General features: G+C 63.1%; 40 protein-coding genes (1 of these 40 running past the window's edge). 14 read left to right on the top strand and 26 right to left on the bottom strand.

From position 1 onward, the window contains the following. A protein-coding gene (locus tag VLJ37_00850; GenBank protein ID HSA58217.1) for a YbaK/EbsC family protein crosses the window boundary here: on the top strand, nt 1-110 show its final stretch. It extends 373 nt beyond the left edge of the window; only the last 110 of its 483 coding nucleotides appear in the window; its start codon lies beyond the left edge, outside the window; its stop codon occupies nt 108-110. Between the two features lie 24 nt (nt 111-134). Next, nucleotides 135-1,487, top strand: coding sequence for a choice-of-anchor Q domain-containing protein (locus VLJ37_00845; GenBank protein ID HSA58216.1), 1,353 nt, complete (start codon nt 135-137; stop codon nt 1,485-1,487). Between the two features lie 83 nt (nt 1,488-1,570). On the opposite strand, the gene VLJ37_00840 is transcribed toward VLJ37_00845, so the two are convergent. Together VLJ37_00840 and VLJ37_00835 are read right to left on the bottom strand one after the other, a co-directional pair. Beyond that, nucleotides 1,571-1,798: a hypothetical protein gene (locus VLJ37_00840; protein HSA58215.1), complete on the bottom strand. Its 228-nt coding sequence runs from the start codon at nt 1,796-1,798 to the stop codon at nt 1,571-1,573. 38 nt (nt 1,799-1,836) lie between these two features. Continuing rightward, entirely contained in the window at nt 1,837-1,983 is a 147-nt protein-coding gene (locus tag VLJ37_00835; protein HSA58214.1) for a hypothetical protein, read from the bottom strand. An 80-nt stretch (nt 1,984-2,063) separates the two neighbouring features. Between VLJ37_00835 and VLJ37_00830 the strand changes: the two genes are divergently transcribed. Then, nucleotides 2,064-6,353: a sigma 54-interacting transcriptional regulator gene (locus tag VLJ37_00830; protein ID HSA58213.1), complete on the top strand. Its 4,290-nt coding sequence runs from the start codon at nt 2,064-2,066 to the stop codon at nt 6,351-6,353. On the opposite strand, the gene VLJ37_00825 is transcribed toward VLJ37_00830, so the two are convergent. From VLJ37_00825 to VLJ37_00770, 12 genes are all read right to left on the bottom strand, one after another. Continuing rightward, on the bottom strand, nt 6,331-7,134 hold the full coding sequence (locus VLJ37_00825; protein ID HSA58212.1) for a hypothetical protein: 804 nt from the start codon (nt 7,132-7,134) through the stop codon (nt 6,331-6,333). The genes VLJ37_00830 and VLJ37_00825 overlap by 23 nt on opposite strands. Continuing rightward, nucleotides 7,131-8,264 carry a hypothetical protein gene (locus VLJ37_00820; protein HSA58211.1) on the bottom strand — a complete coding sequence of 378 codons (1,134 nt, stop codon included), beginning with the start codon at nt 8,262-8,264 and terminating at the stop codon, nt 7,131-7,133. The genes VLJ37_00825 and VLJ37_00820 overlap by 4 nt, the downstream gene beginning before the upstream one ends. 184 nt (nt 8,265-8,448) lie before the next feature. After that, entirely contained in the window at nt 8,449-10,623 is a 2,175-nt protein-coding gene (locus VLJ37_00815) for a hypothetical protein (GenBank protein HSA58210.1), read from the bottom strand. Between the two features lie 137 nt (nt 10,624-10,760). Then, nucleotides 10,761-11,216, bottom strand: a complete 456-nt coding sequence (locus tag VLJ37_00810) for an Hsp20/alpha crystallin family protein (protein HSA58209.1) — start codon at nt 11,214-11,216, stop codon at nt 10,761-10,763. Between the two features lie 206 nt (nt 11,217-11,422). Continuing rightward, nucleotides 11,423-16,681 carry a phosphotransferase gene (locus VLJ37_00805; GenBank protein ID HSA58208.1) on the bottom strand — a complete coding sequence of 1,753 codons (5,259 nt, stop codon included), beginning with the start codon at nt 16,679-16,681 and terminating at the stop codon, nt 11,423-11,425. 227 nt (nt 16,682-16,908) lie between these two features. After that, the gene (locus VLJ37_00800; GenBank protein HSA58207.1) at nt 16,909-18,381 is read right to left on the bottom strand and encodes a HEAT repeat domain-containing protein; all 1,473 of its coding nucleotides are present in this window, start codon (nt 18,379-18,381) and stop codon (nt 16,909-16,911) included. A gap of 12 nt (nt 18,382-18,393) precedes the next feature. Further along, nucleotides 18,394-19,950 (bottom strand): hypothetical protein, encoded by a 1,557-nt coding sequence (locus tag VLJ37_00795; GenBank protein HSA58206.1) that lies wholly within the window; start codon nt 19,948-19,950, stop codon nt 18,394-18,396. 101 nt (nt 19,951-20,051) lie between these two features. Beyond that, nucleotides 20,052-21,413 (bottom strand): hypothetical protein, encoded by a 1,362-nt coding sequence (locus VLJ37_00790; protein HSA58205.1) that lies wholly within the window; start codon nt 21,411-21,413, stop codon nt 20,052-20,054. A 68-nt stretch (nt 21,414-21,481) separates the two neighbouring features. Continuing rightward, nucleotides 21,482-25,066 carry a hypothetical protein gene (locus tag VLJ37_00785; GenBank protein ID HSA58204.1) on the bottom strand — a complete coding sequence of 1,195 codons (3,585 nt, stop codon included), beginning with the start codon at nt 25,064-25,066 and terminating at the stop codon, nt 21,482-21,484. Between the two features lie 34 nt (nt 25,067-25,100). Next, nucleotides 25,101-25,994 (bottom strand): hypothetical protein, encoded by an 894-nt coding sequence (locus VLJ37_00780; GenBank protein HSA58203.1) that lies wholly within the window; start codon nt 25,992-25,994, stop codon nt 25,101-25,103. A 175-nt stretch (nt 25,995-26,169) separates the two neighbouring features. Further along, nucleotides 26,170-30,753 carry a hypothetical protein gene (locus VLJ37_00775; protein HSA58202.1) on the bottom strand — a complete coding sequence of 1,528 codons (4,584 nt, stop codon included), beginning with the start codon at nt 30,751-30,753 and terminating at the stop codon, nt 26,170-26,172. A gap of 149 nt (nt 30,754-30,902) precedes the next feature. Next, nucleotides 30,903-35,384 (bottom strand): hypothetical protein, encoded by a 4,482-nt coding sequence (locus tag VLJ37_00770; protein HSA58201.1) that lies wholly within the window; start codon nt 35,382-35,384, stop codon nt 30,903-30,905. Nucleotides 35,385-35,598: 214 nt separating this feature from the next. Here VLJ37_00770 and VLJ37_00765 point away from each other — a divergent pair, with 214 nt between their 5' ends. Continuing rightward, nucleotides 35,599-36,921, top strand: a complete 1,323-nt coding sequence (locus VLJ37_00765; GenBank protein ID HSA58200.1) for a hypothetical protein — start codon at nt 35,599-35,601, stop codon at nt 36,919-36,921. 4 nt (nt 36,922-36,925) lie between these two features. Here the strand turns inward: VLJ37_00765 and sctU are convergent, their stop codons facing one another. Beyond that, nucleotides 36,926-38,083 carry a type III secretion system export apparatus subunit SctU gene (sctU, locus tag VLJ37_00760; protein ID HSA58199.1) on the bottom strand — a complete coding sequence of 386 codons (1,158 nt, stop codon included), beginning with the start codon at nt 38,081-38,083 and terminating at the stop codon, nt 36,926-36,928. 87 nt (nt 38,084-38,170) lie between these two features. Here sctU and VLJ37_00755 point away from each other — a divergent pair, with 87 nt between their 5' ends. Genes VLJ37_00755 through gcvPB form a run of 8 tightly spaced genes read left to right on the top strand, consistent with a single transcriptional unit; the run spans nt 38,171 to nt 47,111 of the window. Then, the gene (locus tag VLJ37_00755; GenBank protein ID HSA58198.1) at nt 38,171-40,123 is read left to right on the top strand and encodes a serine/threonine-protein kinase; all 1,953 of its coding nucleotides are present in this window, start codon (nt 38,171-38,173) and stop codon (nt 40,121-40,123) included. A 24-nt stretch (nt 40,124-40,147) separates the two neighbouring features. Next, nucleotides 40,148-41,062 carry a GGDEF domain-containing protein gene (locus VLJ37_00750; protein ID HSA58197.1) on the top strand — a complete coding sequence of 305 codons (915 nt, stop codon included), beginning with the start codon at nt 40,148-40,150 and terminating at the stop codon, nt 41,060-41,062. A 39-nt stretch (nt 41,063-41,101) separates the two neighbouring features. Next, the gene (gene folD, locus VLJ37_00745; GenBank protein ID HSA58196.1) at nt 41,102-41,959 is read left to right on the top strand and encodes a bifunctional methylenetetrahydrofolate dehydrogenase/methenyltetrahydrofolate cyclohydrolase FolD; all 858 of its coding nucleotides are present in this window, start codon (nt 41,102-41,104) and stop codon (nt 41,957-41,959) included. Then, a complete protein-coding gene (gene metF, locus VLJ37_00740) occupies nt 41,956-42,804 on the top strand; it encodes a methylenetetrahydrofolate reductase [NAD(P)H] (protein HSA58195.1) in 849 nt (282 codons plus the stop codon). The genes folD and metF overlap by 4 nt, the downstream gene beginning before the upstream one ends. Continuing rightward, a complete protein-coding gene (gene gcvT / locus VLJ37_00735; protein HSA58194.1) occupies nt 42,801-43,865 on the top strand; it encodes a glycine cleavage system aminomethyltransferase GcvT in 1,065 nt (354 codons plus the stop codon). The genes metF and gcvT overlap by 4 nt, the downstream gene beginning before the upstream one ends. Continuing rightward, complete coding sequence (gcvH, locus tag VLJ37_00730; GenBank protein ID HSA58193.1) at nt 43,862-44,251, top strand: glycine cleavage system protein GcvH; 390 nt, start codon at nt 43,862-43,864, stop codon at nt 44,249-44,251. The genes gcvT and gcvH overlap by 4 nt, the downstream gene beginning before the upstream one ends. 44 nt (nt 44,252-44,295) lie before the next feature. Continuing rightward, complete coding sequence (gene gcvPA, locus VLJ37_00725; protein ID HSA58192.1) at nt 44,296-45,642, top strand: aminomethyl-transferring glycine dehydrogenase subunit GcvPA; 1,347 nt, start codon at nt 44,296-44,298, stop codon at nt 45,640-45,642. After that, nucleotides 45,639-47,111, top strand: coding sequence for an aminomethyl-transferring glycine dehydrogenase subunit GcvPB (gene gcvPB / locus VLJ37_00720; GenBank protein HSA58191.1), 1,473 nt, complete (start codon nt 45,639-45,641; stop codon nt 47,109-47,111). The genes gcvPA and gcvPB overlap by 4 nt, the downstream gene beginning before the upstream one ends. Here gcvPB and VLJ37_00715 read toward each other — a convergent pair. From VLJ37_00715 to VLJ37_00680, 8 genes are read right to left on the bottom strand one after another with little or no spacing between them, the layout of a single operon-like run. After that, complete coding sequence (locus VLJ37_00715) at nt 47,095-47,949, bottom strand: TonB family protein (protein HSA58190.1); 855 nt, start codon at nt 47,947-47,949, stop codon at nt 47,095-47,097. The two genes, gcvPB and VLJ37_00715, sit on opposite strands and share 17 nt — an antisense overlap. Next, entirely contained in the window at nt 47,946-49,589 is a 1,644-nt protein-coding gene (locus tag VLJ37_00710) for an AarF/UbiB family protein (GenBank protein ID HSA58189.1), read from the bottom strand. The genes VLJ37_00715 and VLJ37_00710 overlap by 4 nt, the downstream gene beginning before the upstream one ends. Before the next feature lie 9 nt (nt 49,590-49,598). Continuing rightward, entirely contained in the window at nt 49,599-50,300 is a 702-nt protein-coding gene (gene recO, locus VLJ37_00705; protein ID HSA58188.1) for a DNA repair protein RecO, read from the bottom strand. A 10-nt stretch (nt 50,301-50,310) separates the two neighbouring features. After that, entirely contained in the window at nt 50,311-50,673 is a 363-nt protein-coding gene (locus VLJ37_00700) for a helix-turn-helix transcriptional regulator (protein ID HSA58187.1), read from the bottom strand. After that, nucleotides 50,674-51,588 (bottom strand): PfkB family carbohydrate kinase, encoded by a 915-nt coding sequence (locus VLJ37_00695; protein ID HSA58186.1) that lies wholly within the window; start codon nt 51,586-51,588, stop codon nt 50,674-50,676. Beyond that, on the bottom strand, nt 51,588-52,448 hold the full coding sequence (gene mtnP, locus VLJ37_00690) for an S-methyl-5'-thioadenosine phosphorylase (GenBank protein HSA58185.1): 861 nt from the start codon (nt 52,446-52,448) through the stop codon (nt 51,588-51,590). The genes VLJ37_00695 and mtnP overlap by 1 nt, the downstream gene beginning before the upstream one ends. A gap of 39 nt (nt 52,449-52,487) precedes the next feature. Continuing rightward, on the bottom strand, nt 52,488-53,564 hold the full coding sequence (rlmN, locus tag VLJ37_00685; protein HSA58184.1) for a 23S rRNA (adenine(2503)-C(2))-methyltransferase RlmN: 1,077 nt from the start codon (nt 53,562-53,564) through the stop codon (nt 52,488-52,490). Between the two features lie 9 nt (nt 53,565-53,573). Further along, a complete protein-coding gene (locus tag VLJ37_00680; protein ID HSA58183.1) occupies nt 53,574-54,053 on the bottom strand; it encodes a nicotinate-nicotinamide nucleotide adenylyltransferase in 480 nt (159 codons plus the stop codon). A 22-nt stretch (nt 54,054-54,075) separates the two neighbouring features. On the opposite strand from VLJ37_00680, the gene VLJ37_00675 reads away from it, so the two are divergent. Further along, entirely contained in the window at nt 54,076-54,957 is an 882-nt protein-coding gene (locus tag VLJ37_00675) for an NAD(+) kinase (protein HSA58182.1), read from the top strand. 90 nt (nt 54,958-55,047) lie between these two features. Here the strand turns inward: VLJ37_00675 and VLJ37_00670 are convergent, their stop codons facing one another. Both VLJ37_00670 and VLJ37_00665 read right to left on the bottom strand, forming a co-directional pair. Next, nucleotides 55,048-55,857, bottom strand: coding sequence for a pyruvate, water dikinase regulatory protein (locus tag VLJ37_00670; protein ID HSA58181.1), 810 nt, complete (start codon nt 55,855-55,857; stop codon nt 55,048-55,050). A gap of 1 nt (nt 55,858) precedes the next feature. Continuing rightward, complete coding sequence (locus VLJ37_00665) at nt 55,859-56,929, bottom strand: DNA recombination protein RmuC (GenBank protein ID HSA58180.1); 1,071 nt, start codon at nt 56,927-56,929, stop codon at nt 55,859-55,861. Nucleotides 56,930-56,944: 15 nt separating this feature from the next. Here VLJ37_00665 and grxC point away from each other — a divergent pair, with 15 nt between their 5' ends. Next, on the top strand, nt 56,945-57,229 hold the full coding sequence (gene grxC / locus VLJ37_00660; GenBank protein ID HSA58179.1) for a glutaredoxin 3: 285 nt from the start codon (nt 56,945-56,947) through the stop codon (nt 57,227-57,229). Here grxC and VLJ37_00655 read toward each other — a convergent pair. Beyond that, on the bottom strand, nt 57,230-57,671 hold a 442-nt coding region (locus VLJ37_00655; GenBank protein ID HSA58178.1), incomplete at its 5' end, for a hypothetical protein.

Genomic DNA, 57,671 nt, shown 5'->3' with positions numbered 1-57,671 from the left:
ACGCCGGCACCCACGAGGACGCGGTCCGGATGAAGTACGCGGACTGGGAGAAGATGGCCGAGCCGCAGAAGGCACATTTCGCTCGAAATTGGCGAGAATATCTGGCTTAATGGGTCCCTAACCCAGGGGGATCCATGAAAATCTTTGGCCTCGCCTTCCTAAGCATTTGCCTGCTCGTCCCTGCAAGGCTTCGAGCGCTGGATTACACCGTCGACGTAACGACCGATGAAGCCGGCGCCGGATTTCAGGTCTGCAGCGGGGCGGCCAATGATTGCAGTCTGCGGGGTGCCGTCATCAAGGCGAACGGCGATGCCGCCCAGGACAGGATCATCCTTCCCGCGGGGACCTACTCATTGACTCTGGATCGGGCCGCCGAGACGCAAAATCAGGGCTCCGTGGTCGGGACGGAGGGTGATCTTGACGTCACCGAATCCTTGATCATCGAGGGGGCGGGCGCGGACGTGACGACGATCCAGGGGGCCTTCACCAACAATCCCACCAAGGAGGCCAACCTCATCACGGCCAATGGCAACGGAGCTCTGGCCATTTCCGGCGTTAAACTCACGGGAGGCGCGGGCGAAAACGGAGGGGCGATCCGGGCGTTCGCCGTCCCGCTCACCATCACCGACTGCGACATTACGGGAAACAGGGCGACCAACGACGGAGGCGGCATCTCGGCCGACAACGCCGCCGGCGACACGATCACGATCAACGGCTCGACCATCTCCAACAACACCGCGTCCGGGACAAGAGGCGGAGGATTGTTTTTTGAAACCGCGAGCGCCTTCATCACCAACAGCACCTTTTCCGGCAACACCGTCACCGCAGGCGGCGGGAATGGGAATGAAGGGGGAGGCGGCATCGACGCCTTCACGGGGTCGATGACGATCATCAATTCGACGATCGCGGGTAACACAGTGACCACAGCCGGCAGCCTCGGCGGAGGAATCCGGAGCGCCATCAACGGGGGAGGCTTTTCCTTCACCATCAAGAACAGTATTCTGGCCGACAACGTTGTCGCCGGCGCCGCCCAAAACTGCGGTCTCGCCGCGGGCTCCAACCCGGTCGTCTCCCTCGGCCACAGCTTAAGCAACGACTCGACCTGTACAACGACATTCTTGACCAACGGTTCGGATCAAAACGACGTGGCCGGAACAATCATCGATGCAACCCTTCAGAACAACGGCGGTCCGACGCCCACTCATAAGCTGCCGGGAGGCAGTGTCGCCATCGACTTCGTCCCCGCGGCCGACTGCACCGACGCCGCGGCCGCCGCCCTCACGGAGGACCAGCGCGGCTCGGGACGTCCCGAGGACGGGGACGGCGACGGCACGGCGGATTGCGACGCGGGCGCCGTCGAGATCGAGGCCGCCGGCGGGACCACGGGCGGCACGACCGGGGGCACCACGGGAGGGACGACGGGCGGCACCACCGGAGGAACGACGGGTGGTGGCGGTGACGGCGGCGGCTGCAGCTTGATCCGTTAGCTTCAACTCGAGATTTCGATCGAGGGCATGAAAGGCCCGGCCCCTTGGGGGACCGGGCCTTTTTTTTGGCGCCTCTGCGAACGTCAGCGATGGTTGGCGCGCGTCGCCGAGCCGTGGACCGTGGTCCCGTGGGCCGCCGTCCGCGTGGGGCCGCTCTCCCCGACGAGGGCGCGGGCACGCTGCTCCAGGTCCGCCCTCTCTCCGGCCGACGTCCCGCTGAGACGGGTGCCGGTCTCCGGCATGTTGACGACGTCGCCGCTTCGAACGGCCTGTCTCCAGGCGGTGGTTCCGGGTCTGGGTGTGATGTCCATGTATCCTCCTTGTTATTGTTTCCCGTTGGTTGTCGTTCCTATTCTTCTTCCGGCGGCGGCAGATCCGCGCCCAGGCTGTACGTGCTCTGAATTTGCTGAAGTCCCCTTCCGGCTTGGGCCATCTTTTCAATGTGGCGGTTCTCCTCGGCCGTCCTCGAGAGGATAAAGAGCAAGATGAATGCCAAATGTAAGTTATTGTAATTACATTGATTATAAGAATTACTTAACAGGTTGAGAGATAATTATGCGCTCACAATCTCTCACTATGGGCTATACTCGGCGCATGTGGCGGGTTGAGAGTCGTCTCGAATCGGGAGGGGTTGGGGATATTTACATCGCCCGGACCCCGGCCGGTGAGCGGGTCGCGCTGAAGGTCCTTCGTTCTTCCGCGTCTCTCTCAGCGTCCGTCTTTGAAAAGGAGGTCCTCCTCCTCTCCAAGCTCCGCCATCCCCACATCGTCTCGATCCTCGGCTGTTCCCCCCAGAGCGACATGGTCTTCGGCAAGGACAGCGGCCCCTGTTATTGGATGGAATATGTCGACGGATCGGATCTCCTGTCCGCCTCGCGCGAGGCAAATCCGGAGACCGTCTTTCGTTGGCTCGTCCAAGGCCTCGAAGCCCTCGAATATCTTCATCGGCAAGGCGTCCTGCATGGGGACCTCTCGCCTCGCAACCTCCTGATCGACCGGGACGGACGTTTGAAATTACTCGACTTCGGACTCGCCGCGATCATGGGGAAAGATGCCTCCGCGATCGAGGCGGCCACGGTCCCCTATCTCGCCCCTGAGAGGCTGGGAGGGATTCAGGGTCCGGCCTCCGACCTCTTCGCCTTGGGCACGGTTTTCTATGAAGCCCTGGCCCGGCGTCATCCGCGGGCGGGGGCCGCCGGACTTCACGAAATGATGTCGGCCGACGCGCCCTCCCTCGTGGAAACCGCGCCCACCTTGGAGGCCTCCCACTCCGTCGTCTGCCGCGTGATCGACGGTCTGATCCAAAACGACCTCTCCCGGCGCTTCTCCCGCGCGGAAGAGGCCTTGAGCGCCCTCCGGGGCGGAACGTCGCCGAAACCCTCGCGTCCCGCGGAATTTCACTCCCTGACCTTTTGGGGCGCCTCCCCCCGCCTGGAGCGCGTCGCGGAGGCCCTGAAAAACATCAAAGACAAATCCCAGCTCTTCGCCCTTCACGGGTCCACGGGGACGGGGAAAAAGAGGTTTCTGAGGGAGGTCGCCTTTCAAGCCGCGCTCGCGGGAATTCCCGTCTTCGAGCGGCGCGACGGGAATTTCCGCGTCTTGAGCGAGAAGGGGCCGGACGGGGTCTATTTTTTCCGCTCCCTGGAGACCCTCTCCCTCACCGAACTCTCCCGGCTCTTGAGTCTCAGACGAAGCGGCCTTCCCGCGCAGGGCCGCGTGGCGGTCTTGGAATGGAACGACGATTTCGCCGACGCCGAGCGGCGCCAGTTTCTCGCAGGCCTCTCGCGCTGGCCCGAAGTGGCGGATCTACCACTCGCGAACCTGGGCCGCGACGAGGCCTTCCATCTCATCCGCTCGGCCTCAGGCGGTGCCTTTCACTTTTCAGAAGACGTGGCCGGAGATCTGTTCCGCCAAACCGGCGGCAATCCCGGCCTTCTGATCGAGGTCTTGAGCCGTCTCCGCGCCGGCGAGTCGCCGGAAGACGTCGAAAGCGTCCGGTCTTGGAGAGAGATCCTGCTTTGGAAGGTCCTGGCCCTTCCCGAGCCGGAGAAGGCGGCCCTGGCCTTCATCGCCGCCGCGGACAGGCCCGTCGCGACCGAACTCATCCCGCATCCCGAATCCCTCTCCCGCCTGACCGAACGCCAGCTTCTGAGGTTCGATCCCGGGACGGGAACCTACGCGCCGGCCCTCCCCCTGCTGCCGGAGGTCATGGAGGAACTCCTGATCCCCTCCGAGACCTTGGAGATTCATCGCCATTGGCTTCGGATCTTGAAAGGCGTCTCTCCGCAGCGGCTCCATCACGCCTTGGCCGTCAAGGACGCGGCGACCGTTGCCGCCCTCGCCCGGCCCGTGTCGGACCTCTTGTGGACGCAGGAGCGGAAGAAGGAATCGCTGAAACTCGTCGGCCGCGCGATCGACCTCCTGCGCGGCGACGGCAACGCCCAGGTCGAGACCGCACGGCTCTTGAAGGAGAAGATGAGCCTCTTGAACGACCTGGGCCAATATGAAGAGGCGCTCGAGGCCGCCGAGGAGTGGTTCGCACTCGGGCCCGACAACGACCCCCCGTCCTTGAAATCGGTCAAGTATTGGTTCTTCACCGGAATGCTGCATCAGAACTTGAGCCGGGATGACGAGGCCGCCGGGCGCCTCCGCCGCTGTCTCGAGACCGGCGACGAAACGGACGCCGACCAACGCCCCTTTCTCACGCGCGCCCACATGCTCCTGGGGAATTTGGACAAGGCCCTCTCGCTCGCCGAGTCGAAGGGGCGGCGCCGCGCGGAGATCCACCGGCACCTCGCGGAGGCCGATCCGGGGCGCGCGTTCGAACATCTCGACCTGGCCCGTTCGCTCTATGAAGAAGACGGTTTCGAGCAAGGCGTCTTCGCCTGTTTCCTTCAAGAGGGGAACCTGTCCCTGGAGAGCGACCCCGAACGCGCGAAGGCCGCCTACGCGAAAGCGGAGGAGATCGCCCTCCGCCTCGACAACGACGCCCTCCTCGCCCAAGCCTGGCACAACCTCGGCGTCTTGGCCCGGCGGCAAGGCCGTTTGGGCGAGGCCCTGGAGCTTCTGCCGAAGGCCTTCGAGATTTTTGAAATGCTGAGCCTGGAAAAAGAGCGGGAGGAGTGCCGGAAGAACCTGGAACTCGCACGGGCCGCCGTCGGAGAGACACAAGACCTCCCCGCCGCCTTCAAGGCCGGTTCCGTCAAGAGATCAAAACCCAAGGAGAATGTTATGGAAACAAGCCCGCCCCTCCCCTTCGACTGGGAGCCCATCGCCGCGCGCCTGGCCGAGCTCGAACGCGAACTGCTTCGCGAGACCGACATGGACATCGTCCTTCGGAGGCTCATGGATTCGGCGATGGAACTCGCACGCGCGCAGCACGGATTCCTGCTCTTGCGGGCGGACGAGCCGGAGCCGGAGAGCCCGGTCCCCGGTTTCACGGTGGCGGTCGCGCGCAACTTAAACCGCGAATCGCTCAAGAGCTCCGAGCACGTCTTGAGCCTCTCCGTGGTCCACCGCGCGATGGAAACAGGAGAACCCGTGGCCACCGACAACGCCCTGCAAGACCCGCGCTTCCGGGACGCCAAGAGCGTGCACCTGGGCCAACTCAAGTCAATCCTGGCCCTTCCCGTTCCCGGCCCGCAGGGGATCCTGGGCGTGTTTTACCTGGACCATCCCCTAAAGGACGGCCTCTTCCAGGGAGACGTCCTCCGCTCTTTGAAACTCTTCGCGGGGCTCGCGGCGATCGCGCTCCAAAAAGGACGATTGATCGAGGAGCTGAAGGACAAGAACGAAAACCTGTCGACCCGGGTGGACGAACAGGCGAGCCAGATGGAGCGGCTGGCTCAGGAGGTGAAGGAGACGCGCCTCAAGCTCAAGAACGAGTACGGCGACGTCGTCGGCCGCTCGCCGAGAATGCTGGACGTGCTGACCTTGGTCGACAAGGTCACCGACACGAAGATCCCCGTCTGGATCTTCGGCGAAACGGGCACGGGCAAGGAGTCCATCGCCCGGGCCCTTCATTTCAACAGTTCCCGAAAGAACCAGCCGTTCGTCACCGAGAACTGCAGCGCCCTGCCCGAGTCCCTCTTGGAGAGCGAGCTCTTCGGCCACAAGAAAGGGGCCTTCACTCACGCGACCGCCGACAAGAAGGGGCTTCTTCACTACGCCGACAAGGGGACGATCTTTTTGGACGAGATCGCCGACATGAGCGTCAACCTCCAGGCCAAACTCCTGCGATTTCTGCAGGAAGGCGAGATTCGCCCGCTGGGCTCGCATCAGGTAATCAAGGTGGACGTGCGCGTCGTGTCGGCGTCCAACAAGGATTTGCGAAAACTCGTCGCGGAAGGAACATTCCGAGAAGACCTTTTCTTCCGTCTGAACGGAATCACCGTGAAACTGCCCCCGCTCCGCGAACGTTTCGAGGACCTGCCCTTGCTCGCGGAGCACTTCCTCAAAGGCAAAGCCAAACTGAAACCGGACGTCCTGAAACTCCTGATGTCCTATCCTTGGCCCGGCAACGTGCGCGAGCTGCAACAGACCCTGGAAACGGCCCTGATCTTTGCCGAGGATGGAATGATCACGAGGAAGTCCCTCGAATTCAAGGACGCCCTGTTCACGGGTGCGCCGCCGCCGAAACTGGCGCCGGTCGCCTCGCCGTCAACAGCCGCCGGGACTTCCAAAACCGAAATGACGCCGGACTTGGAGAGGATCCTGCGCGCGATCCGCGACCAGTGCTACCACAAGGGCAAGGCCGCGGAGGCCTTGGGGATGTCGCGGCGGCATCTCTATACGAAACTGGAGGGCTACGGGATTCCGGCCGATTCCCGAAAACTCAAGGACTTCATAGAGAAAAATCTGGGGTGACGGTCGGGTTGACGTAGGGGACGAGGCCCGGAGGGGTGAGGATCTCGGGGGACTCCACGCCGGTCCGAGAGGGCCCCAGATCAAGCATAAGCATCAATGGAAACGTCCCGAGATGTTCGTACCGTCCACCGCTCACGACTGTGTCACCCATGACGTAGGTCTGGCGGGAGGCGTCCGACAGGTCGGCGCAGGCCGCGCTGAAGTCCGCCGTCGGGATGACGACCGAGGGTCCCGGCAGGACGAGGAAGAGATGGGCCTGTCCCCCCTCGCCCAGGTTGAGTCCCGTGAAGGCGGCATTGCGCCCGTCGGGCCGGACCGGCCCGGTCATCGTATCGCAAGACCGGAAACGCCGGACGCCCGCCGCATCCGAATACTCATGAATGAGACGGATCTGGAGGCCGGGCTCCGGGTTCGCCGCCACGGTCCCGTCGGCCAGATCGGTCACGAGTTTTTTCACCAGGAGGGGCAGCTCGAGGCGGCCGCCGAAGAGCAAGAGGGAGACGCCTCCCACAGGGACCGGCTGAGAAAATCCCGGACCGTAAAAGGCGGTGTAAGCGATCAGCCCCTCGCCCACCCTTTCGCTGTCGACCCTCGGCCCCAGGACATTCGGACCCGCTTCGGCAACCGGACCCGCCACGGCGGCATCCGGAGGAGGCGTGGCCGGATCGCTCCGAACGATCTCCTCGGCCCCTCCCGAGGGGGCCGGTGACGTATTCGCGAGACAACCCGAGATCGCCAGCGCCAGAAGGGTCGAAAAAAGAGGGGAAAATCGGGGCTTCACAAGGCCTCCGGTCTCGCCGGGCGCTGAGGGGCATAACGGACCAGGCAGGCGATCGGATCGTTTCCGCAATAGGCTTCGTAATGACCCAGCAAGCGCGGCGCAAACTCGTACCACTGCTCGTGATCCCCTGCCTGGAGTTGACGATACAGCCTCCGATCCGGGTCCCAGGGATAGTAGGGCGCGGGGTGGGTCTCGACGTCCTTGCGCCGACATGCCTCATAACCCTCTCTGTCCAAAGTCTCCCGGCACACGGTACGCGCCCCGGAGATAATGGATTCCAACTTCATAAAATCATCGAGCGTCAGCGGGGTACGGTCGTTCGCAGTGGGCAGGATATTTTGGTCGCGGAGGCAGCCGGACGGTCTAGACTCCTGACAAAGACTTCGGTAGGGCGCGACGCTCGCGTAGCCGCCGAAATTGGGGTCCCGGCGCGCGCACTCTGCGGGTGACAACCAGCGGCATTGCTCCGCGTAATCAAAGATCATGTCGATCCTGGAATCCTCGGCCGGGGGTGGAGTCGGAACGATCTCACTGGGACAAGGCCGGACCCGGCCGAAGAGTTCGCGGCAGTACGTGTCGGACCCGAGCGTGCACCGGGAGAGGCCGCTTCCACCGGGGATCGGCCGGCACTGTTCGGCGGGGTCGCCCGTCACGCGGCAGACGTTCGTGGGATAGATCGTGTCATGCTCGGTGTCGCAAGTGGCGGGCGCCGCGCAGGTGCCGCACTCAAAGGTGGCCCCGCAACCGTCGTCGACCGTACCGCAATCCTGATCGGCACACGCGATCTCGGCGGAGACGGGCGTGCAGGCGGGGACCACGGGAGGCGGCGGTAGCGTTGGAGCCGTGTCGTGTCCGACCTCGTCAATCACATCGGGTTCAGAGGGGGGAGGCGTCTCGACATCGATGCCCGTGACTCCGGTGGGAGTGGTCGGCGCGATCACTGGATCTTCGCCGGTGCCGGAATCCGCGGGACCGGGGGCCGCGACCTCTTGCGAGACCCGATCCATGCTGCGAGAGGACTCTCGGCGGACCCGAACCTCCTGCGCTCCGTCGTTCGGGTTTTCGCACCCGGCCGCGAGAAGGCCCAAAACCAAGCCCAGCAGGATCGCCTTGAATGACATTTGTTTCATGATGAACCCCCTCAAGGGAATAAGCAAGGGGTGTGCCATGCTTAGTGGAGAAAACTCCCATACTTAAGTATATGATATTGTTCTATATTTATGATCTGGCGCATTGAGACTCCACTTTCAGGGTTGAGAGAAAAACGCACATAGTGACCTCCGAATCTCACAACATGAGAGATGCCTTCGAAGTCTACTGCGCCAGACAGGTCGGGAACTCGGCCGTGCAGGCGTCCCAGTGTTGTACGGGGGCGACGATCTCCCGATTGTCGTAGGTCACCGCCGTCAACGTGCATTGGACCGTCGCCCATATGAGGTCGTCGTGGATCTTGAAGCCGTCCACCGCCGTCTGCACCGCGTATGAAGAGGGATCGGGTTGGGTGATGGTCACGTTCCGCACGGACGTCGGCAAGGGAAAGCTTCTTCCGTCATGGTCGTATCTCTGAACACGGCCCACCACCGCGGGATTGACGCCCGGACCGTCCGTCGTGCAGCTGTAGCGGACGTTCTTGACGTGCTTTCCCCGCCACGAGATCTTGAAGGCGGCCGAGGCGTTCCCATCGATCTTCATGACGATCCGGAATTTCCGGTCAAACACACCGCCGTCGTTCGCCGGACACCGGTTGAAGGTCGAGTAGTAGCTGTGCCCGATATTGCCTTCGCCAATGACGACCAGGCTGGGTATCCCGGAGATCCCGGAGTCGCCGACCGGGGCGCGTCCGCGGCAATACTGATCCGCCGTCCCCGGCAACAACTCGAAGCTCGCCCCATACGGCGCATGCTCGCTGAGCGCGGTCTCCCGCCCGTTCTCGCCACGCACCGTAAAGGCGTAATTCGTACATTCGTAGGAACGTTTCAGGCGTCGTGTGAGAATGGCGCGGCCGTGATCAACCATGCCGGCCGTGACCGGCACGCCGACGTTGTTGGTGCTCGAACAGGCGGCGTCCGTCTCGGTCAGCTTCACCTCATGGACCCAGGGGACCGAGTGGGACGAGACGAACTCGAAGCCCCCGTCCGGACGCTGCCTTTGAATCTCGCAAGTCCGGTAGGCCTCGCCGCGGAGCTCGAACTCTCCGCGGGCGTCGCACGAGCGACTCCAGTCGTCTTCTCCCACCGTGCAGACCTCCCCGTTCGCGCCGCGGAAGGCCATCTTCTTCAAGACCGCCTGGGGCTCCCCGCATTGCACCTTGTAGGTCTCCCGCGCGACGTTGCCCCCGCCGATTCCCGGCGCCAGGGCGGTCACCGTCATCTCGTTTTCTAGGGCACAGCGTTGTGCAACGGATCCGGAGGCCGAGATCGCGCGGGACGGCGTCCCGACGGGGCGGCACCCCATGACCACGGGGGCCGCGGCGGCGTTGGCGTAGGAGAATGAGACGGAGATTTCCGGCGACGTCTCGCTGACGTCGATCCTCACATTGGTCAACGAGGCCACCGGCGCGGCGATGTCCACCCCGTCCGTCCTTAAAGTGCCATCCTCACCGACGGTGACCAAGAAGGACGAGGAGACCCGCTGCGAGAGGCGGAAATAGAAGTCAAAGGCGTCCCGATCACGGGGAAGATCGATCCGGCAATTGACGGGCGCCGGCGTTCCGTCCTCCGCCGCGGCGGTGAAACCTTCGCAGTTGCCCGCCGCCTCGTCGCAAGCGTGGCCGACGAAATCGCGATACGAATCGTAATTCCGGCTCCCGGGATTGAGCGGGCCTCCGGAGGGGTCGATGGCCAGGAGACGCTCGCAGTTGCCGTCGGGGGCGAAGGGTCCGTAGACATAGGCCTCACGCAAGGCGCCCCCGCCCTGAATGCGTCCGGAAAGGCGCGCGGCGCCGAATTGGACCGGGTTCGCGACGAGAGAACCTTCCAGTGAAACTTCAAAGGTCGCAGGCGCCGGGGTTGCGGCCGGCGGCGGCGTCGCAACCGGAGCCGTTTCCCCCTCAGGGACCGTTGGGGACGCGGGCGCCCGCGGCTCGATGACGGTATCGTCCTCAGGCCTTTCCGCCGCCTCGGTATTCCCGTCGGCCTCGATGGCGTCCGCCACTTGAATGCCCCCCAGGGTCTTGAAGTCCTCGCCGCAGCCGACGACCACGTCGATCATCCCGGCGGGGGTCACGGGCATCTGAAAGGAAAGGATCGAACCGGAAAGGGAGGCCTCCACCGGAATCCGCCGTCCATCCTGCTTTCCGACAAAAAAGGTGCACTCGGTCAGGTCGGCGGCTTGGTCCCCATCGATCGAACAGGAAACGGCTTGTCCGGCCCTCACCGGAGAGGGTTCGCAGAACGAGGTCGCGTCCGTCGGTCCTTGATCCTTCGTCCCGCCGCAACCGGCGAAGGCGCTCAGGGAAACGACGAGTCCGGCAAAGAAAATCCTTTTCATGGTGAACCCCCTGCAGTGGAAAAAGCAAAAGGGATGCCACGAAAAGGTGATTGATCTTATTTATGATTTTTGCGGCGGTCGTCAGGGATCTTACAAGCTGTGAGGCCGTTCACATCGCAAGATGAGAGACGGACGTCTTAGCCGGCCGTGACCGGGATCTTCCTCGATTCCTCCTTCGCCTTCTCAGACTTGGGAAGCGTCACGGTCAGGACCCCGTTCTTGAACGTTGCGGCCACCTTGGCCGCGTCGATCTCGGCCGGGATCTCGATCTCCCGGTAGAACGCCCCGTAGGTCCGCTCTTTGCGGAAATAGTTCTTCCCCTCTTCTTCAGTCTCCGCCCTCTTCTCGCCCTTGAGCGAGAGGACGTTTTCGTTGAGGGCAAGCTCGATGTCCTTTTCCTCCAAACCGGGCAGATCGGCCGTGACCGTCACTTCCTTGTCGGTCTCGGCCACGTCCAGACGCGCGTTGAAGGCGGGAACGCCCTCGGGCATCACGTCCAGGTCGCGGAAGAAGTCATCGAAGATGCGGTCGAACCCCCAGCGTGTGGGCGTGCTTCGCCCGCCGAGGCGGGGGATCAGGCTGAGATAAGTCATAAAAACCTCCTCTTACTTTTGGATCTTTTCGTTCGTCCTTCGACAGAAAGGTAAGCAGGGTTGGGGGGGTGTCAAGGGGCGGGAAAAGGAAGCGGATCTCCTTGGCGGATATAAAGATGCTCGACGAAATTGCGGAGGGCGAGGCCGAAGCCGAAGGGGCTGTATTGCGAGATCTCCCTGTATTTGATTAACGAACTTGCGCTCCGCTATTTCTTTTCCGGCTCGGAAGGTGGGCCAACGTGATCGTTGCCCTCCACCGTTTGGCGCGCCGCCTTCCGGTAACCGGTGTCCGGCGCACGGTCCTCCGGGCGGCTGAAGGGGACATCGGCGACGGGGATGCGCGCCTGGTTTTCGATATCGTTAACATTCGGGAGCGGATAGAGCGCCTGCCCTGCCTCGCCCTTGTCGAAGGCGTCTTTAATGCGTTGAAGCCGATTGAAATCGTCTGAAGTCCGGAAACCGAACCGCGCCAACCCAAAATCCACGAGGCGGAGCTTCTGTCCGTCCCAGATGATATTGCCGGCGCTGATGTCATTGTGGTGGATCCCAAGGTCTTGAAGGCTTTTCAACCCGTCTTCCAGCCCCTTCCAATGCTCGGGCTTAATCTGCTCTCTCTCCCGGGGGCTCAACCGGTCCAAGGATTTGCCTTTCAGTTTACCGATGATCAATTCCGACGGGTGGGGTCGGCCGACCAAGGGCGGGGCGATGTCCAGGCCGTGGAATTGAATGATCGCCAAGGCGTATTGTTCCGCGTCGAGCTGTTTGTTCCTTTCAACCGAACCGCCAACCTTCGTCAGGTTTCCATCCCCGTTGTCCAGGATCACGCCGTTCTCTCCATGCGCGAGAACGGGCGCATTGTCGGGAGCCGGCGTGACCGTCCGGAACTCGCCGAGAACCCTCGCGTAATGACGCCCGTTGACCAAAAGCGTGTCTCCCTCCCCGACGGGAATCCATGCCCCCGACTCGTCGCCAGTCCCGCGAACAACGACGCCCTCGCCGCCTTCGACGCCGCGAACCCAGACCTCGCCGTCCGCAAGCGTGAACTCCAGGTCGCCAATCCGCTGGGTCTCACCTTCATTCAGACGCAGATCCTGGAGAGAAGCCGGGCCCGACGGCCTCTTGACCAACGCAGGCCCCACGTTCTGGTCCGGTTCCGAGGCTATCTCGCGGTCCAAGAAATCTGTCGGGAGTCCGGCCTGGCGGCGAAGGTCGGCGAGCGAGCGGAAGACGTCCCATCGGGTCGTGGACGTGCCGTTGGGCCCCACATCGAGGCCTTCGAAATCGATGAGACGGGCCCGTCCCATGGCGTCGATGTTGACCTGAAAGTCCCCCGGGCTCCAACCCTCTCCCTCCAACCCGTCGAAAATGGCGTGGATATCCGCGACGGTGTTTTCGTTGATCCGAACCGGATCCACGTCCCTGAAGAACTGACCGGGGACGACATCCGTCACGATTGCCGTCATCCCTTCGACGATCGTCGTTCCGTAATAATTTGGGGCGAGCTCGCTTGGAATCTTCACGAGGGCGTCGATCTCTCGAGAGGCGGCCTTTTCCGCAAGCAGGGGGTCGAGGGCATGATCGCGGATCTTCACGGCGACGAGCCTTTGCTCGCCGTCCGGCGTTCTCCATTCGGCTTCGTAGACGGTCGAGGCGCTCCCCTGGCCAAAGACGCGGCCCGTGAACGTGACCTCGCCGCCCTCGATCATCGCAAAAGATTTTCCTTCCAATTTCAGGCCGGGAAAAAACCAAGCCCCGTCCACCTTCCGGCCGTCGGCGGGAAGAGAGGCGTAGAATCCCGGCTCATAGTCGTAGTGCGGCCCGTAGACGCGCTCCAGGGGCATCTCCGCCGGCTGTTCCGGCGTTTCGCCAACGTCCCGGGACTTTAGGAAATCGACGAGGGGCCCGAAGACGGAGGCGAGGACGGCGGGCTCACCCTGCGAGGCGCGCCGGGCCGCCACGTCGCTGACTTGCGTCCCGGGAATCACGTCATAGTCAGCGTACGGAACGCCCGGCCCCGCGACCGCCTCCTTCATGGCCTTGATGACGTCCTTCGGGACGTCGGAGGCGAGACGGACCGTGACGTCGCGGCCGAAGGGATCGGTCACCCGCGCCTCCACGAGGCCGTTGCGGTGGACCTTCACCCACTTGACGGCGGTGTCCTTCTTCAAGGCCCGGACGAGATCCAACCCCTTCTCCGCGGGATACGTCAAAAAATCCCCTTCCTTGGCCGCGCGAAGGCCGAGCGGATTCTCATGCGGCTCGAGCCCGGCCTTTGCGAGGACGGAGGTCTGATAGGCCGCCCGAAACTGTCTCAAATTCGCCAGGGCCTGGGCGTTTCTCGCGTAGGTCGCCTCGTTGCGTACCCCCTCGGGGAGCCCCTTCATGAATTCTTTCTGGCGAAGGAGGGCCCTTTCCATGCGGTCCATCAATTCCGGCAGATCGCCCTTCCCCTTCGTCGCGTAATCGTCGAGGGCCTGGACGACCCCGTTGATCTCCTCCTGCATCCGCAGCTGCGTCCGCTCGGGGACGAGGCGCTCCGCCCAGCCGCCCACCAACCCGGAGGTGCCGGCAAGCGGCATCGAGAGCACGCCGCCGATCTTCAGCGCGGCCAGGAAGAGGAAGCCGTCTTCGAAGGCTGAGGGCGAAAAGGCGTCGAGGGCGTGGGAGGGGTCGTAATTTCCGTGAAGGAGCATTTGAGCGTTCGAATGAAAGGCGCTCCAGACCTGAAAGGCCCCCGCCTCCCAAGCGAATCCCCCGGCCTTGTAGATCAGTCCCCGGCCGAGGCGCGAAACGAAGAGCCCTTCGTAGGTCTTCATCGCCTTGCCTAGGAAGCGCATCATGGCGAGGTTGAAGGCGAACTCCTCAGCGAACGCCACGGGATCCTTCACGGCCCCCGCCAATCCGTTCACGAAGCCGTCGCCGCGGGCGGCCGAATCATAGGCGCGGTAAGAGAGGGTGAAGAAGAAGGCGTTCACGGCCGTCGCGCCGAGGCCCTCGTCCGCGAGGCCCAGAAGAGGCACGGCCAACCCTTCCGCTACCCCGGCGGTCACGGCGGACGCCAAAATGATCCCGACGCCGATCGTGTACTGGTTGAACTTCGCCGCGCCCTTGTACTCCTTCTCGAGGTCGATGTTGATCTCCGCATGCTCCAGGGCGATGAAGGCCTCACGGGCCCTCTTCCTCAAGACAGGGTCCTCCGAGTGCCACATCTCCCGTATTTTTTCGTACTTTAACTCCATGCCCCGGTGGCGGTCCGGCCCCGGGTCCCGCGAGGACATGAAATTCTTGATGCCCTTTGAGCGGCGGACCTCCTTGCCCATCTCCCGGAACGTTTGTATTTTCGCATCCAGAGTCTTCTCGAAGGCGATCCTGTCGAGATCCTCCGCGACCGGTCCATAAAAGGCGGCCCGCGCCTCCATCTCCTGGATCATGGACCGGCGACCCACCTCGATGGCATTGGCCCTTCCAGGGCGAAGGACCGTCACCTGGTCCAACGTCGCCTGGGTCCGGCTGACATCGGCCCGCTCGTTGCCCTTCTCCGCGGGGATTTCCGAAACGGCACCCGCCTCTTCCTTCAGTCCGCCCAAGACCCTCAACTCCTCGACGGAAAATTCCAACTCGATCATGAACTCGAAGCTGGGCAGGAGGCTCTGGATTGTTGCCGGATCCGTGTCTTCCGTGATCCGGAAGCTGTTCAGCCAGGCGGACCCTTCCGCGATGTATTTCATTTCGTAATACAAGCTTGGGTCATCCGGCATTCCTTGCAGATACTCGTCCAGCACTCGGGCCCGAGCCGCGCAGAGGACGCGGATCTTCTCCATGGCCTCCACCGGGACCTCTCCCCCCCCACTCCTCCAGGCCTCGACCGCCTTGATCAGGGCCACGTCGGTCGACAGGGCCTTCAGGCCTTCTTCCAGTTCGATCCGGCCCCGGTATCCCTCGTTTTCGTCTAATGCGGAGGCGCCCGCCCTGCGCGTCTCCTCCACCTTGGCCAGAAAGTTCTCCGTCGGCATGGAGGGATCGGCGTAGAGTCCTTCCAGCCGGGTCGAGAGGGCGTCCAACTCCCCGATGCCTCCGGGAACCGGTTCCCGGTAGGTCACGATGCCGTTCCGGTATTCCGGATTATAGAAGCGGAAGTTCGGACGGTTGCTCCGGTCCGTCCCGAATCCACCGAAAGTCTCGCCCCAGCCGTTGGGGTCCGTCCTCCAGATGGCCGTCCTGCGCATGTCCTCCCACTGGGCCTTGACCTTCGAGGCCAGTTCGGCGTCCTCGGCGACCGGCGACTTTCCGAATCGGCTCCAGGTCGGCCGGGAGATTTCCGGGTCCAAGGCGTCGATGGTCCGCGTGACGTCCAGCCTCTTGATCAAGTCGAATCGTGCCTCGTAGGGACGCCCGCGGCCGCGATAGACGTCGTCGGCGTACAGGTCCGCGACGAAAACAAGATCGGTGTTCTCGGGCCAGAGAGAAAGATAGGCCTCGAAGGCCGCTTCCTTCCGGCCTTCGGCCTCCGCGTACCGTTGCAGGGATCTCAAGTCGCTCAGGCCTTCCTCATAGAGCCGGTCGTTCCCCTGCAAGGCCCCGGAGGCGATTTTGGACTTGGCGTCCCGGATCAGACCGGTGAGGTCGGCGTGCCGGATCTTCGGGCCGTCCAGGAGCGGCACGAGGCCCGCTTCGAGACCCTGGATCGCCTGCAAGGGATCTCGTCCGGAGGCGATCTCCTCGCGGGCGCTCCCGATCAACTCCCGGCAGCGGAACATCGGGGCCGCCCCGTTCCCGCGGAGCAAGGGCTCGAGCTTTTCGAGAAAGGCCTCGGCCTCCTTGGCCCCGGCCTCTCCCTGTTTGAGCCGGGATTTGAGGCTTGAAAAGGTGTCGGAGACATCGATCGTGATCGAGGTGAGGTTGTCCAAGTCCTGGAAGGCCTTCAAGGCCTCCTCGTCCCTCTTCCGGCGCGCAAGGGCTTGGGCGAGCTTCTTCCCCGTTGCGATGATCGTCTGGGCCTCGCCTTCCTCGACCTTTTTTTCCAGGCGCGCTTCCAGCCCGGCCTCCCCAGCCTCGATCTGCGCCTTCAAGTCGAAGATCTTCGGCCCGAGCACCGGATCCGAGACCGGTCCGTACCGAACGAAGTCGTAAACGTCGCCCACGTAGAAGGCGGTTCCATCGTTGAAGAGTTCATCCGTTTCCTTGAGGAGGTTCCTTGCCCCGATGTAATCCTCCGCCTTGATCTTGTCCTCGACCGCGCCGATCCAGTTGGCGGGATTCCGGGCGGACCGGAACAGGGATTCCATTCCGGGACGGACGGCCGCCCAGAGACGGGATCCGATCTCGGAGCCTTGACGGTAGACGGAGCCGAACGGAGAGGCCGGCGCGTCCTTGACTCTCGCAACGGCGCAGGAGTTCGTCTGGCGGCAAGGGTCCGCATCGGTCCACTCCACACTGGGTCCCTTGGATTCGCTGACAACGGACATGGTCCCCTCTCCGCGTTTGGCTGGCCTCTTCCCCCTGTACGGCTGCAAGAAGACGACCAAAAAAAAGAGGGGTCTTCGCTGGATAGATCTCCTTTAAATTCAATAACTTATAGAGATGGTGGAAAACCGGATCCGGACTGTTGCCCCAGTTTTGTTTCCGTCAGGAAACGATCCTGGGGAATGGCGACGGAATGCCTCATGTTGACTTTCAAGGATGGGCAGCGAAATTAATTCCCCGTCTCCCGATGCGCCCGGGCCGCATCGGCGTGACCCAGGGTCGCCAACTCGCCGAGGAGTGCCCGGGCCTCCGGGTCGTTCCGGGCCGCCTCGATCAGGGGCAGGATGTTGAAATTCCCTTTCACAGCGGCAACGGCCGATTCGTTACCGGATCGAACAAGCTCTACCATGGCCCGAACCGCCGTGATTTGTCCCGCCGAGGCCGAGACGGTGATCATGCCGACGGCGTCCGGCTTCATGGCCTTCATTTTCGCCCGCGCCCAAAGGACAGCTGGCGACCCCATGAGGGTCAACCCCACGACGCCGATGGCGAGCATGTTTCCCATTTTGACCTCCGCGGGCAGGTGCGCCTCCGATCGAATCCGCTCGGCGCGCGCCAACGCGGTGGAGGCCCTCTCAAGGAGACCTGCAAACGCCAGGATTTCGTGATGGTCGAAGGGAAGCCTCTCCTCCGCGGCTTCCGTGATGCCGGCCTGCAGTTGATCGACATCCACCCCTAAGAGATCCCTCAGGACGGGAATCGCCTCATCGACGGCCCCCAGTTCCACGAGTTTCTCGGCCGCGCCCAGCCGCGCGTGAAGGCTGGGGCTGACCAGGAGATCCTCCAGGACCGGCGTCGCCTCGGACCGGAAGCCCAAATCGGCCAAGGACCTGGCGGAGGCCAGCCTCAAGCCCTCCGATTCATTCCGGTCTTCCGCGATCCTCTGAAGTTCACGCGCCGTCTCCACCGCTCCCAGGCCGGCGAGTCCCTCGGCGACCCCCGCGCGGATCTCCGGCAATAGATTCGGATCGCCCAAGACTTCGAGGAGTTCCGGAAGAGATTCCTTTCCGGCGAGCTGGGCATAGTCCCTGCCGATCTCATCGAGCTGGGTGGACACCGAATAATCCCTCATTTCAACGGACGTGTACGTTTCCAAAAGGTTCCGGAAGGCCGCCGACGCATCAACCGGCTCGCCGATCTCCTGCAGGAGCCGAGCGACCCGAAGATAAAGATGGAGATTATCGGCGGCGAGAAAAGGGTCGTAGGAACCGGTGGCGCCCCGCTCGAGATCAGCGGCGAGGGCTCGGGCCTCATCCCGTTCCAGCAGACCCTCTCCGGCCAGGGCCTCGGCCGCTTCCACTCGGAGATCCGCCCGTTGAGCCGGATCCCCCTGGACCGCCCTGAGGTTCGAAATTTCGTCGGAATTCGACGCGCGCCGTGGCGAGGCGCCGAATCGGTTGATCCCCGGCAGGTTGAATCCCGAGGAGACGTCGATGATCTCGCGGAAGTCGTCGTACCTCTCGGCCATCCGTTCGATCTCCGGCGGAATCGTCCGGTCCTCAAAGGGAATGCGCCCCCCTCCCGGCGTCGACAGATCCCGCCGGATCGCCTCGGCGGCCGCATCCCGAAGACGACCGGGCCCCGTCGTCTCCCTTCTTGGATCGAATTCCGAGCCGCCCGTTTTCTTGATTCCGCCGCCCATGAACGCCTCCGGTTACTGCGGTTTGACCCACGTACGGGTCGCGGGGTCGTAGACCTCGACGGGCACCGGCCCCTTCCCCGTCACGTAAAAAATGGTCCTGTCGCCCATGCCGCCCCCCATGTCCGGATAGAGCCGCGCGTCGGGCACGTCTCCGATCCGGAAGCGGATGAGGACGCGGTCGGACCCCTGGCCGCCACCATAGCGCGTGAGGATCTCGTCCTTATTGGTGGAGACGTTGAGTCCGGGACTGTCGAGATCGGAGGCCAGGACTCCCCTTTGTAAGGCCGGATCGAAGAGGGCGTCCGCCGCGTCCAAGTCGGTGTAGGCCCTTTCGACGTCCGGCAGGATTTCGGGATGGGTGTAAGGGTCCGCCAGGCGCGCGACTGAACCCTTATTCAGGCCGATCTCTCCGTTTTGGATCCAGCGGGGACGGCTCGCGCGGTAAACGTACGTGCCGGCGTTCACGCCCAGGATCTCCTGCATCCGGTTCGTGACGGTCACGGCGTCCCGGCCGATCTCGCTGTCGAGAAAGTCCGACGGCAGGCCGGCCTCGCTCCTCAGCTTCGCGAACCAGCGGAAGACGTCGCTCCGGGTGGTTGGGAATAGGCTCTCTCCGTTCAGCCCCTCGAAGTCGATCAAATGGGCGTGACCCATCTCGTCGATGGTGACCTGGAAGTCCCCCGGCCTCCAGCCCATGCCTTCCAAGGTATCGAAGATCGCGTGCAGGTCCTCGACCGTCTTCTCGTTGATCCGGGCGGGATCGACCTGGGTCCAATATTGTCCCGGGGCCACGTCCATGACGATCGCCGTCGCACCCTCGACCACCGCCATCCCGTAGTAGTTCGGGGCGACATCTCTCGGGAGCTGCATCAGGGTGTCCACCTCGCGGAGGGCCGCCTCTTCGCCCCCGAGGAAATCAAGGGCATGATCGCGGATCTTGACGGCGACGACGCGCTGGCCATCGGGCGTGTCGAAGACGGCCTCGTAGACGGTCGAGGCCGAGCCCTGACCGAAGACGCGCCCGGTGAAGGTCACCATTCCCTCGCCGGGGACCTCGTAGGTTTTCCCCTCCAGATTCAAGGTCGGAAAATAGCGCGTCCCGTCCTCCATCAGGCCGTCTATAGGCAGGCCTTCGTAAAAGGACCGGTCGCGATAGTAATGGGGACCGTAAACGTCATCGATGGGCGCTTCGGAACGGATCGGCTCCGCCTCGGGGGCCTCCTTGGCCACGCCGATGGAGCGCAAGAGGTCGGCCAAGGGTTTGAAGAACGACGTGACGACGGCGGCTTCGGCCTGGGACGCGCGGCGCGCGTCCATCGCATTCACTTGGGTGGGGACGGCCACCTCATAGGAATCATAATAATTGGCTTCGTCGTACCTCGCGGCCGCCTCCCAGATGCTCTTGGGGATGCCGCCGGACGGTCCTTCACCGCCGATCTCCGGAACGCCCGGTGTTGCGAGGTCTTGTCGAATCGCCTCGACGCCCTTGTTCTCGCGCCCGAACTCGGCCTCGCGGCCCCGGCCGGGGTCGAATTCCGAGCCACCTGTTCTTTTCGGTCCTCCGCCCATAAGGTCTCATGAGGAATGAGCAAGGGGCGTGCCATGGAAAATGTAGTTATTTCATGAAGATAAGAGGGTTCATGAGGGGGGGTCCCCCCATTTGGTTTCCCTTAGGAAACGATCCCCGGGGCATCCAAGAGGCGGAAGTAGACCTGCTCGACGTAGAGGCGCAGGCCCATCGGGAATCCATAGGGGCTTAAGGCGGCGATCTGGCGATAAAGGCGGTCGTCGCCCCGCCGCCGCTTGCCGTGGATCTCCACGGCGTGGGCCTCCATCTCGGCGGGAATAAGGTTCAAGCTCACCCAGTCGCCCCCTTCGCGCTCGGCCTGAAGGATGTGGACGAATTCATGGAGGGCGTCGTCCTCCTCCACGCGGCCTTTCGCGCCATCCAAGAGGAGGATCTCGTCGGGCTCCCCGGGCCCATTGGCCAGGCGGCGGGCGGCGGGGATGTTGTCGATCCGAAGCGCCTCTCCCATGCGCTCGCGGTTGAACGCGTCCATATCCTCGCCGGAGAGATGGCGGACGACGACGCGGCCCCGGGCGAGCCACCTGCCGAATTGGAGAGCCTCGGGAGGCGGTTCGGAAAAATTCGTCCCCAGCCCATTCAGGACGCGTTCGAGAGGGAGACCGGGGACAAAGGCCGTGGCCGAAGGAAGCTCGAACGATTCCCACGGCAGCTCGAACAATTCCCGGATCTTGAAGGAATAGTCCTGACTCTGCAGGAGATAAAGGAGGCGGTGGATCGTCAAGAGGGGCATCGGGCCCAGGGCGGAGCGGCGCAAGGCGCGCCGCACTTCATCGCCGGACTCCGGATCCGAAAATGCCTCGCGAAAGGACTCACGGACGTAACCGGGGCCCAGGGCATAGATGTCCGCGTCGGCGACGGAGCGGTAACCCGCGGCCCCGCGAAGCCTCGAGACCGTCTCCAGAAAGGATTCGAGGGTCTCTTCTTCCGAACCGCGCCGGCGCGGGATCTCAAAACGGTCCTCCAGGCCGGACTTTCGTGCAAAGTAGACCAGGTCTTTGAGTGTCGGGATCTCCGCCATCAGCCGGGCCATCTCCGGAAAGGCCGCGGGCGCCGCGAGGACCGTCGCCTCCAGGACCTGGTAGAGGAGATACTCGTAGAGCGAATTCGCCTCGGAAACAAAGGATTCCAGACCGATCAAGAGGGCAGCCTTCTCGACGGCGCCGACGAGATCCGCGCCTGCCGCTAAACGGCATTCGAGGGCCAAATCCTTGAGGCGCCGGGCGGCGCGGGCGGGAAGCGCGGGAAGCCCCGCGAGGGCATCATCGACCTCGGGAGGGCGAAAGAGGGGCTGGGGACGGCCCATCGGCCGCGCGGGAGGGAGCGTCGAGGAGAGATCCGGGCCGGGCCCCCGATCGGCGGACGCGGCGAGGAACGGTGATGCCGTTCCCGCCGCCCCCGCCGTCAGGCTGCATTGTGAGATTCCACCCAGGGTCCCAATCGCCACCGCCGCCTCCCGTCAAGAGACGCGTTAGCATCGGGAATCTTTTAGGAAAGTTGCCTCTTTTTAACCCCCTAGTTGCCCCCCGGGGCAGTGACGTCCGTCGAGCTTCCGTTCGAAGCCCGCTTCGCGGCCATGTCATAGGGAGCGGCGTCCGGTTTCGGCGACGGCTTGGCGGCCGTCCCGGTCCCGGAGGCGGCCTCCTTGGGAACCGCGACGTGGACCTGGAATTCGCGGCCCTCGCCGTCGACGATCCGAAGGTAACGGTTGTCGCCGTCGCGGCCCCATTTCACGTTATTGGCGTTTTGCTTGGACCAGATATCGCCCAGGATCCTCTGCCCGTCGGCGGCCGTCTTCACCCAGATGGTCACGGCGTAGTCGCCGGGGGTCTTTCCGATGCTCCCCAGGTCCTCGTACAGCTCGGGGGACTTGCTCGTCACGTCCAACACCGCCATGTCGGCGGGGGCCTCGAGCCCGAGGTAGAGATGCGCGCTCCGGGCGAGGGCCGAGCTGATGTAGGGCGTCTCGAAGACGGCGATTGCCGCGTCAAATTTCTTCCGCTCCGCGGCGTAGTTCCTCCACCTGTCGATGATCTGCATGTTCCGATCGACGACGCCGTAGATCTCGCCCAAGGCCCGATCGGCCTCTTCTCTTAAATTGGCGTCGCCGCTCTCCCGGGCCTTCTCCAAGACTTCGATATCGTTCATCATTTCCCCGTTCGTTCTCCTTTTCTTTTCCAGGATTCTCTGGTTGGACTCCGCCGCGGCGATCACGCCCTGCGCCGCCTCTCTCTGCTTGGCATTGCCCTGGACCGCCCAGGCGTCGGCGAAGACATAGGCGTCGACCTGCGTCCCCGTCGGCACGGTCGAATCGGTGAACTGGCGGTGATTATTGTACTCATCGCGTGCCTGGCCGGCTCGCTCCCTGATCGCGGGCCACTTGGCTGCGTCCACGGCCCCCCTGCCTTCCAGGGCGGGGCCGAGCTCCGCCACCAGGGACTTGAACCGGGCTGCCTTGGCCTTGAGATTCGCCGTCGGAATGCCCAGCCACTGCTCGCCCGACCCCGGCCGATCGCTCAAATCCACCAGGGTATTGCCTTCGCCTTTCATCTCATAAAGCAGGTCCAAGGCCTCCCGGGCTCGCACGTCGCCCCTTTCCGCGAGCACCGCCAGCCGCTCGCCCTTGGCGCGCGGCGTGGAGTCTCGTTTCACGCCGTACTGGTCGATCAACTTAGACGCCTCGGTATAGGCCTGCTTGGCGGCGAAACCGTGAACGTCATGAACATAGCGGGGGTTGAGCGGGCCGATCTGCTTCCCGTCCAAGGTCGCAAGATGATCTCCCGTCCCGTCCACGACCGGTTCCGTCCCCTTCTTGAAGAGCCCGTACTTCGGGTCCGTGATGATGTCGGCGATCTCCGTCGTGCTCAGCCGCGAACCGCCGCCGGCCGGGTTCGGGAGGACGACGCTGTCCTTACCGAACCAGAAGTTGGGCTCGACGCCCGCCGCCTCGGCCTTGGCCCTCTCCGCCTTGTTCAAGGCGTCCAACACGACCAGGAGCCCCTGCTTGCCTCCGACCCGGTTGCCGAAGGGAATCGCGACGATGGGCAAGGATCGGTTGGGGTCCAATTCCATCGCGGCCACGGGCTTGCCGTCCGGTCCGATCTCCGGCGTTCCGTCCGCCTTCGTCTTGTACTCGGGCGTTCCGTCCGCCTTCATTTTGGGACGGAAGACGGGGGCCACGGTCACCTGGACGCTCAAGGACTCGCCCGTCCCCATGATCGGGTGCCCGTTGTCATCGTGCTTCAAGGACCCGTCGGGGTTCGTCTGGGGCCGCTCCCGGTAGATATCGGGAACCGCGAGCCACTGCTCGAAGACGGTGAACTCGGAAAGCTTCGTCATGTCGTAGAACTTCATGACCGTCTTCCCGTCAACCTGGGCCTCGTGAATGACCACGCCGTTCGCGGGGTCCTCGGCCTTCGCCCGGGCGGCGTCGACGTTCGTCCAAAACGTTTCCGCGGCCTTGGCGCGACTCACGGGGTCGGAGATCATCTTGTCCATCGCCGTCATCGTCTCCGTCATGATCGCCTCCGCCTTGTCGGGCGGAATGCGGTCCGAGCCCTTGATGCCGTGCTGGGCCAGGATCTTGCCGTATTCAGAGAAGAGCGAGGCCTGGAGCTCCACGGCCGGATCGTTCCGGTCGTATTTGCCCTGGGAGAAGGCCGTGAAGTCCTCGAAGTAGGTCGCCTCGCGGATAAGGCCCCGAAGCTCGGGATTCCTCAGGACCTCGGCCTGGTGTTCGGCCATCCAGACACTCCAGGCCCCGTCGGCTAGGTTGTCGGTCGCGACCTCCTTGATGTTCATGAGGCGCATCGCCTCGCGGACCTGGGCGTCGGTGGGATTGTTCACGTCCTTGGCCCCCGCGGCGCGCAGGGCATCCTCGAAGCGGTTCATCATCTGCATCGTCGCGTTGGCCTTTTGCATCGAACCGTCCGCCCTTTTCAGGAAGGGGCCGTGATGGTCGATGACGCGCATATAATCGTAGCCCATGCCGGGGATGTTGGTGTCCACGATGACCGGCAGGTCCTTCTTGGCATCCTTGATCTTCTGGTCCCACTCCGCCTTGGCCTGGCGCTCGGCCCGGTACTTGGCCATGTCCCGGTCATGCGGATGCTTCCTCTGCATTTCGGGCAGGAGCTCCTTGGCGCGGGCGTCGACCCACTGACGGCGCTCGAGGGCGGCGTCCTTGTACCAGTTCGTCGCCTGGTTCCTGGCATCCACCCTTGCGTCTCGTTTGGCTCGGCTTTGAGCCTCGGCGCTGATCTCAACCTTCTTCCTGCGAATGGCGAGCTTGGCGATCTTCTCGGCCTCGGGCTTCGACCTCCCCTGCTTCACCAATTGATCTCTCAGCCTCTCCATCGCGCGCACTTCGACCTTGCCTTCGCCCAACGCGGCTTCGTAGGCGTCCTTTCCGAGCATTTTCTTAAAGTACTCCGCCTCCACCGACTTCTGGTATTCTTCCTTGTATTTCTTGGTGAGATCCGGCTCGAGCTGGGCCGCCTTTCGGGACCTGGCCGCCCCTTCGCCCTCGCTCCATGGCACCCGGTTCTCAATTGCGGCCACGCGCTGCTTCACCGTATCGATCGAAACGATATTGGCCTCGCCCAGGGGCACGCTGACCTCGGGGGCCTTGTCGTCCAGGAGGCGGATCCTCTCCATGGGCCGGGGCTGAACATAACCGACCTGGGCATTGACCGAGGCGCGGCGCGCCACGACGTCCATGACATGCGTCCCTTTCACCCGAACCCAACGAAATGCCTTTTCCCAATGGGTCCCACCCGTTCTCCAGGGGACGTTCCTCGCGGGGGCATCTCCGTAGGAGTCAACGGGTCCTCCCGTTCCACCCCTTTCACCGGTCCCGCCCGACCGGGCCGGGTCCTTCCCGAAGCCCGCCGCTTCGTATTCGGCGTCCAGCTTCTGGACCTCGTCGGGCAACCCTTCGTTGCCCCTTTCGCCTCCCACAGCCTCCGCGCCGGGTCTGGAGAGGTCGCGCGTGATCGCATCGGCGCGCTCGTTCCTCTCGCCGAACCTTCCTTCGTGGCCGCGGGTCGGGTCGAACTCACCCGACCGTCCTCCGCCGACTCCTTCTGCTCCTGGTGCCATAAAATGTTTCCCCCTATAATTTTCGTTTCCGGTTTCAGATATTCGGGACGACCAAGACCATCTCGTGGTCGCCGATCTTGATTTCAGCGACGCCGGGATCGAGCTCCAAACCGAGCGACGGGGCCTTCACGAAGGCACCGTCCGAGGCGTCGTCCGCCATGCGGAGCCCGTCCTTGTAGCTGTGCGCCCCTTCCAGAGGTTCGATCACGAACCCCGTCCCGCTATGCTCGATGGCGTAGAGAGGCACCGTCCCCCTCGCCTCACCGAAGACGATCTCGCCGGTTCCGATCCTCTGAGAGACGACGACACGGTCTCCGCGCCGATTCAAATGTTCGAAGGGATTCCCGATCGTGGCGGTCTCGGTGTGGTTCCCGTCCGCCTTGAGACTGCGGGAGGTCAGGCTGGGTTTGAGCTCGATCGCCTGCGCCTTGTCCCCGACCCCGCGGGACGCGGAGGCGCGGCGGGCGGCCGCGTCCATCACGACCGTGGGATCGAGGCGGATTTCCCGCCCTAATTTGAGACCGAAGAATTCGCCGACCGAACGGAAGACCCGGTAGACGGCCTGATAACCGTCGCGAACCTCAAAATAGGAGACGCCGAGGTTGTGGACGTCCGCGTAGATTTGCGTCCCGCGGCGGAGAGGAACGGAATCCGCCACGCGGTAGTGGGAAAGGCCCCGCGAGGCGGGTTCGGTGGGAACGTCGACCACTTTTCCGCCCTCGACGAAGGCGTCATACGTCGCCGCCGCCTCTTGAACGCCCTTGGGCAACCCCCCGGTCGCCCCTTCGCGCCCGATCCCTTCGGCGCCGGGCGTGCTCAGGTCGCGCCCGATCGCTTCGGCCCCCTTGTCCTCGCGACCGAATTCACCCTCGCGCCCCCTCACCTCGGGTTGACCGCCCTCGCCGACGCCTCTCGCTCCTGGTGGCATGTTCGTTCTCTCCTTGGGCTCGATTGAGCCCTCGAGGAATAAAGCAACGAACGTGCCAGAAGAGCCCTCTTTCGTGATGCCTATCTATTTGATAGCATTAGTTTTTATTGATGTTTATGTTAATGAACAGAGCGATTGGGGTCCCCACGACACAAGAAGTTTCTATTTAGAAACACTACCCGGCATTGGCCGCCAGTGCAGGCGCCGCGGCGGGAATTTCTTGCTCCGTCTCCGGACGGGGCGTCTTGGCCGCCTCCTGCATCTTCTTGATCTGCGCGTCCCGGACATCGGCGGTGAAACGGATCGTCGTTTCGCGGCCGAAGGGATCAATGACCCGCACGACGACCAACCCGTTTCCATGCACCTTGACCGAGCTCACGCTCGGATCCGCCTGGAGGGCCTGGATCATCTCCACGCCCTTGGCCGAGGAGTACGAGAGGACGCCGTCGTTCGTGATCTCGCGCAGGCCATAGGGATTCTTGTTCCCTTCCAGGCCGACGGTCTTGAAGACCGATTGCTCATACGCGGACCGGAACTGGCGGAGGTTCGCCAGGGCCTGGGTATTCAAGGCGTAGGTCTGTTCGTTCCGGACGCCCTCCGGCAGATCCTCGAGGAATTGTCTCTGTTTCAGGAGCGCGGACTCGTGCTGGGCCATGAGATCCTCGAGGCTGCCCTTGCCCTTTTTCACGTAATCCTCGATCGCCTGGACGCTTTTCTGCACCTCGATCTCCATCGCCTGTTGGGCGTAGTTGGGAGCCACCTTTTCGACCCAACCCCGCGCCGCCTCGGTCGCCGGACGGGTGACCGGCATGGATAGGACGCCGCCGATCTTGAGGGCACCCAGAAAAAGGAAACCGTCCACGAAGGCCTCCGGTTTGAACGCGTTGAACATCTTGGAGGAATCCCATCTCCCGTGGAGGGCCATCTGCACGTTCTGCTGGAAAAAGCCGTAGAGCTGGAAGGCCCCCCCCTCCCAGACGAACCCACCCGCTTGATAGACCAGGCCCCGGCCCAACCGGGCCGCGAACACCGCCTCGTAGGTCTTCATCGCCTTGCCCAGGAAGGCGAACATGCCGAAGTTGAAGGCCGCCTCCTCCAGGAAGTCCAGCGGCTCGTTCCAGATGTTCGTGAAGGAGGTCCAGTCTCCGCTCAAAGCAGAATCGAAGAACCGGTGCGAGGCCGTAAAGACCAGGGCGTTGACGGCGTAGCCCCCCCAGACCGCCCCCTCGGCCCCGAACCAGGTGACCAGAAACGGGCCCGCCAGCTCCGCCGCGAGACCCGCCGTGAAGGCAGCGGCCATGACGATCACGACGCCGGTGACGTAGTGGTTGAACTGGGCCGAGTTTTCGTACTTGCTCCTCAGGACCTCGCTGACCCGCGAGTTCTCCAGGGCGATGAAGGAGAGGCGCGCCTGCCTCTGCTGGGCCGGGTCGCCGGAGGCCCACAGGGTCTGGATTTCCTTGTAATGATCGATCATCCGGTCGAAGTCCTCGTCCTTGATGTCCCCCAGCCACAGGTTCTTGAGGTTCTCCGCCTTGCGGTACTCCTTCCGCATGTCCCTCAGCATCACGATCTTGGCGTCGATCGTGCGGGAGAAGGCGATGTCGTCCAGGGTCCGGCCGTAGGTCCGGAAGCCTTCGACGCGGCCTTCGATGTCCGCGATCGTCACGGACTGGGGATCGACGGGATCCGAGTACAGATCGGGCTCCCAATCCCGGGCCAGGTCCATGCTCGACGTCGGATTCGCATCGTCGGCGTACATCTCTCCGACGGTCTCCTCCTGCTTCTGGAGTCTCATGTAGGCGTGGCTTTCCTCGATGAAATAGAAGTCCTTCGCGGCCGCCTTCAGGGCATCGATGTTTGCGGCGGCGGCCGTCGGATCGTCGAGGTTCAGTTGGGAAAGCGCCGCGAGGTGCTGGTCGATCGTCGCCGACTGCTGTTCGGAGGTGATGTTGAAATCCCAGAATTCGTAACGGTCCAGGAGCCGGTCGTACTCCGACTTCAGGAACGTCTTGTAGACCTCCGACCGCTTGACCAGGAAGTCACGTCCCGCCTTGAGCAGCTCCGGATCCACATCCTTGGGGTCCTTCGTAAGGAGGACCTCGTAGGTCTTTAGGAAGGCCACGTATTCGGGGAGCGTTTGAAGGCTGGTCTCCAGGTCCATCCGCTCCTGATAGGCCTTTTTCGCGGCCTCGTTGCCGCTCTTCTCGTTCTCCGCCAGGATGTTTTCCTGGCGCGATTGCTCGACCTCGCCCATCAGAGTCGAGACCGAGGCGTCCGGGTCCTTATAGAGGGTCTCCCAGCGGTCGGAGCGCCGGTTGAGGTCCTCCATGGACACGGGGGTGCCCTCCCGGAAATCGGTGACCGTTTCGGGATTCGAGGGATCGTAGGTCCTGAAATTGGGATCGTGGGACCCCTGCACGGAATTCCAGCACTCCTGGTCCCAGACCTCGTTTTTGCCGCATTTCACCGGGGCTCCGGGGCGGAGGGTCATCCGGTTCCCCTTTCCATCGTTCCAAACCGCCGTGCTCCAGAAATCCTGCCGGATGGCCTTGTATTTCGCGGCCCGGGCCGGGTCCGTCCGTTCGAGCTCGGCGATCTTCAGGTTCAGCGGCAGATTCAGATCGGTCTCGTACTTGGAGGCGTAGGAATCCCAGGTCGTCCGCTCCATCTTCTCCCACTCGGTCAGTCCGGAAAGATCGTTCGGGTCGCGGAAGATGAAGTAGCTGTTCTGGGGATACTGGGCGAGCATGGCCTTGAAGTCCTGCCCCTTCTGCTGCTCCAGCTTCGCGTAGCGCTTCAGCGCCTCCAGGTCCCTCATGCCCTCCTCGTAGAGGGCCTGGTTCTGATGGGTATAGCCCCCGAGGATCTTGGACTTGGCGTCGCGGATCAGGTGCGTCACGTCCGTGTGGCGGATCTTGGGGCCGTTCATCAGCGAGTTGAGCCCCTTTTCAAGATTGAACAGGACCCTTCCCAGGGGCTGGCCGGACTCGATCGCCTCGCGGGCGCCCTGGATCTTTTGGGAGATCTGGAACTTCGGGGCCCCCGGGCGGGCGGTCAGGTCCTTCTCCATGCTGTCCAAGAGCTGCAGGACCTCGTCGGTATTGGCCCAGCCGTCCCGGGCCTTCGCGCGCTGGTGCTCCATCATCTTGGAGATGTCCACGGACGGGGCGGTGAGCGCGTCCAACTCCTCCACGGAGGCGATCGTCTGCTCGATCTTCCCGATGTCCTTCGCGAGGCTGTCCCGCTCTTTCCCGGTGACGAGGATGAGACTCGCCTCGGCCTTCTCCAGCATGGAGCGGACCTGGGGCTCCATGTAAGACTCCCATTTGTCGAGGCGCTCCCGGACCTTTTTGGTTCTCCCAACGACGTCCTCCTCGATCCGCTCCTTGAACTTCTGGTCCGAACCGCCGCGGTAGGCGTAGTCGGGGATCTCCTGAGTCTGAAACGTTCGATCGAGGACTTCTTCCCGGTCCAAGACGAGCCGCGCTAGGACGAAATTTCCGCGCATCATCTGCCGCTCGGCCGCGTCGATCCACCACTCAAGGCGTCTTTCGTAACGCCATGTCTTGCCTTCGGTCCATGTGCGGTTGGATCCGTACAGAAGGTCCGAAACCGCCTTTCGGTCCTCCTCCTTCAAATCATTTCCGGCCTTGAGAAAGATTTCTTCCGCCGCCAGAGGGTCATGAGCCTCCTTGGCCCACGCGATCACCTGGGGAAGAAAAGCCGTCCGCTCCGAAGGGTCCGTAAACCCCGCCTCCGCCCAATCCGCCGCCCGTTCGAGCGCCCTCGCGTGATTTCCCTCCGCCGCCTCGCCCGCGGCCAGGGCGGCCAGAAGGTCGGGGTCCCGCAGGCCGCTCTCATAGGCCTGCCGGAGCATCTCGACGCCGGCGGCCAGGGTCTTTTTATCCTTCGACAGAACGATCCCCAGATGCTTCCGCGCCGTCTCGTTTTGAGGATCGATGCCCAAGGCGAGCTCGTAAAGATCCCTCGCCTTCTTGGTCTCGCCCTTGGCCTCCAGGGCGCGGCCCCGCGTGAGCGTATAGAGCGAGATCTTCTGCGTCGCCGTAAAGCTCCGGCTACCGCCGGCCACCGCCGACCTGAGATCCTTCCGGATCAGCTCGCGCATCGCGATTTGCTGGTCGGCTTTTTGATTGGGAAACGGGATCTGTTCCACGAACCGGTCGATGATCTCCAACTGGTCCTTGACCGGGAGGAGGCCGAACTCGGTCGAATTCAGGGCCCAGCGCGCGAATTGGGCGACGGCCGGCGTGGTCTCCCAGACCGTTTCCTTCGCGACCTGGTCGTAGCGGCCGTGCAGGGGGCTGGGGGCCAGCTGCCATCGAGACATCAAAAGACCGGTCGCCGTTCCGTCCCCCAAGAGAAGCTTCTTCCAATCCGCGGCCTTGCCGGAATCGACCTGATAGGCCTCCTTCCCGGGCTCGTTGAGCTTGAGCCATGAGAGGTCATAGTCGCGATCCAACACGGTGAACGGATTGGTCTTGGCGAGGCTGCCGAGGAAACGGTTGAAGTTGTACGCGTTGGTGGCGGCGGAGAAGAGTTCCGAGGTTTGGACGATCCCATCCTTCGGCCCGCTGTCGAGGCAAGCCCGAACGCCGAAGCGGTCGGAGGCGATCGGATCGGGACGGGCCCCGTCGATCTGTCCGGCCGTGAAGCCCAGATCCTTGGTCAGGATGCGAAAGACCCCCCGGCTCACGGGGGACTGAAAATCGACCCTATGTGACGGTTTGCCGGTCATGGCGGAATTTAATTGCAACCGCCATGCCGCGAACGCGGGCCAGATGGCTCGTAAGCCACCGTTATGATGAGGTTTTAAATGTTAACCCCGGGAGACAGACGCGGAGGGGGTAGCGGGCCCCGCACCTTGTTTCCGGAGGGATACAAACTCTATTGCCTCTTGGCGGCCAGGTCGGTGACCGCCGTGTCTTCGGCCCAGGCGTCTCCCGCCGGCTCCGGGAGGAGCGCCCGCATCGCGTTCAGCCGCTCGGGGGTCGCCTTGATCGGGACGAACCGGACGCGGGCCGGCCGGCCCAGGGGATCGATGAAGTCGGCGACCACCAGGCCGTTTTTGGCGACCCTCACCCTCAGCACGCTCGGGTCTTGGGCCAAGGCCGTCGCGAATTCGATGCCCTTTCCGGCGTCGTATTGAAGGACCCCTCCCTTGATCACCTTCACGCCGAAGGCGGAGCCCCCGCTCTGGCGGATTTTTTCGAGGACCGACTTCTCGTAGGCATCCCGGAACTGGCGGACGTTTTCGAGCATCTTGCCGTTCACCGAGAGCAGGTCGTTGTTGCGGACCTCTTCCGGGAGTTTCTCCAAAGACTCCTTCTGCTTCAGGAGGAGGTCCTCCTGCTGCTTCAAGAGGTCATTCAGGTTTCCCCTGCCCTTGGAGAAATATTCGTCCATCGCCTTGAGATTGCGCTCCAAGCCGACCTGAAGCTCCCGTTCCATGACGTCGATCCCGAGGGTCTTGTAGGCCAGGTTCCGGGCCGCCTCGTTCATCGGGCGGGCCAAGGGGGCGCTCAAGGTCCCGCCGGCCTTCAGGGCGATCAGGAAGAGGAACCCGCCGCCGAAGCCGCTGTCCAAGGAGGTCACGTTGAAGGCGTGTTTGGCCGCCTTCAAGGGATCCCAATGGCCGTTCTTGATCATCTGGTAATTGGTCTGCAGGAAGTCCCAGGCCTGGAAGGCGGCGCCTTCGGTCATGAAAGAGCCGACCGCCCTCCCCGTCTCCCCCAGGTATTTCCCGAGGGTAGCCTCGAAGAGGCCGTCGGCCATGCCCAGGAACTTGAACATCCCGAACGTGATCACAGCCTCCTCCACGAAGCTCAAGCTCCCGATGTGCTTCACGCCCTTCCAGGCCCCGGAGAGGCCGTCGGTCAGGAGACCGTGATAGATCCCGTTGGAGGCGGAGAACACGACGGCGTTGGTGAACGTCACCACGTTGGCCGCGACGCCCTCCGAGAACGCGGCCTCCGCCAGGGGCGCGACGAATTCGGAGGCCGCGCCGGCCGTCATCGCCGCCAGAATGACGGCCTCCACGGTGACCAGGGTATTCAGCCGCCCCGACCACTTGTAGTCGTCCGCGAGATCGTCGTTCAAACGCGCGCTGCCCAAGGCCATGTAGAGTTTCCTCGCCCCCGCCCGATCCCCCAAGGCCCAGAGGCGCTTCACCTCGTTGTACTGGGCCTTCATCCGGTCGTAGCCGTGATTCTCCTTCCAATCCCCGTCCGCCGGGTCCAGGAGGCCGCCGACGGTGATCCAGTTGTAGGCGATGCTCCCGGCCGTGTCGGAGGTGCTTTCCATGGAGGCCAGGTTGAGCAGCCTCATGTCGACGGCGCGGGCGAAGGCCACGTCGTCGACCTTTTGCGCCAGCCCGCGGGCGGCCTTGATCCGCCCGTCGATCGACTTGATGAGGAGGCGCATCGTCTCCGGGTCGGCGGGCTCGTCCCCGTAGGGGCCTTGGAGGGGCTGCAGATTGGAGAACTCGTCGCGGACCGCTTGGAGGTCGGCGAAGCGGTTGTTCTTGTCGGAGGGCAGGTTGTCGACTGTGTTCATTTCGTGCTCGAGAAGATGGCGGACGTGCGAGTCTTCATAGACCGCGAATTTCGCCGAGACGGCCTCCATCCTCTCCAGGAAGACGGCCGTGTCCGGGGTGCAGACGCCTTCTTCGACGTACGGAATTTCCGCGGACTCAAGCCAGGCCATGTCCCGTGAGAGGGCCTCGATCTCCATCTCGTTGTCGTGATACGCCATGGCGGCCGGTTCGCTTCCCATGCCTTCCCCGACCCAGTCGCGCCGCTCCTCCAGGTACGTCTTCAAGACCCGCCCCCGTTCCAGGAGGAAATCGCGTCCCCCCTGGAGGTCGTCGGCGGTCAGCCCCTCCCCGCCCTTCGTGCGCGCCATTTCAAAGGCTTTGAGGAAAACGCTGTAGGAGGGCAGGGCCTGAAGGCCATTCTCCAGGTCGAGACGCTTCTGGTAGGCGGGGTTGTCCTTCAGCGACTCCTTCTCGCGGGTCCCATCCACCTCGGAGAAGAAGGCCTCCATCATCTCCTCATTGCCGTAGATCCGTTCGAGGGCGTCGTTCGTGTTCCTCACGCCGGAGCCGGCGATCCGGCCCTCGGTGTAGCCGTCGACCATGGGACCGTCCTTGGCGGGATCATACATCAGGAAACTCGTGTAGCCTTGGGTGTCGATCCGATAACCCTTTCGCGTGGCCGAAGACCTCAGGTTGGCCAGGAGGGTCTTGCCGTAGTCGGCGAGCTCGGGATTCTCCTTCTCCAGCCTCTTGATCGTCTGAAGGATGGCGAGCTCCTCGACATCCTTCGGCCGCGCCTCCCCGTCGGAAAAGACATGGTCCGTCTTGCCGGTCAGATCCGATTCGAAAATGAAACGGGTATTGGAATAGTAATAGGACAAGGCCTTCTGGAAGACCGCCTCCTTACGGACCTCCAGCGACTTGTAACGCTGGAGTTCCTCCAAGGCCGCCACCCCTTCCTCGTACATTTTGCGGTCGCCATGAAGGGCGCCGGACGCGATCTTCACGCGGGCCTGGGCGATCTCGTCCCTGACGTCCGCCCGCCGGATCCCGGCGCCGAGGGCTTGATTCAGTCCTCCCGCGAGGTCCTGAACGACGGCCGCGGCGTCGGTTTCGGAGAAAGGCCCCTTCTGGATCCGCAGGCGGGCCGTTTGAATCTGCGACTTGACCCACATCGCGGGGACATCCGGGTCCTTCAACAGGTCGGCCTCCAGCTTGTCGAGGGCGGCGGTCACCGATGTCGCGTCAGCCCCCCCCAGATAGACGCTTTTGAGAACGGGCTTGAACGCGGCCGTCAGATCCGTCTTGGCGGGATCCTGCTTCTCGAGAACCTCGAGCATTTCGAGGGAAACCATGGCCTCTTCGTACAGGGCGAGCCGGGCCTCGGTCTCCGAGAAATCGCCCGTGATCGGTTGCGTCTCGGAGAGGACCACGAGCGCGTCGTAGCGGGTCTGGAGGGTCGCGGGCAGCGAGGCCCGATCCTTCTGTAACTCGTCGATCCGGCCGCGGAACGTCGCCCAGAGCTGCCGGTCGGGATTGGCCCTGGACACCTTGGACAGGCCGCCGTTTGCGTTGACGCGGTACTCGTTCCAGCAACGACCGGATCCGGTGGTGAAGGAGGCGTAGGCCGCCTCGTAATCGCCCCGTTTCCAGGCCGCCTCCGCCGCAGCGATCCAGGCCTGCGGGTCGTTCAAGGAGAGAATCACCTGCTGGCGTTCGGCGTCCTTGATGTACGCCGTTCCGCCCGATCGGGCCCGCATGAGGTCGTCGATGAGGAGCAGGTTATTGTCCTTCCGGGCCCACTCGCAGATCTTCAAGTCCCAGGCGATCTCCTCGGAGGTGGCATCCCGCTTGTGCTCCCGACCGCGCCGTTCCATGGCGAAATCGACCGCCGCGCGGAAATCCCCGCGTTGGGCGTGCTCTTCGGCCAGGGCCGTCAGGACATCGTCGTCCCTGATCCCCGCCTCATAGGCGGCCTTCAGGCGTTCGAAGCCACGGTCGGCCACATCGGTCCTTCCGCTCCGCCGTCCCCTCCGCGCCTCGAGGACGCCCAGCTTCGCCAGCGCGGTCCGGTTGTTCGGGTCCATCTTGGAGGCGAGGTCATAGAGCTCCGCCGCCTTCTGGTCCTGGCCCTTGAGCTCGTATTCCCGGCCGCGGATCTGGACGAACAGGGAGACGGCCTGGTTGGTGGTGACGCCGTGGTGGTGCTCAATCACCGCGCGCATCATGTTGGACCGGAAGGCCTCCCTCTGCTCGTCCTCCTGGAAGGTCTGATAGGTCTGGTGGATGACGAAGTCGTCGACCAGGGCGATCTGGTCTTCCAGGGGGAGGAGACCGAATTCGGTGGTCCTCAAGGCGCGGTCCGCCAACTCATAGGCCCTGGTGGAATAAATGTAGCCTGCGTTTTTCCGCCGGATCGCTTCCGCGAGATTCTCCAGGGAGCCGTCCCGATCGGCCGGGCCGGCGAGCTTATCGATCCAGCCGAGCTTGGTGTTCACCTCGACGTCGAAACCGCCCTGTCCGCCGCCCAACTGGAGCCAGGAGAGGTCGAAGCCGGGATCGATCTTGGCGAAGGGGCTGGTCCGCTGGCCGCGGGCGGCGGCGTTGAATTTTCCGAGGTAGACCGGTGAGAAGGCGACGGCGAAGACTTCCTCGGTCTCGAGGACGCCGTTGGCCTGGGCCACACCGGCGCAACCCGGGTTCTCCCCGATCTGGTCCGGGAGGGCCCCGTCGATCTGGGCCTTGCGCACGCCCTGGCGGGTCAACCAGTCGGTCGCCCAATGGGTGGCGTCGTTGGAGAAGACTCCGGCCTTGAACGCGGGGCTTTGGGCCATGAGTGGGGCAAATTGCAACGCGGATGCCAGGACCGGCCACAAGAATGGGGCGTAACCTATTGAAATGAATTGTCTTTAGAAGACGCCCCGCCGTCCCCTAGGAACCCCATCCCTCGATCTGTTGCGACTGGGAAACATTAGGGATTTCGCCGGGCGGCTAATGTTTCGAAACTTTTCCCCCGTCCGGCGGATAACTCTTCCAGGAGTTTTTTCCGTGATCTTCGAACGCTGGCTCATCGCCGCCGACCGATTGGGGCCCCTTTGGAGCCGCTTCGCCACCTATTCGCTGGACGACGTCTCCCGCGTCCTGACCCTCTGCGGTGAAGGGGGCCTGGCCGACCAACTCGCCTTTGATGGTCCGCGGGTCCTGACCGGCCTCGACATGGAGCGCCGCTCCGAGATCGCCGCCAAGGTGGAGCCCACGCTGCGTCCGAGCCTGAAGCATCTCTTGCAGGGCGAGGCCGTCGCCATGGAGCGGCGGATCGGCACGGAGGTCCCTCTCCGGATTGTCGTCTTCGGCCGCGCCCTGGCGGGTCCGACCGTGGACACGATCATGTCCCGCGAATTTCCCCACCAGCGGGGCACCGCCGTATCGCTCGACCGCCCGCCTCCCCGGGCCCTGGCCTATTTCGAAGAATGGCGCCATCAGCTCCTTTGGCCCGAGCCGGCGAGGACCGTCGAGGTCTCCAAACCCCGGGTCCAAAAGGTCACGCGCGTCGCCTTCGGGCGCCCGCGCGAATCCGTTCCCGGCGAGCTCTGGGACCTGCGCCGTTTGGCCCGGCTGAACCCATGCCGTCATTACTACTCCAGCTTCGCCGCCAGGTCCTACGTCGCGCTTGAACCCGCCGAACTCCTCCCCTACGGCGCCCTGACCCTCGCGGGCGCCGCCGGCGACGACCGGAACGTCGACCTCGCCGTGGATGTCCTCTTCGCGTCCGGGGTCCGGACGATCGTCGGGTCCGTACCGGTCGCGTTCTTCCTCTCGGGGTCGGAGAGCGGTTTCGGGGAAACGGACGCGGGCGAGAACCGGGCACGCCTCTTTTTGGGGAACCCCCGGGAGAGTTATGGCCGGATCGACTTCGAGCCTCGCGACCAGTCCGTTGAACTTTCACTCCACCGGACCCGCGACCAATCGTCCATCGCCCGGATCCGTCTGGAGCTCGACAAGCACCGCCGGATATTCAGGCGATTGGAGCGGCACCGGGAGGAGATCACGCAGGACCTGGCAACGGAAATCGCCCAGGACCTCACCGGGACCGGCCGGAGGGAGCGCGCCCGGACGCGGGCGCGTCTCACCGTGGACCTGGTCCTCCCGATGGCGGTCCGCTATCTGGAGTGGCGGGAACGCGTCCCGGAGGCCCCTATCTTGAATCGGGAGGAATTGTTGGCCTCCTTGGAAGGGGCGATGGTGCAAGACATCCCGGAGATCTTCAAGGACTTGGGCGATGGAACGTCCGCGGATCTCGCCCGGCGCGACATTTATCGTCTCTTCGAAAGATTCCTCTCCGTCTGGAACTATAGGGATCCCACGCTCTAGGACGCTAAACGAACGGGCTTCTCGGCAGGGACTTCGGGGTCGGCTGGGGTTGGGGCTGAGACGGGGGCCTCTTCTCGGCCTCCGCGCGCACGCGCCCCTTCTCCCTCTCCTCTCTCAGCTTATAGACGAAGGTCAGAATCTCGGCGACCGCCACGTAGAGCTGTTCGGGGATCTCGTCGTCGATCTCCAACTCCAAGAGGGACCAAGCGAGCGGGACGTTCCGGATGATCGGCACGTCATACTGCTTCGCCAAGTCCTTGATGTATTCCGCGTAAAGGCGCTGGCCCTTGGCCACCACCTGCGGGGCCACCATGTTGGCCTTGTCGTATTGGATGGCGATCGCGATGTGGGTCGGATTGGTCACCACGGCGTCCGCGTTCTTCACCTTGGCGGGCGTTCCGCCGCCCATCGCCATCTCCATGTGCAATTGGCGCCTCGCGCCCTTGATCATCGGATCGCCTTCGTCCTCCTTGTACTCGCGCTTGACCTCCTCCTTGGTCATCTTGAGGTTCTTGATGTACTCCTTGCGCTGCAGGACGATGTCGATGCAGGCGACGAGCAGGAAGACGATCAGGAAGCGGATAAAGAACTTGGTGAGGATCATGCCGCCGAGCGTGGAGGTGCCCTCGATGGGGGCGGTGACGGTCATCAGGAACGGCTCGAGCATGCCCTTCAAGACCGAATACGCGATCATGAAGATGACGGCCAGCTTGAAGATGTTCTTGACCAGCTCGAAGAACATCTTGGGCTTGAACATGTTCTTGAGGTTTTCGATCGCGTTCAGCTTCTTCATCTGGGGCTTCAAGGGCTCCATCGAGAACACGGACCCGACCTGAAGGTAACCGACGACCGCCGCCATGAGCATCGCGATGACGACGATCGGTCCCGTGGTCTTGATCAAGGCTAAGAACGAGAGCTTGCCGAGGCGGAAGATTTCGCCCGAATCGAGCGTCTGGCTCCCGACGGTCCGGAAGGTCTCCTCCATGAGCTTGGAGAGTTCCGAATAAATGTAGTTGTGCGTGAAGGCGATGCCGACGAACACCCCGATGAAGACCGCCACCGCCTCGAAGTCCTTGCTCTTGAAGACCTGGCCCTTCTTGCGGGCCTCGCGGAGGCGCTTGGGGGTGGGCTGTTCGGTTTTTTCCTGGGACGAATCGGGCATGGTTTATTATCGGCTCCCGCCGGACCTCGAGTCTACAATATCATAAGCCTTTGAAATCCGGCAACTTTTTGATACCCTTCCTCCATCGTGTCTCCCGAAACCGCATCCGCCGAGGACTCTCCGTCCGGCTCCTTCGGGCAGTACCAGCTCTTGGAAAAGATCGCCCAAGGGGGGATGGCTGAGATCTTCAGGGGCCGGGCGCTGGACGCCCAGGGCCTCGAGCGTCCCGTCGTCATCAAGCGCATCCTTCCCCACATCGCCGCGAGCCCGGAGTTCGTGGAGATGCTGGTCGACGAGGCGAAGATCGCCGTCATGCTCTCGCACGGCAACATCGCGCAGATCTACGACCTGGGGAAGGTCGCCGACGACTACTTCATCGTCATGGAGTACGTGGAGGGAAAAACCCTCTCCCAGATCATGAAGAGGCTAAAAACGCAGGGCAAGCTGATGCCGGTGGCCTACGCCGCCTACGTTTGCCGGGAGATCGCCTCCGCCCTCGACTACATGCACCGGAAGACGGACGACGAGGGCAACCTCCTCCATATCGTCCATCGCGACATCAGTCCGCAGAACGCCATCCTCTCCACCGCGGGCACCATCAAGATCATCGACTTCGGCATCGCCAAGGCCAAGACGAAGGTCTCGACCACGGATTCGGGCGTCCTCAAGGGGAAGTTCGCGTACATGTCGCCCGAGCACGCCGAAGGCTTGAAGCTCGACCACAGAACGGACATCTTCTCCCTGGGCGTCATCCTCTTCGAGCTCCTGACGGGCACGCGCCTTTTCAAGGGCAAGACGAACATGGAGACGGTCAAGCGCGTCAAGAAGGCGAAAGTGCCGGCTCCGTCCGGCATCCGTTCCGCGATCCCCAAATCGCTCGACCGGATCGTCCTCAAGGCCCTCCAAAAGGACAGGAACAAGCGTTACCAGTCGGCGCACGATCTCCTTCAAGACCTGACGAAATTCCTCGTCGTCCATTTTCCCGATTTCTCGCCGCGCGAGCTGGTCTCCTACCTGCCGTCTCTCTTTCCAGAGATCTCCCCTCCCGAAAAACCGACCCGGGAGAACACGCCGCTGGTGCCCCACGAGGCCGAGGGCCTCCGGCTCAAACCGCCGGGCGGCGATTGGTCGTCCAAGGAGGATACCGTCGGCGCGGACAGCGAGGTCATCCGCCAAAAGCACCGGGAGGCCGAGGTCTTCGAGGTGGAGGGCACGCAGCGAACCGACTCGTCCTCGATCGGACTCTCCGACGTCCCGGTGCGGATCCGCCGCCCGATCGTCCGTCCGCTTTGGATCGGTCTCGGCTTGGGCTCCGCGCTCCTCATCCTCCTCGCCGCTTGGGCCGGCGTGCGCTACGCGCCGATCCTCAGGGAGCGGGTCTTCGGTCCCAAGACCGACCGCTCGATGCTCGAAAAGATCGCCAAGAAGAACGCGTTTCTCAAAGGGCGTCAGGAGGCGGCCAAAAAGCCGGAACCGGTCCCGGCAAAACCCGTAGCCCCCGCGGCACCCTTGGCCCCCGCACCTCCCGTGCCTCCCAAGTCGAAGACCCTTCCACCGCCGCCGCCTCAGATCCCGGTATCCGCCGGTTTGTCTTCGATCGCCGTCGACTCCTCGCCGCAGGGCGCGCGGATCTTCTTGAACGACATCGACACGGGCCGGGTCACGCCGTACGTTTTCGACGAGCTCAAGCCGGGGACAAAGAAGATCGGCCTCACCCTGGACCGTCACCGCTTCTGGGAGGGCGACGTCTCCGTCGCCGCCGGTCAAAAGGCGCAGGTCAAACCCACGCTCGCCCTCAACGTCGGCTCTCTCGAGATCAATTCCCTCCCGCCCGGCGCGGAGGCGACCGTCAACGGGAAACCCGTGGGCCGGACGCCCCTCGCCCTCCCCGATCTGTCCCCCGATTCGCTCCACGAGATCGTCCTGACCCTGGACGGCTATGAAATATGGAGGGGATCGGCCAAGATTTTCGGCGGCAAGAGCGAGGTACTCAACGTCCCGCTCAAGAAGAAGCTCCCGGACGAACCTTTACCGGAATAACGACTTCGGATATACTTTCATCCAATGCAACCGGATGCCCCCGCCCCCGAGGAAACGGAACCCAATCCCGAAAAGACCATCATCACGTCGATCGACGGGGACAAGGAGAAGGACAAGCACTTCTACATCATCTTCCTGTCCGGCCCCCTCATGGGCAAGATGCACCTACTGGAGGAAGGGACGATCGTCCTGGGCCGCGTGGGCGAGGTCGACATCCCCATCAACGACCTGGGGATCAGCCGCAAGCACTGCGAGATCCTCTTTCACAAGGGCCAGGCGGTCCTCAAGGACCTGGGCAGCACCAACGGGACGTTTCTGAACGGAAAGCGCGTCACGGAGGCCGAGCTCCGCGAGGGCGACAAGATCCAGATCTCCTCGTCCACCATCCTCAAGTTCGACCAGCAGGACAAGATCGAGAACATCTTCCATAAAGAGCTGTACAAGATGGCGGTCGTCGACGCCCTGACCGGGGCCTACAACAAAAGGTACTTCGAGGAGCGCATCCAAGAAGAGTTCAGCTACTGTTTTAGGAACAAGGTCCCCCTCTCGCTCGTCATGTTCGACATCGACCACTTCAAGAACGTCAACGACACCCACGGCCACCCCGCCGGCGACTTCGTCCTGGCGCGGATCGCGGCCCTTACGAAGACGATCATCCGGAACGAGGACGTGCTCGCCCGATACGGAGGTGAGGAGTTCGTGGTGATCCTCAAGGCGACCGACGCCGAGGGGGCCTTCACGCTGGCCGAGCGCCTGCGCCGGTTGATCGAAGAGAGCGATTTTGACTTTGAGGAAAAGAAGATCAGGATCACCATCAGCATCGGCGTCGCCTCCCTCGTGGGCCAGAACTTCGCCAACTGGGAAACGATGCTGAAGCTGGCCGATTCCCTCCTTTATAAGTCCAAGAACGGCGGGCGGAACCGCGTGAGTGCAAGTTAGTTTGACAGTCCGATCCCTCCAAAGTTAAAGCCTCTCGTCATGCCCGCCCAACTCATCGACGGCAAGAAACTCGCCGAAACCATGCAGGCGCAGATCGCCCAGGAGGCCGCCCGCCTGCGGCGGGAGCGCGGGTTCGTGCCGGGACTGGCCGTCGTCTTGGTCGGCGACAACGAGGCCTCGAAGGTGTACGTGCGCAACAAGGAGACGGCCTGCCAAAAGGCGGGCATGTACGCCGAACAGATCAACCTCCCCGCTTCGATCCCCCAAGACGAGCTCCTGACGCTGATCGGCCGGTTGAATCGCGATGCGAAGATACACGGCATCCTGGTCCAGCTTCCCTTGCCCAAGCAGATCGACACCCAAAAGGTCCTGGAGGCGATCGCGCCGGAAAAGGACGCCGACGGCTTTCATCCCGTCAACATGGGGAACCTCCTGATCGGCAGGCACAGCGTCGTCCCCTGCACGCCCCTGGGCTGCATGAAGATGCTGGAGTCGATCGGCGCGGACGTGGCCGGCAAGGACGCCATCGTCGTCGGGCGTTCGAACATTGTCGGAAAACCCGTCGCGATCCTTCTCATGCAGAGGCACGCGACCGTCACCATCGCCCATTCCAAGACGAAAGAACTGCCGGAGAAGGTCCGCCGCGCCGACATCGTCGTGGCGGCGATCGGCCAGGCCAATTTCATCAAGGGCGACTGGATCAAGGAGGGCGCCATCGTCCTCGACGTCGGCATGAACCGAGGCCCCGACGGCAAGCTCTGCGGGGACGTCGAGTTCGCCAAGGCCCGCGAACGCGCGGCCTGGATCACGCCCGTCCCGGGCGGCGTCGGTCCCATGACCATCACCATGCTGCTCTGGAATACCTTGCAGGCTGCCAAGGAAGCGGCGAAGCCGTGAGGTTCTCCGACTTCTACGGCAGCGGCCGGTTCAAGTATTCCTTCGAGGTCTTTCCTCCCAAGGACGAGACCGGCGTCGTGAATCTGATCGCGGCCCTGAAGAAGCTCGCCGTCTTCGACCCCGCCTTCGTGTCCGTCACCTACGGGGCCATGGGCACGACGCGAGATCTCACGCGGGACCTGGCCCTTCGGGTCCGGCACGAGACGGGGCTCGTCACCGCCTTTCATTTCACCTGCGTGGGCGCCGACCGCGAGTCCGTCCGCGCCTACGTCCACCGCCTCAAGCAGGAAGGCATCGACCTGGTGGTCGCCCTCCGCGGAGACGCCCCGCAAGGCGGCGAGCGGCCCGCGAGCGATTTCTTGTACGCGAACGAGCTCGTCTCTTATTTGAAGGAGATCGACGGATTCAGCATCGCGGTCGCGGGCTATCCCGAGGGCCACGTCGAGGCCCCGGACAAGGAAACCGACCTTCGGAACCTCAAGAGGAAGGTCGAGGCCGGCGCGGACGTCGTCCTGACCCAGCTCTTCTTCGACAACCGCGATTATTTCGACTTCGTGAACCGCGCCCGGAAGATCGGGATCGCCGTCCCCATCGTCCCGGGCATCATGCCGATCCTGAACTTGAAGCAGATCGAGAAGATCACGAAGATGTGCGGGGCCTCGCTGCCCCCATCCCTTCGCGACAAGCTCCAGAGATCAGGAGGCGATCCGGAGGCGATGCGGCGAGTGGGAGTGGAACACGCGATCGCCCAATGCCGGGAACTGAAGGCCCGAGGCGTTCCCGGAATCCATTTCTATGCCCTGAACAAGGCGGAAAGCGTCACCGAGGTGATCCGCTCCCTATGAAAACGACCCCCTTGAACGCCGTCCACCGAAAGCTCGGCGCGCGCATGGTCGACTTCGCCGGATGGGACATGCCCGTGCAGTACGCGGGCGTCCGGGAAGAGCACATGGCCGTGCGGACGAGGTGCGGGATCTTCGACGTGAGCCACATGGGCGAGATCGAAATCTCGGGCGCCGGCGCGCTCGCCTTCGTTCAAAAGGTCACCTGCAACGACGCTTCACATCTCAAGCCCGGACAATCCCAATACTCGGCGTTCCTGACGGAACGCGGAACGTTCGTCGACGACGTGATCGTCAACCGTCTCGCGGATGACCGGTTTCTTATCTGCGTGAACGCCTCCAATGCCGACAAGGATTTTGAGTGGACGCTCCGGCAGGCGAGGACGTCGGCGAGCGTCAAGAACGTCGGCGATCAATGGGCACTGATCGCGGCGCAGGGGCCGGAGGCGGCGAGCGTCATGGCAAAGGCCTTTCGCGACGTCCTCCTCCCCCAGCGCGCCTTCACCTTCCTGGAATCCCGGATCGCCGGCATGCCCGTCCTGATCTCCCGCACAGGCTACACCGGCGAGGACGGTTTTGAGATCTATGCGCCTTGGAACCATGCCGAGAAAATCTGGACGCCTCTGGCCGAGGCCGGCGCCGTCCCCTGCGGCCTGGGCGCGCGCGATACGCTGCGCCTGGAAGCCGCCCTCCCCCTCTACGGCCACGAGATCGACGATCAAACGACGCCTTACGAGGCGGGACTCGGCTGGATTGTCAAAATGGAGAAAGGCGATTTTATCGGACGCGATACGTTGAGCTCCACGCCCGTCCGCAAGAGACTCGTCGGCATCGAGATGCGGGAACCGGGCATCGCTCGGCAAGGAAATGACATTTATCACGGTGGAAACAAGATCGGGATTGTGACGAGCGGGACCAAAGCCCCCTTTCTGGACCGCGCCATCGCCACGGGCTTCGTCCCGCCCGATTTTGCAGCTCCCGGCACCAAGTTAGGGATTGACATTCATAATAAGACGAGGCACGCAGAAGTCGTCTCGATGCCGTTTTTTAAGAGAAAAAAATGAATTTTCCCGAAGATCTCAAATACTCCAAAGAGCACGAGTGGGTCCGGGTCAGCGGCAACATCGCCACCATCGGCGTCAGCGATTTCGCGCAGGACCAATTGGGCGAAGTCGTCTTCGTTGAGCTTCCGGACGAAGGCGAGGAGTTTGAAAAGGACGACGCCTTCGGCGTCATCGAATCCGTCAAGTCGGTCAACGACATCTACGCCCCGCTGTCCGGAAAGATCGTCGAAGTGAACGACCCCGTCGTCGACAGCCCCGAGATCGTGAATGAAGACCCGTACGTCGAAGGTTGGCTCGTGAAGATCGAGATCTCGGACCCCAAGGAACTGGGCGAGCTCATGTCCGCGAAGGATTACGAAGCTTATATCAAGGAAGAGTCGGAATAGGTTCCCCCGTAGGGGCGAACCTCGTGTTCGCCCTTACACGGTCCATGCGCTACCTCCCCCACACCGACCAAGAAATCCGGGAAATGCTGAAGACGATCGGCGTCGCTGACGTCAACGGCCTTTTCTCCTCGGTCCCCGATTCCCTTGTTTTCAAGCGGCCTCTCGACATCCCGCCCGCCCTGTCCGAGATCCACCTCAGGAACCATCTGCGCGACCTGAGCCGGAGGAACGCCCACGGCGAGGAGTGGAGCCTGTTTTTGGGCGGCGGTTGCTACTCGCATTACATCCCGAGTTCGGTCTCCTATCTGATTTCTCGCGGCGAGTTTCTTACGGCCTATACGCCCTACCAGCCGGAGGTCTCCCAGGGAACCCTGCAGGCCATATTCGAGTACCAGACGATGATGGCGGAGATCCTGGGATTGGAGGTCGCCAACGCGTCGCAGTACGACGGCTCGACGGCCTCCGCGGAGGCGATCCGCTTGGCCGTCGCCGTCAAGAAGCGGCGGAAGGCCCTCGTAGCGCGCAGCCTGCATCCGGAATACCGCCAGGTCATCCTGACCTACCTGAAGAACGAAGGCGTCTCCGTCGAGGAGATCCCTTTCACGCCCGAAGGCGCGTTGGATCGCCCCGCGCTGAAAAAGGCCCTCGACCGCGAGACCGCCTGCGTCGTCGCCGGCTACCCGAATTTCTTCGGCGTCGTCGAGGACCTCTCGGACGTCGCCGAAGCGGCCCACGCGGCGGGCGCTTTGCTCATCACCTCCACGCCGGAACCTTTGGCGCTCGGAATCTTCCGGTCTCCCGGCGAGATGGGGGCCGACATCGCCGTCGCCGAGGGCCAGTCCTTCGGCAACGCCATGTCCTTCGGCGGACCCGGACTGGGCGTCTTCGCCTGCCGGAAGGAGTACGTCCGTTCGATGCCCGGGCGGCTCGTGGGCGAGACGGTGGACGCGGAAGGCCAACGCGGTTTCGTGCTCACGCTCGCCACGCGCGAGCAACACATCCGGCGCGAGAAGGCCACGTCCAACATCTGCACCAACGTCGCCCTCTGCGCGCTCGCCGCAACCATCACGCTGGCGCTCTGGGGCAAGCAGGGCTTCAAAGAGCTGGCCCGGATGAATTTCGACCGTTCCCAAGACTTGAAGGAACGGCTGGCCGCGCTCCCCGGTCTGCGAATCGCCTTCTCGGGCACGACGTTCAACGAGTTCGTCGTTCTTCCCCGTCAGAAGCCGACCGATGTGGTGGCCAAGCTCGTCGACGACAAGATCCTGGCCGGCATCCCGCTCTGGCGCTGGTACCCCGAGCTCGCCGAGGGGTTCTTGGTCTGCGCGACCGAAATGAACACGGACGAGCAGATCGACCGCTTCGTCGCGGCCTTGCGGAGGCTGCCGTGAGCACGGGCGGGCGGGGTTTTCAATTCCAGGAACCGCTGCTCTTCGAGATCTCGCGCGAGGGAAGACAGGGCTTCTCGCTGCCCTCCTCAACCAAACCCCGCCGTGAACCACCCGAAGCCTTGCGGCGTCTGAACGACCCGCGTCTTCCGGAGCTCTCCGAACCCGACGTCGTCCGCCATTTCACGCGGCTCTCCCAGTGGAACTTCTCGATCGACACCAATTTTTACCCCCTGGGCTCCTGCACGATGAAGCACAATCCGAGGGTCAACGAGGAGGTCGCGCGTTACACCGGCTTCGCGCACGTACACCCCTACCAGCCCGACGAGACGGTGCAGGGGTGTCTCGCCCTCATGCACGCCCTGGAACGCTACCTGGCGGAGATCTCCGGCATGGACGCGGTCACCTTGCAGCCCGCGGCCGGGGCCCACGGCGAGCTGACGGGCATCCTGCTGATCCGGGCCTTCCAGACGGCCACGGGAAATCCCCGCAGGAAGATCCTGATCCCCGATTCCGCGCACGGCACGAACCCGGCGACGGCGTCGATGGTCGGCTACGAGGCGGTTCCCGTCAAGACCGGCCGCGAGGGGCGGACGCTCGCCTCCGTCATCGCCCAGGAGATGAACGAGGACGTGGCGGGTCTGATGATCACGAACCCGAACACGCTCGGCCTCTACGAAACCGAGATCCGCGACATCTGCGACATCGTCCATTCCAAGGGGGGACTCGTCTACGGCGACGGCGCGAACATGAACGCCCTCCTCTCCAAGGCGCGGCCCGGGGACGCCGGCATCGACGTCCTCCACATCAACCTGCACAAGACGTTCACGACGCCCCACGGCGGCGGCGGCCCCGGTGCGGGCCCGGTTGCCGTCAAGAAGACCCTGGAGCCCTACCTGCCCGTCCCCCGCGTCGTCCAAAAGGAGAACGGGTTCGCGGTCGAGCACAACCGCCCGCAGTCCGTTGGCCGCGTGAAGTCGTTCTTCGGCAACTTCGGCATGCTCGTACGCGCCTACACCTACATCCGGGAGATGGGTCCCGAGGGTTTGAAGCGGGTCACGGAGCTCGCGGTGCTGAACGCGAACTACGTCCGCGCGCGACTGAAAGACAGCTACCACCTGCCCTTCGAGACCGGCCAGATGCACGAAGTGGTCTTTTCCGACAAGTTCCAGAAGGAGAACGGAGTCACGACCATCGACGTGGCCAAGCGCCTCATGGATTACGGCTTCGCGCCGCCGACCATTTACTTTCCGCTGGTGGTCTTCGGCGCGATCATGATCGAGCCGACGGAGACGGAGTCCAAGGAGACGCTGGACCGTTTCTGCGACGCGATGATCGCGATCGCGGAGGAAGCCAAGAAAGACCCCGAACTCCTAAGGAAAGCCCCGTACCAGACCAAGCTCCGCCGCCTCGACGAGGCGAAGGCGGCCCGCGAGCTCAAGCTGCGTTTCGATTTCACAAATAAACGGTAAACGTCCACGCCATCCGGAGGGCGTCCGGGGCGTTCAGGAGCTCCGCGGGAGGCTTGGCGAAGGGCGCGGAGTCGCGGATGGTCCGCAGGGCCTCCTGGTCGTACGCCTGCAGTCCGGAGGATCGCAGGATCATGAGATCCGCAAGCTTCCCCGATTTGTCGACGGTGACCCCGAGCACGACCTCTACCTGGCCCTTTTGGATCTGCAGGAACGACTGGCGGATCGACGGGATGGGATTGAACGTCGTGCGGAAGACTTTCTTCATGCGGACGAAGTAACCGATCTTCGGATACTTGAGGACGTTCAGGTAGGTCTTATCCCCCACCTTGTAGTTCGGGAAAAAATCCTCCGACAGGCCTTCGAAGAGATCCTCGCCGTTGGAACCCGACGCCGAATCCGGCGCCGACTCCTTGGGGGATGACGGCTTTGGGATCGCCGCGATCGTGTACCCCTCTTTTCCGGGCCCCGCCATCTTGGGCGCCTTGGCCTTCTCGGGATTTTTTTCCAGTTTTTCGGTCGCCTCCTTGTGAGAGACCTTCTTGCCGGCGGCGTGGGCGGAGGGTCCCGAGTCGGTCGATACCGTCTCCTGAGCGACCTTCGAGTCGTAAAGGCCCAGGAACTTGGCATCGTCGGGCCTTTCTTCCTTCTCCGGCGGGGAGATGTCCGCGATCTGATACGGCCGGTCCTCGACAAGGATCACCTCCACCGGCTTTTCAGCGACGGGTTCGGACGTTCCAGGCGGCAGAATGAGGGAAAAGTAAGCCGCCATCCCCAGGAGAAAGAAGTGCAGGAGGATCGAGACGAGAACGGCAAAAATGATCCGGTCGCTACGCTTCATGCGCGGTTTCTCAAGAACGATATCCCCAAGACGGCCCCGAAAAAGATGGACCCGTAAAGCGCGTAGTTTGAGTCGTCCACGAACCCCGCCTGCCTCCAGTGGACCGACAGGAACAGGCCCGCAACCCCCAGGCCCGCATACAGGATCTGATGCCCCAGGACGTAAAGCCGCCGCGTATGATCCTCCTGCCCCTTGATCTGGAGCTTCAGCGTCCCGTCGTTGAGGCGGCGGAGCGTCTTTTGGATCTCACCCGGAAGCTGGATATAGGATAGCAGAAGCTGCTTGGAGATGGCGATCGCGACCTCGCTCAGGGTCTTGTCCTTGAGGACGAACTTTTCGACGTAGGGCAACACGATCTCGATGGGATTGAGCTTGGGGTCCAGGATCGCGCACAGCCCCATGATCAGAATCAGGGTGCGCTCCAGGAGGATCCAGTCCTTGGGGACGTGAAAGGACGTCATCAGGTCGCGGAAGCTGATCTTGATCTTGCGCAGTTCCAGAAGGTCTTCCAGGTGGCTGAGCTGCGAGAGGTCGAGCTGACGGAAGTTCTCGATCTTGATGTTCGAAAGCTTTTCGTAAAAATAATCGACCAGGTGCTCGAACGGCTCGAAGCTGTCCGGCCGCGCGATGAAACCCATCTCCCGCATGGCGTTGGCGAGAACGCGCGTGTCCCGCTTGATGACTCCCTCCGCGAAGAGCGTGATCCCGTGGCGCATGCGGTCGGAGATCCGCGCCGTCGCCCCAAAATCGACGAGGACGATCTTGAAACCCCCTTCCGCCGCTTGGACGAGCAAGTTCCCGGGGTGAGGGTCGGCGTGATAGATCCCGTCGATGAAGATCTGCTTGCAGTAGGCGTGGATGATCCGGCGCGCGACGACGCCCGCGTCGATACCCTGCTTTTTCAACTCGTCGACGGCGGAGATCTTCGCCCCCTCCATGAAGCGCAGCGTGAGGATCTTGGCGCTCGACCGGTCCCAGAACACGTCCGGGAAGAGAAAGTCCTTCTCGCCTTCAAAATTCTTCTTGAGCAGCTCGAGGTTCTTGCCCTCGTAGGAGTAATCGAGCTCCCGCAGGATCACCTCCGCGATCTCCCCGTAAACGTTCTTGAGGCCGTACGCGGGAAAGAAGAGGTGCAGAAGCCAGAAGATACGCCGGAGCGTCTTGAGGTCGCTCCGGACGACCTCGTCGATCTCCGGATACTGCACCTTCACCGCCACCTTGGTGCCGTCCTGCAGGTAGGCGACGTGCACCTGGCCGAGCGAGGCCGAGGCGATGGGCGTCTCCTCGAAACGGGCGTAGAGCTCCCGCGGGGATTTTTGAAACTCCTCCTGAAATCTCTTTTCGATCGCCTCGTACGGATGCGGCGGCACGGAATCTTGGAGCCCCTCCAACCCCTGCGTCAGGTCCTCCGGCAGAAAATTGCTCATGATGGAGAGCATCTGACCCACCTTGATGAAGAGCCCCTTGAGCTCCAGGATCGTCCGCTCGATCCGGCGGGCGTTCCTCCGGTGGACGGCCGGCGCCCGCTCCCGGGCCCATCCTTCGCCGAGGATCTTTTTTTGAAAGCCGAGCAACAGATAGGAACAGAGAACGGTGAAGACGCTCCGGTAGGCCTTGAGAAAGCGAAGTTTGCGCGACATTTCCGCTAGTTAGCCACAAAAAGCCTTGTCCGTCAAAAGCTTACGGGTCTTGAGGGGTTTACCCAGCTGGTACTCCACGAATTGGGCGAGAATGGCGGGCCAAGCCGCCCTGGAGAGCGGTTCGAACGGGGTCCCCAACGGAAGGCAGCCGGCGCAATAGACCCCGCCCTCCCGGAAGACGAAGAAAAAGCGCCCCTCTTTCGTCCTCGGGCGTCCGCAGGAAAGGCATGCCCGGAGGTTGGGGGCGTAGCCGCTCGCTTCCAGGATCCGGAATTCAAACCGCGCGACCGTCGCCGCCGCGCCGTCCGGGGTCGCTCGGTCCAGGTCGGCCAGGCATCCGGCGAGGAGATCGAAGACGCGGGCATCCGGGCTCCTTTCCGGAACGAGCTGGCGGACGAGCTCGATCGCGTGAAAGGCGGCCATCAGGAGGGGGAGGTGCGCGTCCAGCCGGAGCCAGGGCTTCACGAGCGCCGCTTCTTCCAGGGAGACCCACCCTCCCGCATCGCGCCCGCGGACCCGGACCCAGTTCATGGATTCCAAGACCGTTCCGAATCGCTTGTGGCTCTTGCGCCCATGCCGCGCGATGCCGTGGAGACGCCCCAGGGCGGGTGTGAGAAAGTCGACCCAAAGATCGTTCTCACCCGACGTCTTGGAACGCAAGACCAGGGCCTCGGACTCCATCTCCCGCCCCCGGCGGTTCAAAAAACTCATGGGAGCGAGACTATCTTTTTACGAGAAAGACCGCCAGCGCGATCGAGGCGGTGACTGCAACGGCCGCGACAAGACCGAACCAGGGGAACCCGCCTTTCGAGGGCTCGCTCTCGACCGGCACGGGCGCCGGCGGCCTGTCGGTGGCCGCCTGGCCTTCGTACTTCATGAGGACGTCCCGCGGGTCCAGGCCGATCGAGCCGGCATAGGACTTGAGAAAGCTCTTGATGTAGACGGGCTGAAGCGGGGGGCGGAGATCGTCCCCTTCAATCTTCTTCAGGACGCCGGAGTTGATCCGCGTCATGCTGGCCAACCGGTCGATCGTGATGCCGCGGAACTCGCGCTCCCGTTTCAGGAATTGTCCGAGGGTTTCCATTTAGATGCGGATCTCCTCAAAGTGCGCCAAGCGCTTGAACTCCTCCAGGCGCCGGTTGATCTCCGGGAGGGTGAGCGTCTCGAGCCTGCGGCAGCTGAAGTCCTCCACGTTGAACGAGGCCATCGCGCTCCCCATGATGACGCCCTGCCGGAGCGTTCCGGCGGAAAGGTCCCCGCGCGAGGCGATGAAACCCAAAAAACCGCCGGCGAAACTGTCGCCCGCCCCCGTGGGATCCTTGACCGTCTCCAAGGGCAGGCCGGGCGCGGAAAAGACGTCCTCGCCGTGGAACAGGAGGGAGCCATACTCCCCTCTTTTGATCACCACGACCTTCGGGCCCAAGGAGCGGATCTTTCGGGCGGCCGCCACCAAGGAGGCCTCCTTCGTCAGCTGCCGGGCCTCGCCCTCGTTGATGATCACCAGGTCCACCCGCGCGATCACCCTCTTCAAGGCCTCGGGCTCGCCCTCGATCCAGAAATTCATCGTGTCCAGGGCGGTCAGGCGCTTCTTTCGGACCTGGTCGAGCACCCGGGACTGAAGGGCCGGATGGATGTTTCCCAAAAACACGACGTCGGCGTCTTTCCACGATTCGGGAATCTTCGGGGCGAAGTCGGCGAAGACGTTCAACTGGGTGTCCAGCGTCTTGGCCACGTTGAGGTCGAATCCGTACTCCCCCTTCCACCGGAACGTCTTTCCCTTGGCGATCTCCAGGCCCGCAAGATCCACGCCGCGATTTTTCAAGAATTCGATCCGAGCCTGAGGAAAGTCCTCGCCCACCACGCCGACCAGACGCAGTTTCGCAAGCAGGCTCGCGGCGGCCGAGAAGTGGATCGCGGAACCGCCCAAGGCCTCGGGCGCCTCGCCGAAGGGGGTTTTGACGTGATCGAAGGCGACGCTGCCGATGACGAGAATGGACATTAAAAATATTTCCCCGCGATGACTTCCAAACGCTTCTTTGCTTCCGACGGGATCATTTTCCGGTCGGTCAGGATCGCGTTCTTCATCGCCGTCCGGCATCCGCAGGAACGCTCGGCGCCGATGGCGGTGACCGACCGCCGGATGATCTTCTTGGCCGTCTCAACGTTCTTCGTCAGCGTCGCGATCACCATATCGATCGTCACGTCGTCGTGGCCCTCGTGCCAGCAATCGTAATCCGTCGAGAGGGCCAGCGTCGCGTAGCAGATCTCCGCCTCGCGCGCGAGCTTGGCTTCCTGGAGATTCGTCATGCCGATGACGTCCACGCCCCATTGACGGTAGATGCGGGATTCCGCACGCGTCGAGAACTGTGGGCCCTCCATGCACAGGTAGGTCCCCTTCTCGTGAACGGTGGCGCCGGTTTGTTTGCCCGACGCAATGAGGACCTTGCGGATTTCGGAGCAAACCGGGTCGGCGAAGGCCACGTGCGCGACGACGCCCTCCGAGAAGAAGGTGGAAACACGCCCCTTCGTCCGGTCGAAGAACTGGTCGATGACCACCATGTGGCCCGGCTCGATCTCCTTCTTCATGCTGCCGACGGCGGAGACGGCGAGGATGGCGTCCACGCCCAGCTTCTTCAGGCCCCAGATGTTGGCGCGGAAATTGAGCTCGGAAGGCGAAATGCGGTGTCCGCGGCCGTGGCGGGGAAGAAAAACGACCTTCCTCCCCTCCAACTCGCCGACGATGTAGGCGTCCGAAGGCTCACCGAAGGGGGTCTCAAGGCGCTTCTCCTCCAACACCTTCAGACCTTCCATCTCGTAGAGACCACTGCCTCCGATCACGCCGATCAGTGATGAATTCACGATGAACACCTCAAAAAATCAATTCTGAATCGCACACCGTCAGGTGTGTTGGGCCGAGATTTGTAGCGGCTTCTCATTGAAAGTCAATCGGTCCGTCGCCAACTGCCCGCAAGCCGCCAGGACGTCGAGGCCCTTCGAGTAGCGGATGTTCACCTGGAAGTGCTTGTCGGCGAGATGCTTGAAGAACGCGCGGATGTTCTCCTCGCTGGGACGCTTGAACGGCGAGCCGGGGTATTCGTTGTAGGGGATCAGGTTGATCTTGCACGGCACGCGGGCCCCGATCTTGGCGATGCGCTTGGCGTCCTCGATCGTGTCGTTCACCCCCGCCATCATCACGTATTCGAAGGTCACCTTGTGCTTGCTGCCGAACGCGTAGGTCCGGCAGGCCTCAATGACCTCCTCGAGCGAATACCGCTTCGTCACCGGCATGAGGGCGGCGCGTCCCTCCTCCGTCGTCGCGTTGAGAGAAAGCGCCAGCTTGGCCCCGGAATCCTTCCCGAACCGGACGATCTCGGGCGCCAGGCCCACGGTGGACACCGTGATCTTCCTCTGCGACAGGCCCAGGGCAAAGTCATCCGTCATGAGCTGAAGGGCGTCGATCACCGTGTCGTAGTTGTGGAAGGGCTCGCCCATGCCCATCATCACGATATTGGTAATCTTCTCGCCCGGCGGCAGCTCACCCTGGACGCCCAGGATCTGCCCCAGAATCTCCCCTTGCGTGAGGTTTCGGACGAGTTTCATCTCCGACGTCCTGCAGAACCGGCAGCCCATGGCGCATCCGACCTGGCTCGAGATGCAAAGGGTCGTCCGATTTTTCTGGGGCATCAAGACCGTCTCCACGGAATTGCCGTCGTTGAGACGGAACAGGTACTTGGTGGAAAGGTCCGTGGGCGAATGGTGCCGGGCGTCGACCTCCAGGCGCCGGATCTCGAAATGCTCCGCGAGCGCCGCGCGGGCCTCCTTGGCGATATTGGACATCTCCTCAAAGGAGGCGGCCCGCTTCTGATAGAGCCACTGGAGGATCTGATTCAGGGCGTATTTCTTGAGCCCGTGCTCGAGGAGCCAGTTTTCAAGATCCTTCTTGGAAAGGTCGAGGATGTTTCTCTTGTCGGACACGGGGCCATGCTACTCGGCGGACCGCCGCGCCTTCAAGCGGCGAATTTCGGTGCTCGAGACGTTCGGGATCGCCGATCCCGGCCCGCGCGGAAAGACGATCAGGCGCGCGAGGCGCTCGATCTCCTTAAAATCCTTCCACGCCCGGCGTTCCCGGTAGGCGTCGCTGCCGACGGCGAGATGAAAGACGGCGTCCGGATGCCTTTTATGGAGGAAGCGAAGGAGCCTCACGGTGTAGCTCACCCCTCCCAAACGCCTTTCCCAGTCCTTCACCTTCACCTTGGGGCCGATCCCCTTGAAGAATGCGCGGCAGGCGCTGAGACGTTTCCCGAAAGGTGCCGATTTCTTGCCGAAGGCGTGGCGGTAGACGGGCACAATCCAGACTTGATCGACGCCCTTCCGGCGGGCCAGCCGCCGCGCGATCTCGTAGTGCCCGGCGTGGGGAGGGTCGAAGGTCCCGCCGAAGATCGCGATGTTTTTTGACTTCGCCATCTGGGATTCTTATAACGATTCCATGAAAGGGACAAGCCGCGCCCTCCGCCGGGTCCTCATCGTCTACAAAAAGAGTTCGTACCAGGAGCACGCCTTGGACGAGAAGGACGCGAACTACCTGCGACTTCTCCGCGAACGGAACCCCGCGACGCTCAAGTCCAAGTCCACCCACGACACGCATTTGGACGCTCTGGAGACGGTCAAGAGGCACTTGAGGAACCTCCGCATCGCCTACGACGTCTGCCTCCGCACGCAGCTCAAACCGATCCGCCGCCATGACCTGATCCTGACCATCGGCGGGGACGGGACCTTTCTCGAGACCTCGCACTACGTGAAGAAGGGGCTCATGCTGGGAATCAACTCCGTGCCCAAGGTCAGCGTGGGTTACTACTGCAAGGCCACGGCCGAGACCTTCCTCGACAAGCTCTACGAGTATATTCACGGCACCTGCCGGCTGCAGACACTGCACCGGGTCTCGGTCGCCGTCGACGGAAGGCCCTTTTGGCCGCTGGCCTTGAACGACGTCCTTTTCGCCAACACGAATCCCGCAGGCACGACGCGCTACGTCCTCAAGGTGGAAAAAGCGAAGGAAGAGCAAAAATCGTCCGGCCTTTGGATCTCCCCCGCGCCCGGATCCACCGCGGGGACAAAATCAGCCGGCGGCCGGGCCCTGCCCTTGGGCTCGAAAGACATCCAGTACGTGGTGAGGGAACCCTATGCACCGCCGGGAAAGCGCTACCGTCTCCTCAAGGGTGTCCTGAACCCCCCCGCCCGGGTCGAGATTTTTTCGATGATGGACGACGCGGCGCTCTTCATCGACGGGCCGCACATCGTCTACCGCCTCCGAAGGGCCTCGCGGGTCTCGATCCGGAACGCGCTGGAGCCGATTCAGGCCATTTGGTAGCGGGGAGAGATACCGCTCTCTCCCCGAGCCCCTCATCTGGCTTTCACGATGCGATCGCTCATTACGTCCGGCAAAGCCGGACTTCATTCGCTATATACCCAACACCGTCAGGATTTCGGTCGCCACCTCCTCGATCGCCTTGAGCGTCACGTCGATGACGGGCACTCCCCCCAGATCCGCGAACACCTGATGCTCAAACGCCAGTTCCTCGCGGATGAAGTCCACGTTGGCGTAGGTCTCCGAGCGCGGCAGACCCAGTTTGGCCAGCCGCGTGCCCCGAAGCTCCGAGAGTTTCTCCGGTGAGACGGTCAACCCCACGATCTTTCGACGGTCGACGGATTTCAAGATGCGGGGCGGCAGGACGTCGCGGATGATCGGGATGTTGGCCGTCTTGAACCCCCGGTAGGCCAGGTAGATGGACAGCGGGGTCTTGGACGTGCGCGAGATGCCCAGCAGCACGATGTCCGCCTGGACGATCGTCTCCAGGCCCTGTCCGTCGTCGTGCTTGACGGCGAACTCGATGGCGTCGTTCCGCCGGAAGTAGTCGCCCGTGATCCGGTACTTGAGACCCGGCTGGTCCGAGGGGACGGAATGCAGGTAGGATTCGAACAGGCTCATGACCGGCCCCATGACGTCGACGGCCGGCACCTGCAGCTCCCGCGCCTGTTCGAGGAGACCCGCCCGCAGTTCCGGTGACACGAGCGTAAAGACGATCAAGGCGCCGGCCTCCTTGGCCTCCTGCACCACCCGGGCCACCCGGTCGAGGGTCCGGATCTTGCCGCGGCGGAGGATGGCGACGCCCTCCTGTCGGAACTGGCGCAGTGCGGCGGTGGCGACGCTGATAGCCAGCTCGCCGGTGGCGTCGGAAACGGCATAGATGGTGCGGCGGGGTTCGGCCATCCTACAAAGATTCCTTTCCTGTACCCCCGGTCAAGACGCGCAACTCCTGTTTTTCCTCCAATTCCAGCGAATCCAGCTTCTCCCCCAACCGCACCGCGCGCTTTTCGGCGGATTCGTAGCTGCCCCGCGCGTTCGAGAGATGCCGGCCGACCAAGGCGAACTCCTCCCCGAATTTTTTGAAGTCGCCCTTCAGCCTCGCGATGTTGTCCAGAACGGCGCGGATGCCCTCCTGCATCTGCATGCCCTTGAAGCCGATCGCGACGGTCTGCAGGTACGCGTAGAAGCTGTTGGGCGAGACGGGAAAGATCCGCTTGTCCTGCGCATACATCAGGAGGTCCCTCTCGTCCGGGTCGCTCTTGAGGATGATCTCGTAGTAGACGTTTTCCGCCGGCACGTACATCATGGCGAAATCCAGGGTGCCTTCGTCGGGCAGGATGTACTTCTGGGCGATGGCGTCGACGTGCTTCTTGACGTCGCTCAGAAAAAGCCTGCGTGCGCTTTTCTTCTCCTCCTCGTCCTTGAGCTGGAGGAGCTTTGAGAAATTCTCGAGGGGAAACTTCGAATCGATGCAGATGAGCCCCTGGGACGACTTGATGACGGCGTCCACCGTCTGCCCGTTCTTGAACTTGTGTTGGATGGCGTAGCGATCGCGCGGCAGGACCTGCGCCAGCAGATCGCCCAGGAAAAGCTCGCCCAGGGCCCCGCGCAGCTTCGGGGCCTTCAAAATGTCGTTCAACCGGGAAATGTCCTTGCCGACCTCTTCGATGTTCTTGGTCTGAGTCTCCATCCGCCCGAGGCTCTTCTGGACCTCCCCCACCACGCGGGCGGCATTATCCAGGCGGTCGCCCAGGATCTTGGTCGACTCGCGGCTCCCCTCCTCCATGGACTTTCTCAAGTCCGACATCTGCTGATGGACGAGCTTGGCGGACGAATCGATGTTCTCCTTGAGGTGCTCCATCTGCTGCTTGAGGAGCAAGGACTCCGTGTTTTGGCGGGGACGGAGGAGGACGAAGACGAGGACCCCTCCCAGGAGAAGGACGACGGCTGAGAGGGCGATCAGGACCGTTGTCATGGGGCGATATTATTGATGACGCCCCGCGCGCGCAATGGCAATCTCCGCGGGATGAAGGACGTCACCGTCTATGTGACCCGCTACTGCCCCTACTGCCGCGCCGCCAAGGACCTGCTCCGGTCGAAGAAGGCCGGGTTCCGGGAGATCGATGTCTCGGATGACGAGGAGTTCGACGCCCTGGTCAAACGCACTGGATGGAAGACCGTGCCGCAAATTTTCATTGGGGACGAGATGATCGGGGGCTTCGAAGAACTCGCATCGCTTGACCGTGAAGGAAAATTGGACGGGATGTTGAAATGACTAACCGCGAATGCCGCAGCGTATATAGCCGAGATTGAGATCCCTCTTTCCTGGGCGGGCGCGGCTCACTCTGGCCCCGCCCTCCGGCCTGTCGGTTCCGGACCCACCTTCATCGGTGCACGAACCCACGGACGAGTCCGCCAGAGAGAAACCGTCACCCGTGGACCGCGGGGGGGGCATTGAATTTGGAATCCCGGCACCCACCAGGGTACTGCCGTACTTCTGGAGCGCAGGCAAAAAACGGCCTCTGTCGTTCAGGGCCTTCATGTCTTCGGGACTGGGATCTCGACCTGGGCCAAAGGAATGGCCCAGGCTGATATAACTGGTTCCAGTAGGCCGTTCGACGGGCGCCTCGGTCAAAGTACCCGGCACGCTCAACACCACGGGCGTCCCCGACGCCGTCAAGACGGGCGCATCGCCCGGCGTCAACGTCGCGGGCAAC

Source organism: bacterium (assembly GCA_035454885.1).
Classification (GTDB): Bacteria; UBA10199; UBA10199; order JACPAL01.
This window is presented reverse-complemented; position numbering and strand designations above follow the sequence as displayed.

Coding starts and splice junctions, on each gene's coding strand:
- VLJ37_00780 (HSA58203.1), bottom strand. CDS start 25,994: ATGCCACCAGGAGCGAGAGGCGTCGGCGAGGGCGGTCAACCCGAGGTG.
- VLJ37_00820 (HSA58211.1), bottom strand. CDS start 8,264: ATGAAACAAATGTCATTCAAGGCGATCCTGCTGGGCTTGGTTTTGGGC.
- VLJ37_00770 (HSA58201.1), bottom strand. CDS start 35,384: ATGGCCCAAAGCCCCGCGTTCAAGGCCGGAGTCTTCTCCAACGACGCC.
- VLJ37_00830 (HSA58213.1), top strand. CDS start 2,064: ATGGGCTATACTCGGCGCATGTGGCGGGTTGAGAGTCGTCTCGAATCG.
- gcvH (HSA58193.1), top strand. CDS start 43,862: ATGAATTTTCCCGAAGATCTCAAATACTCCAAAGAGCACGAGTGGGTC.
- VLJ37_00775 (HSA58202.1), bottom strand. CDS start 30,753: ATGACCGGCAAACCGTCACATAGGGTCGATTTTCAGTCCCCCGTGAGC.
- VLJ37_00800 (HSA58207.1), bottom strand. CDS start 18,381: ATGGGCGGCGGAATCAAGAAAACGGGCGGCTCGGAATTCGATCCAAGA.
- VLJ37_00675 (HSA58182.1), top strand. CDS start 54,076: ATGAAAGGGACAAGCCGCGCCCTCCGCCGGGTCCTCATCGTCTACAAA.
- VLJ37_00715 (HSA58190.1), bottom strand. CDS start 47,949: ATGAAGCGTAGCGACCGGATCATTTTTGCCGTTCTCGTCTCGATCCTC.
- VLJ37_00700 (HSA58187.1), bottom strand. CDS start 50,673: ATGGAAACCCTCGGACAATTCCTGAAACGGGAGCGCGAGTTCCGCGGC.
- VLJ37_00815 (HSA58210.1), bottom strand. CDS start 10,623: ATGAAAAGGATTTTCTTTGCCGGACTCGTCGTTTCCCTGAGCGCCTTC.
- VLJ37_00840 (HSA58215.1), bottom strand. CDS start 1,798: ATGGACATCACACCCAGACCCGGAACCACCGCCTGGAGACAGGCCGTT.
- VLJ37_00795 (HSA58206.1), bottom strand. CDS start 19,950: ATGGGCGGAGGACCGAAAAGAACAGGTGGCTCGGAATTCGACCCCGGC.
- VLJ37_00665 (HSA58180.1), bottom strand. CDS start 56,929: ATGACAACGGTCCTGATCGCCCTCTCAGCCGTCGTCCTTCTCCTGGGA.
- VLJ37_00750 (HSA58197.1), top strand. CDS start 40,148: ATGCAACCGGATGCCCCCGCCCCCGAGGAAACGGAACCCAATCCCGAA.
- gcvPA (HSA58192.1), top strand. CDS start 44,296: ATGCGCTACCTCCCCCACACCGACCAAGAAATCCGGGAAATGCTGAAG.
- VLJ37_00670 (HSA58181.1), bottom strand. CDS start 55,857: ATGGCCGAACCCCGCCGCACCATCTATGCCGTTTCCGACGCCACCGGC.
- VLJ37_00680 (HSA58183.1), bottom strand. CDS start 54,053: ATGGCGAAGTCAAAAAACATCGCGATCTTCGGCGGGACCTTCGACCCT.
- recO (HSA58188.1), bottom strand. CDS start 50,300: ATGAGTTTTTTGAACCGCCGGGGGCGGGAGATGGAGTCCGAGGCCCTG.
- VLJ37_00845 (HSA58216.1), top strand. CDS start 135: ATGAAAATCTTTGGCCTCGCCTTCCTAAGCATTTGCCTGCTCGTCCCT.
- VLJ37_00805 (HSA58208.1), bottom strand. CDS start 16,681: ATGTCCGTTGTCAGCGAATCCAAGGGACCCAGTGTGGAGTGGACCGAT.
- VLJ37_00810 (HSA58209.1), bottom strand. CDS start 11,216: ATGACTTATCTCAGCCTGATCCCCCGCCTCGGCGGGCGAAGCACGCCC.
- VLJ37_00695 (HSA58186.1), bottom strand. CDS start 51,588: ATGTCCATTCTCGTCATCGGCAGCGTCGCCTTCGATCACGTCAAAACC.
- VLJ37_00710 (HSA58189.1), bottom strand. CDS start 49,589: ATGTCGCGCAAACTTCGCTTTCTCAAGGCCTACCGGAGCGTCTTCACC.
- folD (HSA58196.1), top strand. CDS start 41,102: ATGCCCGCCCAACTCATCGACGGCAAGAAACTCGCCGAAACCATGCAG.
- grxC (HSA58179.1), top strand. CDS start 56,945: ATGACGCCCCGCGCGCGCAATGGCAATCTCCGCGGGATGAAGGACGTC.
- gcvT (HSA58194.1), top strand. CDS start 42,801: ATGAAAACGACCCCCTTGAACGCCGTCCACCGAAAGCTCGGCGCGCGC.
- sctU (HSA58199.1), bottom strand. CDS start 38,083: ATGCCCGATTCGTCCCAGGAAAAAACCGAACAGCCCACCCCCAAGCGC.
- VLJ37_00785 (HSA58204.1), bottom strand. CDS start 25,066: ATGGCACCAGGAGCAGAAGGAGTCGGCGGAGGACGGTCGGGTGAGTTC.